The 57671-nt window shown below is 53.9% G+C and carries 42 protein-coding genes and 3 pseudogenes (1 of these 45 running past the window's edge); 10 read left to right on the top strand and 35 right to left on the bottom strand.

The features are described 5' to 3' along the window. Window positions 1-677: the beginning of an SIR2 family protein gene (locus AC0LWT_RS34700; protein WP_474686237.1), read on the bottom strand. Its footprint begins 1825 nt before the window's first position; 677 of the gene's 2502 nt are visible here — the first part of the coding sequence; the start codon lies at window positions 675-677; the stop codon falls past the left edge of the window. Window positions 678-1277: 600 nt separating this feature from the next. Here AC0LWT_RS34700 and AC0LWT_RS34695 point away from each other — a divergent pair. Together AC0LWT_RS34695 and AC0LWT_RS34690 are read left to right on the top strand one after the other, a co-directional pair. Further along, window positions 1278-3851, top strand: a complete 2574-nt coding sequence (locus AC0LWT_RS34695) for a diadenylate cyclase (protein ID WP_474686217.1) — start codon at window positions 1278-1280, stop codon at window positions 3849-3851. A 14-nt stretch (window positions 3852-3865) separates the two neighbouring features. Beyond that, window positions 3866-5359 (top strand): alpha/beta fold hydrolase, encoded by a 1494-nt coding sequence (locus AC0LWT_RS34690; RefSeq protein WP_474686215.1) that lies wholly within the window; start codon window positions 3866-3868, stop codon window positions 5357-5359. A gap of 425 nt (window positions 5360-5784) precedes the next feature. On the opposite strand, the gene AC0LWT_RS34685 is transcribed toward AC0LWT_RS34690, so the two are convergent. After that, window positions 5785-6204, bottom strand: coding sequence for a transposase (locus tag AC0LWT_RS34685; RefSeq protein ID WP_474686213.1), 420 nt, complete (start codon window positions 6202-6204; stop codon window positions 5785-5787). 245 nt (window positions 6205-6449) lie between these two features. Further along, window positions 6450-7096, bottom strand: a pseudogene (locus AC0LWT_RS34680) (transposase). Window positions 7097-7501: 405 nt separating this feature from the next. Between AC0LWT_RS34680 and AC0LWT_RS34675 the strand changes: the two are divergent. After that, window positions 7502-8308 carry a hypothetical protein gene (locus AC0LWT_RS34675; protein WP_474686211.1) on the top strand — a complete coding sequence of 269 codons (807 nt, stop codon included), beginning with the start codon at window positions 7502-7504 and terminating at the stop codon, window positions 8306-8308. An 80-nt stretch (window positions 8309-8388) separates the two neighbouring features. Continuing rightward, window positions 8389-8973, top strand: a complete 585-nt coding sequence (locus AC0LWT_RS34670; protein ID WP_474686209.1) for a hypothetical protein — start codon at window positions 8389-8391, stop codon at window positions 8971-8973. 139 nt (window positions 8974-9112) lie between these two features. On the opposite strand, the pseudogene AC0LWT_RS34665 reads toward AC0LWT_RS34670, so the two are convergent. The 12 genes and pseudogenes from AC0LWT_RS34665 to AC0LWT_RS34610 all read right to left on the bottom strand — a co-directional run bounded on the left by AC0LWT_RS34665 (window position 9113) and on the right by AC0LWT_RS34610 (window position 23850). Beyond that, a pseudogene (locus AC0LWT_RS34665) lies at window positions 9113-10254 on the bottom strand (IS630 family transposase). 413 nt (window positions 10255-10667) lie between these two features. Then, a pseudogene (gene tnpA / locus AC0LWT_RS34660) lies at window positions 10668-11138 on the bottom strand (IS200/IS605 family transposase). Window positions 11139-11373: 235 nt separating this feature from the next. Beyond that, window positions 11374-11892, bottom strand: coding sequence for a YbjN domain-containing protein (locus AC0LWT_RS34655; protein WP_474686207.1), 519 nt, complete (start codon window positions 11890-11892; stop codon window positions 11374-11376). Window positions 11893-11903: 11 nt separating this feature from the next. Continuing rightward, window positions 11904-13553: a hypothetical protein gene (locus AC0LWT_RS34650; protein ID WP_474686205.1), complete on the bottom strand. Its 1650-nt coding sequence runs from the start codon at window positions 13551-13553 to the stop codon at window positions 11904-11906. Between the two features lie 36 nt (window positions 13554-13589). Then, window positions 13590-14555 (bottom strand): eCIS core domain-containing protein, encoded by a 966-nt coding sequence (locus tag AC0LWT_RS34645; protein ID WP_474686203.1) that lies wholly within the window; start codon window positions 14553-14555, stop codon window positions 13590-13592. Between the two features lie 213 nt (window positions 14556-14768). Continuing rightward, window positions 14769-16196, bottom strand: coding sequence for a PP2C family protein-serine/threonine phosphatase (locus tag AC0LWT_RS34640; protein WP_474686201.1), 1428 nt, complete (start codon window positions 16194-16196; stop codon window positions 14769-14771). A 24-nt stretch (window positions 16197-16220) separates the two neighbouring features. Further along, on the bottom strand, window positions 16221-16556 hold the full coding sequence (locus AC0LWT_RS34635; RefSeq protein ID WP_474686199.1) for an STAS domain-containing protein: 336 nt from the start codon (window positions 16554-16556) through the stop codon (window positions 16221-16223). 13 nt (window positions 16557-16569) lie between these two features. Next, window positions 16570-16998 (bottom strand): ATP-binding protein, encoded by a 429-nt coding sequence (locus AC0LWT_RS34630; RefSeq protein ID WP_474686197.1) that lies wholly within the window; start codon window positions 16996-16998, stop codon window positions 16570-16572. A 72-nt stretch (window positions 16999-17070) separates the two neighbouring features. Beyond that, complete coding sequence (locus AC0LWT_RS34625; protein WP_474686195.1) at window positions 17071-20118, bottom strand: HEAT repeat domain-containing protein; 3048 nt, start codon at window positions 20116-20118, stop codon at window positions 17071-17073. 15 nt (window positions 20119-20133) lie between these two features. Further along, on the bottom strand, window positions 20134-20637 hold the full coding sequence (locus AC0LWT_RS34620; protein WP_474686194.1) for a GNAT family N-acetyltransferase: 504 nt from the start codon (window positions 20635-20637) through the stop codon (window positions 20134-20136). A 21-nt stretch (window positions 20638-20658) separates the two neighbouring features. Beyond that, on the bottom strand, window positions 20659-23418 hold the full coding sequence (locus AC0LWT_RS34615; protein ID WP_474686192.1) for an adenylate/guanylate cyclase domain-containing protein: 2760 nt from the start codon (window positions 23416-23418) through the stop codon (window positions 20659-20661). 6 nt (window positions 23419-23424) lie between these two features. Continuing rightward, complete coding sequence (locus tag AC0LWT_RS34610; RefSeq protein WP_474686190.1) at window positions 23425-23850, bottom strand: copper amine oxidase N-terminal domain-containing protein; 426 nt, start codon at window positions 23848-23850, stop codon at window positions 23425-23427. Between the two features lie 3237 nt (window positions 23851-27087). Here AC0LWT_RS34610 and AC0LWT_RS34605 point away from each other — a divergent pair. The 3 genes from AC0LWT_RS34605 to AC0LWT_RS34595 all read left to right on the top strand — a co-directional run bounded on the left by AC0LWT_RS34605 (window position 27088) and on the right by AC0LWT_RS34595 (window position 29777). Then, a complete protein-coding gene (locus tag AC0LWT_RS34605; RefSeq protein ID WP_474686188.1) occupies window positions 27088-27318 on the top strand; it encodes a hypothetical protein in 231 nt (76 codons plus the stop codon). Window positions 27319-27687: 369 nt separating this feature from the next. Next, window positions 27688-28074, top strand: a complete 387-nt coding sequence (locus AC0LWT_RS34600; RefSeq protein ID WP_474686186.1) for a DUF4280 domain-containing protein — start codon at window positions 27688-27690, stop codon at window positions 28072-28074. A 29-nt stretch (window positions 28075-28103) separates the two neighbouring features. Then, window positions 28104-29777 carry an MORN repeat-containing protein gene (locus AC0LWT_RS34595; protein WP_474686184.1) on the top strand — a complete coding sequence of 558 codons (1674 nt, stop codon included), beginning with the start codon at window positions 28104-28106 and terminating at the stop codon, window positions 29775-29777. A 52-nt stretch (window positions 29778-29829) separates the two neighbouring features. Here the strand turns inward: AC0LWT_RS34595 and AC0LWT_RS34590 are convergent, their stop codons facing one another. From AC0LWT_RS34590 to AC0LWT_RS34575, 4 genes are all read right to left on the bottom strand, one after another. Then, a complete protein-coding gene (locus tag AC0LWT_RS34590) occupies window positions 29830-30954 on the bottom strand; it encodes a nitric oxide synthase oxygenase (RefSeq protein WP_474686182.1) in 1125 nt (374 codons plus the stop codon). An 872-nt stretch (window positions 30955-31826) separates the two neighbouring features. Continuing rightward, complete coding sequence (locus tag AC0LWT_RS34585; RefSeq protein ID WP_474686180.1) at window positions 31827-32159, bottom strand: hypothetical protein; 333 nt, start codon at window positions 32157-32159, stop codon at window positions 31827-31829. A gap of 16 nt (window positions 32160-32175) precedes the next feature. Continuing rightward, window positions 32176-32874 carry a pirin family protein gene (locus tag AC0LWT_RS34580; protein WP_474686178.1) on the bottom strand — a complete coding sequence of 233 codons (699 nt, stop codon included), beginning with the start codon at window positions 32872-32874 and terminating at the stop codon, window positions 32176-32178. Between the two features lie 94 nt (window positions 32875-32968). After that, window positions 32969-33937: a phosphotransferase gene (locus tag AC0LWT_RS34575; RefSeq protein ID WP_474686176.1), complete on the bottom strand. Its 969-nt coding sequence runs from the start codon at window positions 33935-33937 to the stop codon at window positions 32969-32971. A 279-nt stretch (window positions 33938-34216) separates the two neighbouring features. Here AC0LWT_RS34575 and AC0LWT_RS34570 point away from each other — a divergent pair, with 279 nt between their 5' ends. After that, on the top strand, window positions 34217-34471 hold the full coding sequence (locus tag AC0LWT_RS34570) for a hypothetical protein (RefSeq protein ID WP_474686174.1): 255 nt from the start codon (window positions 34217-34219) through the stop codon (window positions 34469-34471). A 204-nt stretch (window positions 34472-34675) separates the two neighbouring features. On the opposite strand, the gene AC0LWT_RS34565 is transcribed toward AC0LWT_RS34570, so the two are convergent. Together AC0LWT_RS34565 and AC0LWT_RS34560 are read right to left on the bottom strand one after the other, a co-directional pair. Next, window positions 34676-35710, bottom strand: coding sequence for a FecCD family ABC transporter permease (locus tag AC0LWT_RS34565; protein ID WP_474686172.1), 1035 nt, complete (start codon window positions 35708-35710; stop codon window positions 34676-34678). Beyond that, on the bottom strand, window positions 35703-36713 hold the full coding sequence (locus tag AC0LWT_RS34560; RefSeq protein WP_474686170.1) for a FecCD family ABC transporter permease: 1011 nt from the start codon (window positions 36711-36713) through the stop codon (window positions 35703-35705). Before AC0LWT_RS34560 ends, AC0LWT_RS34565 begins: the two co-directional genes overlap by 8 nt. Window positions 36714-36979: 266 nt before the next feature. On the opposite strand from AC0LWT_RS34560, the gene AC0LWT_RS34555 reads away from it, so the two are divergent. Further along, window positions 36980-37984 (top strand): ABC transporter substrate-binding protein, encoded by a 1005-nt coding sequence (locus AC0LWT_RS34555; RefSeq protein ID WP_474686168.1) that lies wholly within the window; start codon window positions 36980-36982, stop codon window positions 37982-37984. A 654-nt stretch (window positions 37985-38638) separates the two neighbouring features. Here AC0LWT_RS34555 and abc-f read toward each other — a convergent pair. From abc-f to AC0LWT_RS34535, 4 genes are all read right to left on the bottom strand, one after another. Continuing rightward, window positions 38639-40609 (bottom strand): ribosomal protection-like ABC-F family protein, encoded by a 1971-nt coding sequence (gene abc-f / locus AC0LWT_RS34550; protein ID WP_474686166.1) that lies wholly within the window; start codon window positions 40607-40609, stop codon window positions 38639-38641. 299 nt (window positions 40610-40908) lie between these two features. Then, the gene (locus AC0LWT_RS34545; RefSeq protein ID WP_474686164.1) at window positions 40909-41334 is read right to left on the bottom strand and encodes a Fur family transcriptional regulator; all 426 of its coding nucleotides are present in this window, start codon (window positions 41332-41334) and stop codon (window positions 40909-40911) included. A gap of 94 nt (window positions 41335-41428) precedes the next feature. Next, a complete protein-coding gene (locus AC0LWT_RS34540) occupies window positions 41429-42883 on the bottom strand; it encodes a catalase (RefSeq protein ID WP_474686162.1) in 1455 nt (484 codons plus the stop codon). A gap of 241 nt (window positions 42884-43124) precedes the next feature. Continuing rightward, complete coding sequence (locus AC0LWT_RS34535; protein WP_474686160.1) at window positions 43125-43793, bottom strand: pectate lyase; 669 nt, start codon at window positions 43791-43793, stop codon at window positions 43125-43127. A gap of 530 nt (window positions 43794-44323) precedes the next feature. On the opposite strand from AC0LWT_RS34535, the gene AC0LWT_RS34530 reads away from it, so the two are divergent. Next, entirely contained in the window at window positions 44324-44584 is a 261-nt protein-coding gene (locus tag AC0LWT_RS34530; RefSeq protein WP_474686158.1) for a pentapeptide repeat-containing protein, read from the top strand. On the opposite strand, the gene AC0LWT_RS34525 is transcribed toward AC0LWT_RS34530, so the two are convergent. From AC0LWT_RS34525 to AC0LWT_RS34480, 10 genes are all read right to left on the bottom strand, one after another. Then, window positions 44515-44856 carry a hypothetical protein gene (locus tag AC0LWT_RS34525; protein ID WP_474686241.1) on the bottom strand — a complete coding sequence of 114 codons (342 nt, stop codon included), beginning with the start codon at window positions 44854-44856 and terminating at the stop codon, window positions 44515-44517. The genes AC0LWT_RS34530 and AC0LWT_RS34525 overlap by 70 nt on opposite strands. Before the next feature lie 130 nt (window positions 44857-44986). Continuing rightward, entirely contained in the window at window positions 44987-46714 is a 1728-nt protein-coding gene (locus tag AC0LWT_RS34520; RefSeq protein ID WP_474686156.1) for a hypothetical protein, read from the bottom strand. A 33-nt stretch (window positions 46715-46747) separates the two neighbouring features. Continuing rightward, window positions 46748-48859, bottom strand: coding sequence for a phage tail protein (locus tag AC0LWT_RS34515; protein WP_474686154.1), 2112 nt, complete (start codon window positions 48857-48859; stop codon window positions 46748-46750). A gap of 24 nt (window positions 48860-48883) precedes the next feature. Further along, window positions 48884-51130, bottom strand: a complete 2247-nt coding sequence (locus AC0LWT_RS34510) for a putative baseplate assembly protein (RefSeq protein ID WP_474686153.1) — start codon at window positions 51128-51130, stop codon at window positions 48884-48886. Between the two features lie 41 nt (window positions 51131-51171). Then, complete coding sequence (locus AC0LWT_RS34505; protein WP_474686151.1) at window positions 51172-54246, bottom strand: putative baseplate assembly protein; 3075 nt, start codon at window positions 54244-54246, stop codon at window positions 51172-51174. Between the two features lie 56 nt (window positions 54247-54302). Next, window positions 54303-54704, bottom strand: a complete 402-nt coding sequence (locus AC0LWT_RS34500) for a GPW/gp25 family protein (protein ID WP_474686149.1) — start codon at window positions 54702-54704, stop codon at window positions 54303-54305. Between the two features lie 162 nt (window positions 54705-54866). Continuing rightward, window positions 54867-55592: a phage baseplate assembly protein V gene (locus AC0LWT_RS34495; RefSeq protein WP_474686147.1), complete on the bottom strand. Its 726-nt coding sequence runs from the start codon at window positions 55590-55592 to the stop codon at window positions 54867-54869. Next, a complete protein-coding gene (locus AC0LWT_RS34490) occupies window positions 55592-56683 on the bottom strand; it encodes a phage late control D family protein (RefSeq protein WP_474686145.1) in 1092 nt (363 codons plus the stop codon). The genes AC0LWT_RS34495 and AC0LWT_RS34490 overlap by 1 nt, the downstream gene beginning before the upstream one ends. Before the next feature lie 3 nt (window positions 56684-56686). Continuing rightward, window positions 56687-57316: a CIS tube protein gene (locus AC0LWT_RS34485; RefSeq protein ID WP_474686143.1), complete on the bottom strand. Its 630-nt coding sequence runs from the start codon at window positions 57314-57316 to the stop codon at window positions 56687-56689. Between the two features lie 28 nt (window positions 57317-57344). Beyond that, window positions 57345-57671: hypothetical protein (locus AC0LWT_RS34480; protein ID WP_474686141.1), on the bottom strand; the 327-nt coding region annotated here is incomplete at its 5' end.

The raw sequence follows: 57671 nt of genomic DNA, 5'->3' as shown, positions 1-57671 counted from the left end.
GCATAGCTACTTTCAACAATATTTAATTGGTATAACAAGTCTAACTCATCATCAAGGCTACATCCAAGGAAAAATACACAATTCGACTTGATATCACTTCCTATTCTGCTTAGTAACTCTCTATTTTCTTGAAAGCTTTGCAAATAGGAAGTAGTGGATAAAACACATTTGTGGTTATGTTTAATATATTCTTTAGCATCACCGTGTAATTTAAATAGATGAGTTCTTTCGTCTATGATATTACTATAAAATGTGTTTATGTTTTTAAAAGGGAGTATAACTTCAATTTCCGAAAGATTATTTTCAATAGCATCATCTATATTTAAGGTGTATATATGAGGCCAGTGTAGACTTAGAAATTTCTTTTGTGAATCAGCGAGCTGTACTTCAGTAAAACAAGATCTAAGGTAACTGTATATTTTGCTTGGTTCGATATTTTCAAAGTATGCCTCGGACAAGCTGCTGAAATTATATGAACTTACTATTTTGAAATCTTCTGGGTCTAAAACCGCATTTAGTTCCTGCCTCATATAATTAATCATTTCTGTTCCGTTGGGAACAATTCCATTTTTTGATTTGGCACCTCTAGAGAACCCGGAACCAAGGATTGGGATGAGTGATTTTTTTTTGAAGTAAATGAGTAGTTCGCTTTGCAAATTGGAGTCGTTAATGTCCACTATTCTCAAAGGTATCTCTCCTCTTATATTGTTAGATAAAGCATACACCTACATATATTGGTTTACAAGAGGAACCTATTTATGAATTCAATTCCTGCTCTAGTCAAAACAAGTACGTTCAAAATGTCAACTATGTTTCCTTTCGATCGAGTTACTTGGCTGGTTTCCATAATCAAAATAAGTCATCACTCATTTAACCGATCATCACGCGTGCGATGAAATGTTTTGTAATATTATCGCTGTAGGTAACGTACCTATAGATGTCAAGCTCCCTTACCAAATATCCTAAGCATCACCCGCCGTAGAATTGTGGATTTAATCCACGGTTCGCCTCTATATGGTAAATCCACAATAAGAAGAGCTTTGCTACTGTAAATAGTAGTGAAGCTCTTCTTGTTTGAAATTCTACCTCATATTATTCATCTCACTAACCGACAGTACAAGATTAGAATGGTTTTTACCGTTTTTCATATAAAAAAACAGGAATAAAGCGGCATATTATGGTATTATTGTTTGGTAAATATTACAACCCAATTTGAATAAAAGAGATGGTTCTTTCAGGATTTGATATGATGCTCTTAGAAAGGGGCCTTGTTTTCCTTGGAGGTATTTGAATACATAAATAAGAAAGTATACGAAAATTTGGAACGGATCTTGCAGAAACTTGATGATAGGCTAGATTTAAAGCTCTATGCTATCGTTTTAGACGAGAATCAGGATTGTAATAAAACAGTTCGAGTTAAAAGTGTTTTAAGTGATGGTCAAGAAATCGAAATCATTCAAGAAGAACTAAACGGCCCAGCGGAGGTTTTAAAAAAACTGGGTTTAGTCCATGAGGATCCAGATACAGATTTAAAGCAATTCCTTATTCATCTTGACACGGCTAGTTTTAAATCCAGTTTGCGTCCAATAGGTCATTTATCTGAGTCCAATGTCAGTGAGGGGCGAGCCGCAATTGAAATGAATGAGGAGTACCCGCCTAGACAAGAATCAAATGAATGGAACATTTACTACTCCAACAGTTTTGAGCTTGAAATAGATGATAAACATTCTACTATTAAATACATCCTGTCAATCGAGTATACAGATTCGGTAACACGATATATTTATCTTGAAAGACCACAGTTATCTTTCCTTAGAATGATCCTGGATTATTATTTCAAGGACTATTATAAAGTTTCGAGCGATCAGGAATTGTTATTTATTAATAAGGATAACGAGGATATTGAAATTGAAATCAAGTACAAAGAGGACAGTAGTCAGTTCCTCCAGCGGATGGCCCGCTTATTTTTCGGAAAAATACAAGACTTTATCATAAATAGAGTTAATCTAGACAATGTTTCCAGTACGGATAGTGAATTAACAAAAACGGAAAGAAATCAGTATTATATTAACAACTTGCTTGAAAAAATTGATGGAATTTCTACAAGGACGTATGAAGGCGAGAATCCGTTTGGATGTATGCTGCTCCTCAATACTAGCATGCTGGAAGATAGCAAGCTTGTTAAATATTCAATCAGGTTTCAAAATCATCAACCTATTTATTTAGAAGATGCCCGGCGAATTAGAAAATTACTTGAGCTTACGAACAACGAGAGAGATTTGTACTTGATTGCCGATGATACAGCCATCTATGGTGTGGGTGAAATAGATTGGGGCCAGCTTGGGAATAATCTGTTGTTCAAAGTGGAGTTTAAGGGAATATCCAGATATGATCTTCTTCTTGTCACAACGGAGAAGAAGGAAGATACGGACGCTCGTGTTGTGGCAGAAGAAGAAGCAAAAATATTCAAAATGACCATGAACTTAGAAATTGTATCTCGCAAATTAACCAGTATTTCTTTTAAACATCCGGGAATTGGTTCCGGGGGCTTTACGCCTGAGCTTTTTGAACGCACTATGAAAGCTCAATTTAAGGGAGCTATTCGCCCTATCACTGAAAAGGAGATTGAAAAGCTCCGGCTTATCATTCAGAAGGCAACTGAGCAACAAAGCGGAACTATGGTTGTAATTACGGATGACATAACCGCGGAAAGTGAATTGCAAAAGCTGCGAAAACAGTCTACCCCGATCCTTCCTACTGAAATTAGCCCGGCATTCATTAAACATCTCACCTCCATTGACGGTGCGATTTATTTTGACACAACGGGCGCTTGTCACGCTATTGGTGTGATTTTGGATGGACTGGCGCAAGCGCATCTGGGAGACGCAAGTCGAGGAGCTAGGTTTCATTCGGCACACCGTTATCTTGAAAAGTTGAAATCAGATAAAAAAGGGTGCGTCATCGCCATCATTTCGGAGGACGGCATGGTCAATCTGATCCCAGAGCAGGTAAACGAAGCTGTTGTACGTCAGTTGGTGAGGGCAATGATAAGCGATATTAAAGGTAATGATGAACTTAGTGAAGAAACCCTTCAAGACTACGATAGCCGTCTACAAAAAGTTGAAAGCGAAACCACTATAGACCATCACCATTATTTTAAAATAGCAGAAACATTTTTCAAGAAAAATCATTTTCTCAAAGCAGCATATTATTATGACAAAGGTTTGAAGGTGTGTGGTCGTTTTATTTTGGATTATAATCGCGCTCTTGCAACTTCTTTTCTTAGACACGGCCTGAGTGATGGAATTGCTGCAGACAGTAAACTGCAAGCTTTCAGAGATGTAGTGAAACAAATTGAGATAATTTTAGAAGCGACAGTCGATTCTGAGATTTATTTTAACGATTATAATCAACGTGCCATTGCCTTAACTGGAATTGGGAGACTATCTGACAAAAAGATGAAGACAGTTAATTTCAACAACGCTTTACTTGACTATACAAAAGCAATAGAAATGAGTAGGGGCAATAAGTATATACTCTATCGAAATCGTGGGTATCTACACGAAGATATGGGGAATTTACACGAAGCTCTTAATGACTATATAAGTTCCGAAATTGAATATTCAGAAGAACCCACTCTCAAGTTGATAGAAAGACTTATCAAAAAGGACGTCTCATTATTTTTACATGCCCTCGCCAGGTATTCGGAAAAGAAGAATGATAAGCATGATAGCGAAGGTCTCAAAAAGTTGTTAGAGGAATACGGGATTAAACTGTCCGAGGAAAACCCTGAAGTAGCTACTGCTTTAGAGCAGTATGGTATTAATCAACAGCAGCCAGAAGATGAATAATTTGAGGAGAAACAATGGGTATAGAGAAAGCACAACTCATAAAAGTAGGAACCGGACGTACAGACAGCCGATTCGCGGTTATCTTTGTACATGGCATAGGGGGCAGCCCTTACGATACTTGGCGAAAAGATTCCCAATCTCAAACACTAATTGAATTACTGGAACAAGATCCTGTATTAAGAGAAGCGGAATTTTACAGTTATGGCTATCGTACTGGCTTGAAGCCTCAGCAATATGATTTCAAGACAGTGGCAGAACTATTGTACTCGGATATTCAGGTCGATTTGCCTGGGAAGGATATTGTATTTGTAGCACACAGTATGGGCGGGTTAGTGGTACAGCAGTATATTGTGAACCGCTACGAGACATTTGATGATATCAATCTGAAAACTGTAAAAGGCGCTGTTTACTTATCGGTTCCTTTTCATGGATCTGGATTGGCTGAGTTATTTCCAAAATGGTTGGCCAATAGGCAAATAAAATCATTGCGTCGGAAAAATCCACAACTTGCCCTGCTTGAAGGGAACTGGAACAAGTATGCTTATAGAGGCGGGATGGAGGCCCTCCCAGAAAATTTAAGACACAAAATCTCACAGATTGCGTTGCGCGGGGAGCGTGATCAGGTAGTAGCGAACGCATCCTCCACTCCGTTATATTTAGGCGCAGAAGTAGTTGCTGTCGATGAGGGACATTCGAGCATATGCAAGGTTGATAGCAGCAGCACAGTTTATAAGACAATCCGTGATTTCTTGCAGAAGCATCTAGAATCTCGAACTACAAGTTCTAAAGCAATGATTTTTCATATACATGGATATGACAAACAACAATATGAAGTCCAGCCACAGATTGAGTTGAATTGGACTGAATATTTCGATGTATATGCATCTCCAAGGAAACTGCCTTCAACATCCGAATGGAGTATTATGGGAAAGGCGTTAGGAGAAGCCGCTGATTATTGGTCTCAGAATCGAGCTGCTACGAAAGGATGCGTACGGGTGTATGCTAGTCTTTGCTTGCCTGGAGGAATTCTCATCGGCAGTAGATTTTCTCAGGCAAGAGGTGCGGTGATCGAAGTAGCGCAAGGGGGGCAAATATGGTCCTCATTGAGACGTGATCCTTCGTATGAAGTGAATACAAAACGAAAGATGGGAAACAATTCCAGCGGCAAACGTGCTATTGTGGTACTCAGTGTCAGTAACGATATTGAAAAGACAGTTATTGCTCATTTGATACAAACGGATGTTCAATATGAGCTTCTAATCAATTTGACTCCTCTATCTGGGGTGGGTCAGCGGAGTATAAGCGGTGCGGAGCAGGCAGTCTCATATGCAGTTGAAGTTAAAGCCGCTGTGGATGGATTAAAACAACAGGGTATTGAAAAAATTGATTTATACCTAAACTGTCCATTTGGTGTAGCTGTTTTTGTTGGACATTATTTGACGGTTGTTGGCCCCATACAAGTATATGATTTTATGAATCCTGGATACGCTCCTGCTTGTGTGATATAGGCAAAGGAAGCACCCCGTTTTTCGAAAAAGCCTGCGATTGTGCAGGCTTTTTACGCGAAAGTGGCTCATTTTGGCGAAAAGCCTGCGATTGTCAGGCTGTTGAGAAAGTCTAACGGGTTTCCTCTCAGATCAATTTTTATATGGGAGGGCACTCATCTCGAAGAGAAAAAATTGATTTAAAACGATCTGAGAGGGGTATTTAGCTCATACTTCTGGTGCTTTTTATGAGCATCCAGGAAAAAAGGGGGGTTCTCAACAGCCTGGATTGTGCAGGAATATCTCGCCGCAAGCATTTCATGCGGCAAAAAACTGCACTTTTGCTGGTTTTCTTCACGCTCCCAAGCAGCTGCGCCCTGGGCTCCAGCGTGCGAGCTGCTCTACAAAACTACGCTTTTGCTGGTTTTCTTCGCGTTACTAGTACCCTATCAATTCTTAAATTGTGGATAAAGTCGTTTTAGCTTAATCCTTGCTTCGTCGGTAGTGAACTGCCAGTCCACGCCCTTTTGGTTTTGGTTTCGGGCATGTCCCCATGCCGATAGTTCGTGAGCCAATTCGGAGATCGAAGGGATGCGTCGTCCCAAACATTGGCTGGTCATCCCGCTAAGTTCAATCTCCGCGATATTCAACCAACTGCCATGTTTCGGTGTGTAATGGATCTCTAACCGCTTGGCCAAGCGACGGGCGATTTCAGGCTCGAATGCCTGGTAAAGCGAAGCGATGGAGTGGGTGTTCAAATTGTCCATCACCAGTTTAATTGTCGGCGCCTGCGGATAATGAATCTCAAGCAATTCCCGCACTTGCTCCGCCCAGTCGATTCGAGTTCGCTGTTCACGTAGCCGCGACATGACGCCAGCCCGCTAACGGTTCCGTGAAGATAAAAATGCTGCACGTCCCGTTGCGGACGTACTCGCTGTCTTCCCGTAAGGGCTTGGTCGGTTTCATCAGAATCGGTTCTCTAGCTTCATTCAGTAATTGATAAGGTTTTTTGTCCATACAAATGACTGGACAGTCAGCATTGTAAGGCAACTGATAGGCATCAAGTACGTCCTCCACTGCCGCGACAAACGCCGCACGGTTTTCAAATGTTTGCTCAAGAGCAAAACCATAGCGGACAAGGGAATCGAGTCGGCGAGATGAGCGGGTTGTGTCTCCACGCTGAAGCGATTCTTTTTACTTTAATGTGGTTGTACTGCAATCTTGATTTTATTACTGTTACATAGGCCATGGCGATGAAATTCTCAACCGTACGAAACCCTCTGGCTTTACATTTTGTGGCCTGAATGAGGCTATTGAGCCCTTCTAACAGACATTGGTCATCTTGGTTTGAAACCATCGCAAAATACCTTCTTCGTGTCGTTTTAGCGATTTTGCTACCTGGGCCATGGGTTCGATCTGGGAGCGAACTACCCAACTGTACCAGCTACCAAAATACAGGTCAGCTAATATGGCAGGGTAAGTCCATAGTTCTTGCAATGCCAGTCTAATCCGATATGCCCTTCCTGTCAGGAGGTTCATATCCTTTAGCTTCACCAGCTTTTCCTTCTGTTCAGGCGTTAAACGATCTTCATTTTTTAACCAGACATAGCGACTCTTTTTGAGTTCATCGACTTCCTTTTGTTCTTCGCGGCGAACTTGATCAGCAGCATCACCTACCATTTTCATCACATGGAATTTATCGAACGTGATTTGCGCTTTCGGAAAATGTTGCTCTATTCCCGATATGAAGGCAGCGGACATATCGCAGCAAAACTCTTCAATCAGCCCTATAGTGCAATTCCACGTTTATATCGAGCTCTCGATAGCTTACATACCATGGCTCCTCAATCTAACGCCAATTGAAACATATCCAGATCTTCTTGCATCTTTTCCATTCAACAGACCTCCGCACAGGAATTTTCATAGATTATTCCTAGCATCGGCGGTATTCTGTATTTTCAAACCAACATCATTTAGCGAAGAGGCATAAAAACTTTCACGTTGTCCCTTTAAATCCAATTTATTCTAAATTATAATTATTTTATTATATTGAAATAATAATTGACTTCTAATTCAGTATAGTATATAGTTTTAAAAGATTCCTATAATCCAATATTTGGGAATCCGATTTAATGCCTCATAATTATATTTAAGGAGAGGATTAATTTGAGAAAAGGAAGTTCTATGTTCAAGAAAGCGTGTTCACTTCTCGCCATTTCGGTACTATCATGTAGTTTAAGTGTGCCGACCTTTGCAGCAAAAGATAAGACACCAGAATTAAAAGGAACTTGGTCGAGAGGGGAAGTAACCCAAGATCCTATCGCACCGTTCAAAGGCTATAAAACTGATGCATCTGGAAATAAAACTGTGTTGGATGTTTCTCCATTTACCGGGACTAATATTATTTCTACCGGGACTAATATTTTTTCTTCAGCGAATAGTGAAGTCAGTGCGAATAACTATTGGAATGGCAGTTATTATTATGAATATATCCCTAACAGTTACGTAATGGATTACGGTTTTCAAGATGCTTATCACTATAATGTTGGTCATACGCAAGCTTACAACGGTACCGGAGGTGTTGCAAAACTAAGTTACTCACAAGCAACCGCCGTTACTTCACAGTGGGCAGTTACCGCTCAAGTTAGTGCCACCGCAGAACTCAAACAAAATTATTTTGAAAAGCTAGGTGTTACTTTTGGAGGTTCGTATACCTCAACTAATACTACCAGTTCCACTTCTACAATACTTTACCAAATTGACGTGTCTCCTGGAAAAACAGGTTATATTGACGCTGCTTTGCCAGGTGCCTATTCAAATGGGACTGCGAAGTATAAAGAATATTTGTATTTTTCGACCCCAGGAACGTTTTATGCTACAGGAAATACAATTTCAAATTCGAATGAAGGCGGATGGTCTCCTTTATCCAATACCAGCACATCCGTTTTGAATTTCACCTCAGGCCAGTATTGATGTTATAATAAGTAAACACTAATGGAATGATTTGATGAATTCATTTCATTAGTGTTACTTCATTAAACTGGAGGCTTGTAATGAGAATAATCCGGTATCCCATTATCGTTTTAGCAATAGTCCTTACGTTAACTGCCTGCAATAGCAAAAGCACTGATAAGAAGAACACACAAGATGTGCTTTCCTATGATCAATACGTAAAAGTAGTGAATTCTATAAAAGACCAATTACAATTTTCAAGTGCTCCAATGAAGCTAACCGATTCGACACTGAAAAATCCAACCATTATTATAACTAATGATGAGATGTCTTTTGGTAAGAAGAAAAATTTAACTTTACGTAATGATTTCAAGGATTCAACACAGTATTTTCTAACTTACGAAGATGTTAAAAATGGGTATAAGATGATTACAGGATGGATTTATACCGATGTTAATCAGGGAAATAACCTGCTTTATTACAAGCCAGATGTTCAAGGGAATACAGGAGACTTTAATTCGATCCTCTCATATAAAAACATACTCATTCATGTACAGCTTACACATTTAGCATCCTCAAGCCTTTCTTCCGAGGATTTTGTGAAAGAAAATGAAGCTGTGCTCAAAGACATTGTACACTTTCTTGAAACGACAGATTCTACTCTTTTTGACAATCCCCGCGGATGAATCCGGGGGATTCTTGCTACCCAAAGGCGAAGTCCGTTTCCGGTATCGCTGACGTGCAGGTTTAGGCCGTGTAAATTAGTAGAATTCTTTCGTCTTATGTCACATCTCTTTGCATCCGAACTGCTGCACTAGTACCCTTTCAACTCTTAAATTGTGGATAAAGGCGTTTTAGCTTAATCCTTGCTTCGTCGGTAGTAAACTGCCAGTCCACGCCCTTTTGGTTTTGGTTTCGGGCATGTTCCCATGCCGACAGTTTGTGAGCCAATTCGGTGATCGAAGGGATGCGTCGTCCCAAACATTGGCTGGACATCGCGCTAAGTTCAATTTCCGCGATATTCAACCAACTGCCATGTTTCGGTGTGTAATGGATCTCTAACCGCTTGGCCAAGCGACGGACGATTTCAGGCTCGAATGCCTGGTAAAGCGAAGCGATGGAGTGAGTGTTCAAATTGTCCATCACCAGTTTAATTGTCGGCGCCTGCGGATAATGAATCTCAAGCAATTCCCGCACTTGCTCCGCTCAGTCGATTCGAGTTCACTGTTCACGTACCGCGACATGACGCCAGCCCGCTAACGGTTCCGTGAAGATAAAAATGCTGCACGTCCCGTTGCGGACGTACTCGCTGTCTTCCCGTAAGAGCTTGGTCGGTTTCATCGGAATCGGTTCTCTAGCTTCATTCAGTAATTGATAAGGTTTTTCGTCCATACAAATGACTGGACAGTCAGCATTGTAAGGCAACTGATAGACATCAAGTACGTCCTCCATTGCCGCGACAAACGCCGCATTTTGTTCAGGAGGGATGCACCAACATTTACGAAGGTGAGGTTTGAGTTCGTTTTTTTTAAATCCTGCCTGACGGTCTCGTGAGAAATGCTGTCGATAACATTCAGTTCCACCGCTCGGTCGGCTAGAAGCGTAAGCGTCCATCGGCTTCTGCCACTCGGAGGTTCGCTACAACTAAGGGCGATGATTTTCGCCTCAACTTCGCCGGTAACCTTCGTAGGGATCGGCGATGTCGCTCGTTTTTTCCTTCCGATAGCGCCTTCCCAGCCATGTTTGGCATACGCTTTTCGAACGTTATACACGGTATTGACGTGCACTTGCATGCGCTCGGCTATCTCCAATTCTTTTAAGGAACCGCCTGGCCTATTTTCATCGGCTGCCAACAGGATCTGAGCTCGTCTGATGGATCGAGCGGATGCTTTGCCCTTGGAGATGAAAGTACGTAAGCTCGCTTGTTCTTCCACAGTTAAACGGACGGGATTTTTGATCGGATGCATATTGGGATTCCTCTTTTTGGCATAACTATACCCTATTCATCCAACTTATACTATTTGATTTGAAAGACTACTAGTCAAATGTGCTTTGGGCCCTTGCGTGCGAACTGTTCGGCAAACCTGCTGCTTTTGCTGGCTTTCTTCACGCTCCCAGGCAGCAGCGCCTTGGGCTCTTGCATGCGAGCCACTCAACTAGCCTGCTCTTTTACAAGTTTGCCACGGCCTCTCCCGCGACCGGACTCTCACTCGCAAGAAGATGCGCACTTCTGAACACGCCAAAAACAAGTCATAACCACCGGCTTAGCCGGTGGCTTCCATTAGCCCTATAAGGGCATGTTACAAGCACGCGCCTCAAAGGCGCACTGAAAGTCTGCCAACCGCGAGACTTTCACGGGCTGGCCCCTAAAGGGGCTACGTTACCTGCCCTTTTTCGCCGACTCCCCCGTAAACGGGTCGATCAGTTCTTTCATCGTGAGTTGCTCGTAGTTCTTATCTTCACTGAGTTGATTGCGAATGTACTCCTCAATCAATTTTTTTTTCGTCCTACCGTATCCACGTAATACCCACGGCACCAAATTTGGCGACTACCGTATCGGTATTTCATATTCGCAAATTGGTCGAAGATCATCAGCGAGCTTTTTCCTTTCAGGTAGCCCATAAATTCTGAAACACTAAACTTCGGGGGGGATGCTCACCAGCATATGAATGTGGTCCAGACATGCTTCCGCTTCCAGAATTTCTACCCCTTTTCTCTCACACAGCTGACGAATGATCCTTCCTATTTCCCGTTTCAACTTTCCGTAAATCACTTGTCTGCGATACTTCGGTGCAAACACAATATGGTATTTGCAGTTCCATTTCGTATGTGCTAGACTGCTGTCGTCCATCCTTTGCTCTCCTTTAATTTTTTTTGTGCGGTTGGCAGACCGGCACTCATCTTATCATGGAGGTCAAAGGATTGACTACTCATAGCTATAAGCTTTCCTGAACCCCCAGTCGAACTGGGGGTTTTCGTATACAAAAAGAGGCAGCCTTCCGGCTACCCCCAAAAACTTGCAAATTCTGTTAAACGCACATAACTTCCGGATAACCTCTTCGATGCTGGTTTGATGCTTACAGCAGCTAGCGCAGCGCTTGCGCCGCTTGTTCCGCGTCCGCTTCGCCGCTCGCCACCTGTTCTATACTGTCGGCAAACATGTCGCACATATAGATGAACAAGCTGACAATCTCCAAAATTTCGTCGGCCTCGAACGTTTTGGAAGCGGAGAAACTGTACACATAGCGATAATGAAGCTCGTCCTGTTCGTTGATGCCGAAATGGCCGATTGGCAGCCGCGTGTTCACCTCAAGGAGAAGCGCCGCAACCGCATCGCGCCGGCCTTCTTTCAGGCGAAAAGGCAATGTACTGTAAATTTGCAGCAGTTGAATCGCCTGAATGTCTTCTTCGTTCAGCGGCAAAAAGCTGAAATGCAGAAAACGGTCCCTGCCCTTCTTGTCCTGCTGAAAGCCGACCATCAGGACGTGGATCGGAATCGCCTCCGACTTTTCCAGCAAATTCACCGCCAAGCCCGCTTCCTCCAAAATATCTTTCAAAAACCCAAGCTGCGCCAAATGTCGCGCATGTACGATGTCCGGCAGCATGTGCCCGCCTCCTATTCCCTTGCAGCCATTGCCGTGACAAGGCTCTCTCTCAGTTTGTCAGGGTCGTTCTTAACCTTCTCCAGCACGAACAAATTTACTCCCGCTGCTTCGACAAAGCTGTGTACCTGTTTATACCGCGCAACGATATCAGCGTCATCTTCATCCAGCGCAGGCAAGTTGTGGATCATGTCGATCAGCAAATCCGCATCTTTGGTGCGTTTTTCGAGCTTCTTCTCAGTCGATTTCTCAGCGTTGAAGACCGCTTTGGTAATCCCCCAGGCGCCCGCCTGCGCTGCGCGGTCCCTGCCCATTTGCTTGAGCGAGCGGACAGCGGGCATCGCTGCGGAAACGCCGGCGGCGACGATTTTCAGCGGCGTCCCCACCTGAGCGCCGACTCCTGTCAGCGTGGCGACATCGCCCGCTATTTTGGTCAGTTCAAGGCCGATTTGCAGGCCGGCGCGGTTGGAGCGCTTCACGTTGATCTGCTTCATTTCCTTGGCCATCTCGTACTGGGCAATTTCGTCAAGCTGCTGCTGCGCATCCGGATCGCCCTGGCTCTTTTTCAATTCAAGCTGACGCTTATGTTCGGCGAGCTTCTTTTTATCGACGCCGGCGTTCCCGCCGAACCATCTTTTCGCTGTGATAAAAGCAGCCCCGGCATGCTTGTCTTTGAAGCTGCGCTTCAGCGTCGTCATCGCGGAACGGTTCAAGCCGGCCTTGATGACGTCGACGGTTTTCAGCGCAATTTTCACGCCGCTCACCGCAATGCTGACGCCCGGTATAGCGGTTGACAAAGCAGCGCCCGAACCGGTCTCCATAATCTCCATGATGCCTTTGGCCACTTTAAGCCCCGATTGGGCGGATTGAATCGCGTTGCTAATAATTTCGATCACGCCTTTGGCCTTATCACCCTTGGTCAGTCCGCCCTCTTCCGAGTACTTGCTGTACATGTCATAGATGCCTTTCACCGCCAGCACCGCGCTCTTGACCGCGGAAATCGCATCTCCAACCGTTCCCGCATAGTCGCTGACGATGGATGAGCTGCCGGTGCCTTCCAGGCTGCCGCTCGATTTGGCGGCTTTATCGACGAGACCTGTCGAACCGCTGACCGTTTTGCCGGCCCCTTCAACGATATTGACGCCCTGGGCGGCGTAATTCCATCTTTTATTATGCGCAGTGCGGTCCTGATCGCCGGAAATGGAAAGCGTTTCCTTGATCGAGCTCATAATTTGCAGGATGCCCCCGGCCATATCGGCGGTGTTTCCGACGGCTCCGATGGAACCTGCTTTATGTCCTACGCTCTCATCGCCGTTCTTATCGTAGGCATCCTTCAGATCGTCGGCCGGCTTCCCGAAGCTCTCGCTCACGGTATCCGTCGCCAAAGTCAGCGCCTCCACACGGCCGCTGAACTTGTCCTCTTCCGGGGCCGACGGATTGCGCTGCAGTGCCGATAAGCCGACCGACCGATTCATAATCCGGTTGGCGTAAGCCTGTGTCGCGCGATTTCCCAAAGTACGCTGCATTTGGAGAAAAAACTGCGGCGCCAGAAGCTGCGTTTCGGATGAAACGCCGCTCCTTCCATGCGGCGCCGTACTATGCCGCTCCGCCTGCCGGGCTCCGGCAGCCAGGCCGGCTTGCCGTGAATGACTGAACTGTGCCATCTGCTATGACTCCGTTCTATGATGTGATGGTATCGATCAGGCTCTGCCGCCCCGCTGCTGAATCACATGCGTCAATTCATGACCCAGCAGTTCCTGGCCTTGACGGCTGTCCGGGTTGTATTGCCCAGCCCGGAAAAAAATATCGTTGCCCGTAGCAAAAGCTTCCGCCCCGAGTGATTCATTCAATTGGTTCGCTTTGGCATCCGTATGAATGTTCACACCGCTGAAGTCGGCCCCCATCGCCGACTCCATCTTCGCTTGAACGTTGTCGCCCATCTTGCTGCCGCCGCCCTGCTTTGCCTTAATCTCCGACTCTATGGCAGGCGCCGCCTCAAAACCGTCCGCAGACGGTTTCATCTGCAGCTCATCGCCTTCCAGCTCGTCACCCTCAAGCTCGTCGCGCTGGATCGACTCTGCCGACGGTTTCATCTGCAGTTCGTCGCCTTCCAGCTCGTCACCCTCAAGCTCGTTGCGCTGGATTGACTCCGCAGACGGTTTCATCTGCAGCTCATCGCCTTCCAGCTCATCGCCCTCAAGCTCGTTGCGCTGGATCGACTCCGCAGACGGTTTCATCTGCAATTCGTCGCCTTCCAGCTCATCGCCCTCAAGCTCGTCGCGCTGGATCGACTCTGCAGACGGTTTCATCTGCAATTCGTCGCCTTCCAGCTCATCGCCCTCAAGCTCGTCGCGCTGAATCGAAGCGGAGGCACCGCCGCCGCCCGTTTCCGCGGTCGAAATCCGGTCGGCGACCTCTTTGCCTATCCGGTCGGCCTCCTGCTCGTATGCATCACCGGCAGGGCCTACGGTCAGCTTCGTCTGCACGGCCATCTGCGAGCTGAGCAGACTGCCTACCGCCCGATTGCCCAGCGTCCGCTGCATATTGATAATACCTGCGCCGGGCTGCCCGTCCATCCCGCTTTTGCCCGGGGCGTGCGCCGCTCCCGCTTTTGCTTGCGGGGCCGCCTCCGGCCGCTTGTTCATTTTTGCGTAGTGCGATGGCATATAAATCCCTCCCAAAAGCTTTCCGCCGGAAAGCCGTCATTTTGAGCCGGGGCTGAATCGCCCCTGCCGCAACTGCATGTTTGCGCTCCCCCGGAAGTCTGGCGGGCGGAGTTGCTTTTGTGTCCACCGAGTTCATCGAACAGCCCCCCCGATCCGTCTCTGAGCGCAGCGTCCGTCTTTCTTTCACTATAGCATACTTGCCGGCTTTTGAGGTTACAAATCGGATTGCTGCCGATTCCTGGATACGACGAGCACGGCGATATCGTCAGACTGCACCGCGCCGTCGGCGAAACGGTCCACATCGTCCACGACGCCCCCCAGCAAATCCGGCCCGGCGGCAGCCAGACGCTCCTGCAGGCGCGCCGCCCCATACTGGCGCTGCTCCGCATCCTCGGCCTCGGTAATGCCGTCCGTATACAAAAACAGCCGGTCGCCGGGCGCAAGCACGGCTTCGTTATCCGCGTACGCCATGCCGTCCATCACAGCCAGCGGCAGCCCTTTCCTGCCCTTCAGCGGCTCCACCTCGCCCGTCCGCCTCACGATATACGGCGTGCAGTGCCCGCCGTCGCTGTACAGCAGCTGCCCGGTGCCGGTATGCAGCACCCCGCAGCATATCGTCGCGAACATCGTGGAGTCATCCTTGTACAGCTCCCGGTTGACCTCGGTCAGCAGCTGCCCCGGCGTCATCTCCGCCGTCATTTTCCCTTTGAGCAGCGTCATCGTCACGGCCATGAACAAAGCGGCCGGTATACCTTTGTCCGAAACGTCGCCAAGCGCAAAAAACAAACGGTTATCCCCGATCGCAAAATAATCGTAAAAATCGCCCCCGACCTCGCGAGCAGGCCGAATGACAGCCCTGACCTCCGCCCCGGCAGAGCCGGCAACGCTGCCAGAGCCGCCAGGACCGCCGCCGGAGTCGCCGCCTACGGACAAACTCAGTCTCGGCAAAAAGCTCATCTGTATGTCGCTGGCGATGCGCAGCTCGCTTTCCATCCGCTCCTTGGCGGCCATAGTCGTCTTCAGCGCCACCATCGACTTTTCAAGCGCGTCGTAGAGCATCGCGTTTTCCAAAGAAATCGCAATCGGAGCAGCGATCGATTCCAGCAAATGCAAGTCCCGCTCCGTAAAAGGGCCCCGGCTGCGCTTGTTGAGCACCTGCAGGACGCCGACGATTTCGCCCTTGCTGATCAAAGGCACGCAAAGCATATTGCGCGTCGGATATTCGACCTGCCTGGCCACCTTCGAAGACCAGCGCTCGTCCGAAGCGGCATCGTCGATTTTGACCGATTGGCCGGTTTGCGCGACCCAGCCTGCGATGCCTTCGCCCATTTTCAGGCGAATTTCGCGGACTTCCTCGCCCTTTTCGCCGAGCGCCAGATCGAAGAACAGATCGCCGCTAGCCGGGTCCACCAAAATGACGGACGAAGCTTCCGCATGCAGCAGGCGCGAGGTCGTCTCCATAATTTTTGCAAGCAAATCCTGCTTGCGGATCGTCGCATTCACTTCCAGGCTCACTTCAAAAAGCTGCAGCGTCCGGCCAAGCTCCTTCTCCGCGCTGCGGCGCTTCCGCTCGCTCACCGCCCATGCGCCGACCGCCAAAATCAATAGCAGCAGCATCGCTCCCGGGATTGCGTCCGTCATGCGCGACACCTCCCGCCGCCGCACCTATTCGACAGCATGCAGCGCTTCCGCTTCCGTCGCGTAAATCTGAAAAATCGAGCTGAACCCCGACATATCGAACACTTCTTTGACGTTATCCGACATGCGTGCCAAAGCGAGCCGGCCCTGGATCACCTTGATCATCTTGGCGGCGACGAGCAAGCTTCTCAGACCCGCGCTGCTTACGTATTCCAGTTCATGCAGGTCGAAGACGAACCGGGTTCGCCCTTTTTCGACCAGCTGCATAAAACAGGACTCCAGACTCGCCGACCGGTTCGCGTCCAATCTGCCGGCGATGCCCAGCAGCACGACCTCGCCCCGGATTTGTTCCGTGATATTCATAACAATTCCCACCTTAATCCGGCGTCCGCCGTAGTTTCTTCATCACCAGCACATTGCACTCGTCCGTCCGCTCGTAGCGGATATCGTCCATAACCTGCCGTACAAAATGGATGCCCAGGCCGCCGATGCCGCGCTCATCGATACCGAGGCCGATATCGGGGCCGGGCTTGAGCAAAGGATTAAAAGGCCGCCCGTCGTCGGCGATCCGCAACTCCCAGCCATCGGCAGCGAGCGCAACGTCGATATGAATCGAACGTTTACCCGCCTCCTCCTCCGCATAACCGTACAAAATCGTATTCGTCACAAGCTCGTCGCACGCCAAATTAACTTGATACAAAGTCCGCCGATCCATCCCGAAAGCTTCCGGCAAGCCGCCGATAAAAGCGCCGAGCCGCTGTAGCTCCTGCAAATCGTTGCACAGCACAATCGATGCGCGCGCCATGGATTCGCCCCTTTCGAACGCCGTCCGCAAAGCGGATATCCCGGAGTTTCCAGGTCCCCGCTTCCGGCCGTCCTATGCCATTTTCAAAAGCATGTTTTCCAAAAGCCTCACCCGCGCGCTGGACGCGTGCAGCAAGCCGATGCCGATCTCCGGGTACAATCTGACGAGCCGGGACAAGCTTTCCCCCTGCAGCGACAGCACCCTGACCTCGTCAAAAATCGCCTGCGCCGTAATCGAGGACGGCGAACCGTCCAACGCCGTCGTCTCGCCGAACGCCTGCTTAGGGCCAAGAACGCCGATCGTGCCGGCCTCTCCTTCGCCTGTCTCGCTGCTCAGTTCGACATGACCGTCGATGATCAAATACATCGCCGCATTCCTTTCGCCCCGCCGCAGCAAATACGTCAAGTCGGGATGCACCTCTTCGCCTGCGATACCGGCGATAATGCCCAATTCGTCGACCGACAAATCGGCAAACAGCGATACCTGCTTCAAAAAGATCACTTTGTCGAGCATCGATAAAAATTTGCGCTCCTCTTTCATCCCGTCACGCTCCAATCGGCTGAGCGCATGCTCAGCTATTTGTTTCAGCCAGTCGTCGGACCACAGCAGCGCTTCCCGGACAACGGCCCGCGGGTCCGCCGTCCTCCGGTCGTTTCCGCCCGAGTCGCGCTTCAGCAGCTCCAGCAGCGCTGTCGCAAGCCGCCGGTCCCCGAGCCCTTCGGCCAGCACCTCCAGGCCGTTGTCGCGCACTTCCTCGCTCTCGTCCCGGGCCGCTTCGCGCAGTGCTCCGGCGACGCGTTCGTCCGCCAGCCGGGCCATCACGGCCCAGGCCCCGTCGCAGAGCGCGTCGTGCAGCTCGCCGCAGCGCTGGGAGGCGAGCTCCGCCAGCCCATTCAGGCCCAGCTCCCGCAAGGCGGAAGGCAGCGCCTTCTCCTGGCTGGACGCAAGCATGCGGTCCACGCAGCGCTGAACCAGCTCCGCGCGCAGCCTGCTTTCGTCAAGCATGGCGGCGAGCGCCGTCACCGCCGCATTCCATATGAACGGGTTCGTGTGGCCGGCGTTGTCCAGCAGCAAAGGCAGACCGCGCTCCTCCATGGCGATCAGCGCTTCCTGAATCGCTCTGCGCAGCTCCTGATCGGCCAGCGGATACATCGCCAGCAGCTGCGGGATCGCTTCCGCATGCTGCAGCTTGCCCAGGCAGTGCGCAGCGGCGACTTTCACCGCAGGACGGCGGTCCTCCAGCAAGGACATCACCCAGGCCGCATAGCCGTCCAGCTTCAAAGCGGCAACCGCGCGGCAGCCGTACACGGCCCATTCGCCGCCGTTGTCCAGCATTTTGATAATCGCCTCGTCGCACGCCTGATAGCTCTCTTCGCTTTTCAGCGCATAGAGCGCCTTCACGCCCTCGTACACCACCCTCGGGTCGCTATCCAGCAGCTTGACGCGGATGAAAAAGTAAGATTGGCTTTTCAAATGCGTCGCTTTGGAAATCAGCTTCACGCACTCCGCCCGCACTTCCGGGTCTTCATCCTCCAAAAAGGAGGCCACCTGCACCAAATCCTGCACCGTGGCGCCCTGCAAATTCATCGCCCGCAGCACCGCGATGCGGATGCGCGAGCTTTCCTCGCCGATCATGCCGATCAAATGCGGCAAAAAGGCGGAGTCTTTGGCCTTGCCCATCACTTCCAAAGCGAGCTCCCTCACGTAATCGTTCGGGTGCTTTAAATAGCCGAGCATGGCGAACAGCGCCCGGGAGCTGCGAATTCCTCCGAGAAAGGATGCCGCAATATCCGAGAGATCGGTATGCAGCGCCTGCACGCTTTTGACCAGCTCGCGGATGTACAGGTTTCTGCCGAACCAGGCCGTCACCAGCAGCGCAGCCGCCAGGGCGACGCCGATCCAGGCAAGCGGCGCCATGCCGAGCAGTCCGAAAGAATGCAGCAGCGACAGCAGCGAACCGATCAGAATGCCCCCCGAAGCAGCGACGCCCTGGGCAAAATAGCGGTATCCGTCCCTTTGGGAAATCGGCATCATTTTGAAGAATAACTGGTAACAAGGCTCGGCAATGTAGTAGAGCATGATGTAAAATACCGCATAAGACCCTGACACAACAGCAAGCGCCGAAGCGCTGCCGGCCAGCGCCGCCGTCAAGACGAAGCCGCCGAGAAAGATGCCCGTAATCGCAAGCAGCATATTGCTCGCCCCGAGCCAGTTCATCAGCCGTGTCGACACGGTCTGCAGCAGCAGGCAAAACGTAAACTGAATCGCCGTAATCATCCCGTAAAAGGACGTCAAATCCCGTTCCGCCGGAAAGCGGGCTTCCGCCGCCGTAAAATATTGGTACTCGATCATGAAATAGACCGCAGGCATCAGCGTCATCAGCAGAACCGCGCAGAGCAGAAACGGGCTGCGGACAATCTGCTTCCAATAATAGCCCGAGGAATGAACCTCCTCATCGGGAACTGCAGCGGTCTGCGCCCGCATGTCTTCCTTGATCGTCAAGGGCACCAAATACCGGGCCAGCGCTCTCCGAAAAAAAACGAAGCCCAGCCCCATCAAAACCGGCGCCAGCGCATACACCGCCTCCGTGCCGAACAGTTTGCCGACCTCGTGGGCGATCAGGCCCGCCGTAATTCCGCCGGTAGTCGTCGAAGCGACGAAGACCGGCATCAGCCGCTTGGCCTGCTGGGTCGGGCACAGGTCGAAGGCCGTGCTCCACAGCAGCAAAGTAAGCTGCCTCACGACAAAATTCGAGGACAGAAACAGGAACGGATAATAATAGCGAAAATCGATCCCGCCGAGCTTGAAGCCGAGCAGCACGACGCCGTTCAGCAGCAGCAGTGCGATCATGATCAAGTAAAGGGTGCGCATCATTTTCGCTTTGGGCAGCCTGTTCGTCAGCCGAGCCAGCAGCCAGCCTTCCAGCGGCATAACGGCGGCCTCCGCAATGTATACGTAAGGCAGGTACTGAACGCCGAAACGCTGGTTGAACAGCGCCATGAACCCGGTGTAGTTGAGCGATTCGGCGATGCCGCTGAAATAAAAGATAGGCAGCATGACCCATAGCTTACGCATGTCCTCGCCGCGCAGACTGAGCCACCCTCTCAAGCTTGCTTGCATGTTATCAAGTCCAATCTATGTATCGGCCTGTACGCCGGACAGCTTTTTATAAAAAGCGAGCCGCGCTTCACCGTCATAATAATAATTCGGATACGTGCCGATCAATTCAAAGCCGTTTGCCCGGAACATGCGCTGAATCGGCTCATATTCGGGCAAATCGCACGTATACGTGAGCAAATAGCGCCCCTGCACCGACCTGACGAAATCTTCCAGTGACCGGAACAAAATTTTCGCCAGTCCGTGCCTGCGATATTCCCTGTGCACCGCCAGGTAATCCCATAAAAAGCCGCCGGATTGATGCTCGTTCTCCTTGCAGCTCGTTACGGCGATGAGCTCGCCCGCTTCATTTTCCACGAACCAGTGCCGGTGATTCCGCTGCCGCAAGCTTTCCAGCGGCGCTTTGCGAAAATGCTCCATCTCGCCGGGGGTATGCCGTTGATCGTCAAACGACATCGCCGACAAATAAAATTCGGTAATCCGCTGCGCATCTTGTTCTGTCGATAACTCGATCACCTTCATCGAAGTGCTCCCTCTCTTTTTTTAAGAAACGGATAACGTTCCGTTCCAATCCTCGGTCGTCCCATCCCGGAAATACTCGTCGCACACGTAAAAATACAGCTGGGCCGCTTTATCGTGGCGGTTTTGCTTGATGACCATCAAAAAGGCTTCCCTTGCGTCGTAAAAGCGCCCGACCTGGTAATACGTGACGGCTTGCTCGAACAAAGCTTTCGTTTTGTCTTTCAAAGCTCTTGACGTGTCAGGATCGCCATGGTACACGTCATACAGACGGAGCGGCTCCTTCATGCCCCCGACCTGAATCATTCCCAAGCTGCGGTACTTGAAGGCGGAAGGCTCGTCGAGCGCCTGCACGACATGGTCGGTAATCAAAATCGAGGCGCCCAGCGGCTCGGTCAGCTTTTCCAGCACTGCCGCCAGATTGACGCCGTCGGAAATGACGTTGCCCTCCAGCCGCTGCTCCTCGCCGATAATGCCGAGCCGAAGCGGACCTTTGTGCAGGCCGATGCCCAGCTCCACCGGCTTGTAGCCGACTTTGGCGCGATGCGAGTTGTAAATATCGAGCTCCTTGCGCATTTCGATCGAAGCGCGCAGCGCCTCGTCGGCCCGGTTCGGGAACAGCGCCATGAAACCGGCGCCCAAGTATTTGTTCACCAGTCCCTGATTCTTGCGGACGTAAGGGCCGAACCTTTTCAGAAACGAATTGACGAAGTTGAAATTTTCCTCAGGCGACAGCCGCTTGGACAGAAAGTAAAAATTGCGGATATTAAAAATCATGATGGACATGTTCTGCTCCACCTGATCGCCGAGCTCGACGTCGAGAATGCTCTCCTTGTTCAAAAACCGCAAAAATTGCTGCGGCACGAACCGGTAGTAGGACTGGCTGAAATTTTCCACCTTCGTAATATAGTCGCGGATGTGCGCCGCCATCGTATTGACGCTGTCGCCCAAATCCGATACTTCGTCCCGGGTATTGATCTTCACGACCGTGTCCCAGTTCCCCTTCGCAATCTCGCCGACGCTGTTGCGCAGCTTGCGGATCGAGGACAGCAGCACAAACGTCATGAACATGAGCACGAGCAGGAGCCCGATCGAAATAAAGACGATGTTGCGGATAATCGACTGCAGGACAGCTTGACGGTGCTTCACGAAGCCGTCCATATTTTTGTCCGTTTCGAACACGCCGACAATCTGGCCCGATGAATTGTAAATCGGTGCGATCGCGTACATCCAGTAGCCCGAGAAATCCTCCCACTGGCCCGTGGCGATCTTGCCTTCCCGCACCACCTGCTGGTTTTGCGGAGTCGGCGGGAACGGGTTGAACATATGCATGCCGTCGTCATCTTCCAAAATCCGGTATATTTGCCCGTTTTCGTACTTATATACCCCGATGTAAAAGCTCTGATTGTTTTCCTGTCCGCTGTTGTCGAAGACGGTTTTTATTTTTTGCCGGAACGACCGGTACGCAGGTCCTTGGTAATCCAGCGGGGAATCGATGCTTTCCAACTGGTCGCCGTCGATCAGATTCGGCCCGTTTTTGGCCAGCAGCGCAAGCTCGTTGAACGTTTCGTCTTCCATCTTTTTGGAAAAATTCGTGTAAATCACCATCGAAAGCAAAATCATCGAGGCCGCAATGACAGGGATCACGATTAATATTTGTTTGAACATCAGCGGCAGTCTGCGCTGCAAAATGTTGTAGTACAACAGCTTGACGGCATACAGCAAAAGCAGCGCCCCGGCTGCGGCGACGGACCATACGGCGATTCTGTGCGTCATGAGGGACTTGCCGAGCGCCGCTTCCGTCAATGCGGGAGTGAGCGTGCCGTCAGGCAGCAGCCGGTTGATCTGCGACGCCTCCACAATGACCATGCTCCCGTCGGGGGAAACGCTATTCATCGTGGCCGTGAAGACGATGCCCGAGCCGCTGTCCGCCGCTTTTTTCTCCGTAAGCAAAGCCTCGAGAACGTAAGGATGGTTCGGGTCGAGCCTGCTGATCATTTTGCCCGTAAAATCGATAAAAACGAGCCTTCCCTGCTGATCGATGTGAAAGCTCTCGGGGAAGTTCCGGCGCGTCCGGTCGACGCCCGGCACAGGATACACCAGCTCGGAGCGCCCGTCTTCGAACGCCCGGTAAATCTCTCCGCTGCGCGTTGTGTAATAAATCTGTCCGGGCTGCCAGCCGTCCGCTTCGGACACGTATTTATGCTCCGGCAGCTTGACCGTGTAGACCCGCTTCGGCTCATCGCTTCCGACGGGAACCTGATACAGCGCCAAGCTGCTCTCTTCATCGTTAAAAAAGTACAGCGTCTCGTCCTTGATCTGCACATTTCGCAAACTGCCGATCCGGTACCGTTTGTTGTCAGAGTCGTTGTATTCCTCCGTGAACAGGCTGCGGTCAAACTGCCCGTCGGGCATATACCTGACGATTTGCTCGGATTTGACCGTGAGTCCGTAAGGATCGAGCAGCGTACGGATCGCGTACAGATAGCCCCGGTCATCGGCAGCCATATCGTTGAACCTGTAAACTTCCCCGTTTTTCCCGACGTCGCTGGAAATGGAATACTGCAGCACTCCCGCGCTGTCCAGCTTGTGGATCATTTTTTTCGCATTGTCGATGACATACAGATTGTTATGTACATCCGCAACGGCTTTGGATAAGCCGTCGAACGGCTTGCTTTTCTGAAAAGGGCTTTCCTCCAGCATCGCCCGCTGATCGTACAAGTAGACTCCCGCCGCCGCCAGGAGCAGCAGGACGAGCAGCAAGGCCGCGATAGACTTCTTCATCGTTCGTTATCCCCTCGTTATCCGGATGATTTGTGCAGACGCATTCCAATCCACGTCAAGTCCCAGCGATTCTGAAATAAAACGCAGCGGAACGTAAGTTCGTCCTGCCAAAAGTACGGGCGGGGCATCGATCTCCACCGGTTTGCCGTCCATATAAGCCGCTGCGCTGTCTATCGTGCAAGTTACCGTCGTGTACTCCGTGCTTACGGTCACGGTATTGCTGTCCGCATCCCAGTCCACAGCCGCTCCGAACGATTCGGACACGGCCCTGACGGGCAAAAAGGCTTTCCCGCTTATTATAACAGGAGGAACCACGAATTGGATGGATAAATCTGGAGAAATCACGTTTTGCGCGGAAAAAATCTGCGCGTCCATGCCCGCAGCGGAGGCATCCGCCGCGATGACCGCGGAAGCGTCCGAGAGCGCCTGCATTTGCTCAGGCGTGTACTTGTCCGCTTCCTTCTGCTTGATCTGCGCCAGCAGCTGCTCCTCCTGCTGGCGAACCGCAAGCTCCGCTTGCTGCTGCGCCCCGCCCGGCGGCGGCTCCGGCTGGGCGCCCTGAAGCGCAGCCAGCAGTTCCTCCGCTGCGCCGAGCCGGGCGAACAGCGCCTCCTTCTCCGTCGACGCGATCGCCTCGTCGACGGCCTTGCCCGAGCGGGTCAGCGTCGCGACCCGCTCCGCGTCCTGCTGCGGCTGCGCTTCGCCCAGCGCAGCCGCAAGCTTGTGCTTCGCTTCTTCGAGCGAAGCCAGCCCTTCGGATGTGCCGTGCTGCACATCCGTCAGCCGCGCCTGCNGGCTGCGCTTCGCCCAGCGCAGCCCCAAGCTTGTGCTTCGCTTCTTCGAGCGAAGCCAGCCCTTCGGATGTGCCGTGCTGCACATCCGTCAGCCGCGCCTGCGCCGCCAGAAGCTGCTGCAGCTGCGCTGCCGCCGCCTTGGCGTCGCCCGCGGCGATCGCCTGCTCCAGCTTCTTCTGCTGGAGCACAGCTTCTTCGGCCAGCCGATCCTCGCTGGCCTTATCGGCGCCACTGCCCGCCCCGCCGCCACTGCCCGCCCCGCCGCCTCCGGGCGGGGTCTCGCCCTCCGCGGCCAGCGCCTGAATGAGCGCGTCCGGATTGTTCACCAGCTCCATCTGCCGCAGAGCTGCCCCGCTGTCTCCCTTGCGCAGCGCCTCCAGCATGGCGATCTGCGCCTCCGCGTCCTTGAGCTGCACCGCAATGTCGGCGATTTCCGCCAGCTTTTGGCTTGCTACTGCCGTGTTTTTTGCCGTCTCCAGCTTGGCCTTGTCCGCCTGCAGCGTATCAATCTCCTTCTGCAGCTGCTCAGGCGTTTCTTTAGAAGCGACGGCTCCCGGCTGTACAATTTCCACGGTCACCTTCAAAGCGGCCGCCTGCTCCTTCGACAGCGCGGCGCTGCCTGCCGGACCGGCTATCGCCCTCGGGTCTACGGCATTGTCCATGCCGAACCAGACCGCCCCGGGCTCATCCGTTTTAAAAAACATCCCCTGCCCCGACTTCGCCATCGTCGCCGCAGCGGCGTTATAGGCCGCGGGCGTCAGCGCGTCCAGCCGGATTTGATAGGAACCGATGATGACGGTTCCGGGGCCGCCGCCGTCGTCCGCTTGCGCCGGGGGTGCGCCGCTGTCCGCCGGCGGAACGACCGCCAGCGTGCCCGAGCTGCCGTCGCCCGCAAGCGGCGATTCGCCGACGGCCTGCCCTTTTTTGTACAGAACGACTTTCAGATCGTCCGGTTTGCTGAACATAAGCGTCAAATATCGGACCGGTTTGCCGATCTTCGCCCGCTTGCCGACCGCCTTGCCTTCCTTCGTAAACACCGCGTATTCGTCAGCGCCCAGCTTTTTATTGACGGTGAGGCTCAAGTCGCTAAGCAGCGGCCCTACGGCAGGCTTGATCCGCCAAGTCCCGGAAGGCGCTTGCGGCTTCTCCGGCTTGACTGCGGCCAGACCGTCGTCGATTTCTTTATAGGGAAGAATTCCCGGTTTGACTGTCCTTTCGACGGCCCCTCCCGTACCTGCGTTCAGCTTGTCCAGCGCCAGCCTGTAGCCGATTTGCGCCGACAGCACCTGGCCGTCAGCCTTGACGGCGGCGTCCTTGTAAGCCTGCAGCTCGCTTTCGGCCATCAGCCCCAGCTTGCGCTTTTGGCCGGCTTTGTCGAGATCGCTTGCGGCTTTGTCTTTGTCCCGCAGCGCCTGCGCGTAGCTTTCCTCGACGCCCTTGGCCTCCAAATACGATTGCCGGACCGCCGCAATAACGCTGTTGCGGCTTTCTTTTTCCTTCAGTACCGCCTTATTCTGCTCCATCGTAGCGATCGGAAGCGCATCCCGCAGGTCGTCCAGGTAGCGCAGACCGTCATACTCGCCCTGCAGCAGCGATTTCGGAATCGGAATAAAGCCCAGCAGCATGAAATACCCTTCCCAATCCTGCTTCACCCGCTCCAGTGTCGTCTCATAACCCGCCAAAAAAAGCTCCATATCGATGTCCTGCGCCTTGTACATGCCGTCCATCACTTTCATTCGCGCCGCGCCGAACTTGGAGCTGTACAGATCGCGGGCCGCATCCAGCTTCTGATCCGCCAGACGCCGGTCGGCGGCGTCCTGGAGCAGGCTGAGCGACGTTTTTTGCGCGGCGCCGATATAGACGGGAAGCTGCTTCTCGCTCAGATCGCCGTAATCCGGTTGAAAAGAGAGCTGCACCTTGTTTTCCATGTCCAGGCCGAGCTTCCCGCCGAGCGCCAGACGGCTCGCTTTGGCGGTCAGCTGCGCCTGCTTGTAGTCTGAGGCCGACTGCTCAAGCGCTTTATCCGCCGCTTCCTGTTCCTCCGGCTTCGCCAGGCCGTACTTCCGCTTCGTCTTGACCGCATCGGCGGCGCTTTTGGCGCCTTCCGCTTTTTGCCGGCTTGCCTCCTCGCCCGCCGCGTCCTGATAGGCCTGCAAATATGCCTTTTCGACATCAAATGTGACCTCGATCCCAGCCTGCCTCAACGTCTCCTGGGCCACGTACAGCTGCTTCTTCGCCTCCGGCACTTTCATCCGCGTGTTCAAATCCTGGCTCAAGTTGCGCGGCTTGGCAAAAAGTCCCGAAGCCTTCGCCTCCTCCGCCTTGACCGCATGCTGCGCCTGCTCCAGCTCGATCCGCTTCTTTTGTACATCCGTCTTCGCATCGCGTATCTGCGGGCTGATCTTCAGCCCCTGATCGATGGCTTCCTGCATCGTCAATGCCTTGACGGACGCGGCTAATGCCCGCGGAGCCAGGCTAACCGCCGGCGAACCGGCGACCAGCAGCAGAACAAGCCCCGCCCTGACAACTTTGGCAAGTAACAAACTGAATCCCTCCGCTCAAAAACTCTATTTCCATAGTACAATATATCTACCTTTTGCGGCACTCCTCTTTTAGCTAAAAATGATAAAAAAACTCGAATCCGGCGGGAGGGTTCGAGCTTTATTCGGGATGATGGAATATCACCGGGATAAAATTTAAATCTGAAATCACGGATTGTTGAAAAAGTGAGGACACTTTGGTCGACCGACCGCCGTCATGCAGCACAACACCGCGCGCTGGGATCTAGGGTTCGGGAACCAGAGGGGACTGTTACAACCCTCCTCTCCCGGTGCAGGTTGCGGTGTTGCACAACCAGGGGGAGGCATTCGGTCGATTGGAAGGGGGAAAACCTGCGAAAGTGCAGGAATTATCTGTGAAAAAGGCCCGAAATGGCGAAAAGCCTGCGATTGTGCAGGAATTTTCGATGAAAATGAATCTGAGCCCATGTTTGCGGCGAAAAGCCTGCACATTTGCAGGAATATTTCCCGGGCAACGTGTCATCGATCAAAAAGCTGCACTTTTGCAGGCTTTCTTCGCGCTGCCAGTTCGGAGCAATAGTCTTTGAATTTGACCGTTTTCGCCTCGACCCTTTGCCGTATTTGATCCATAACGCCTCCGGTCTCGCTCGCCCGCTTTGGCGGCCGTTAACGTTTCATCAACCCCGCCGCGACCGGAACATCCGGTCAAGATCCCGATCAAGATAGCAAGCGCAAGCACCACGATCCCTCGTTGTTTCATTGCATTCACTCCGTTAAGTTCAGAATGGACGGGTCTTCGAAGAATGGGATACGCGAATGGCTATTCGCAATAACTTGTCATACGATGACGAAAATATAGAAACAGGTCGCTTTCCGCCAACTCGAATCCGGTAATCCGTTGCTGACGGCATTTTTTTCTAGTACTATGAAACTATATGTCAAGAGGAGAGATCGACATGGGAAATCTCGTATGCGGAGGAGCGATGCTCCAATGTTCGTTCGGCGCCAGCCCAAGTTTGCTGATGGTGCTTCCGGTCAATAGCGTCATGACCTCGATGCCCATTGCGAACATTATGGACAACAAGCCTATGGTGAACATTTTGCCCTTCGGCATGTGCAACTCCTTGGCCAATCCGACCGTAGCGGCCGCTACTGCCGCCAGTTTCGGCGTGATGACGCCGATGCCCTGCGTGCCCGTCACTGCTGCGCCCTGGGCTCCCGGATCGCCGACGGTGCTTGTGGCGAATATGCCCGCACTGGGCAATAGTTCCAAATGCATGTGCAACTGGGGCGGCGTCATTCAAATCCAGCAGCCGGGACAAATGACCATACAAGTCCCTTGATTTTACCTAATTCGGAGGAGTGAACAAGCTTGGAGATCCAGCCGGTCAAAACTGTGGAAAAAGTGCTGAAACCTGTCGTAGCCCCCTTCCTGGGACACGTGCTCAAATGGCTGGCGGTCGTCGGCAAGCTGCCTGCCATGGCGATCGCCAAATCGCAGCAGTTTTTGCGGCAAATGCTGCAAACCCGCGAAACCTCACTGAAAAACTATGTATTGATAGGTTCCTACTACGTTTCCAAAAGGCTGCTCCTCTTCATCGTTTTGTTTGTTCTAGTCCTTATATACTTCATCTTCATCCAGCCGCCGGCGATCGTGAACAAATGGCTGAACCGCCTGCCGGTTCTCCAGGAAAATACCCCGAAGCTGTCCGCCTACACCGGCCCGGCCAAAGTGGTCAGCGACGATGCGAACCGGCAGTCCCGGTATGTCGGCGAGCTGGTGGACGGGCTTTATGCCGGCAAAGGCAAGCTCTACAGCCCCGGCGGCACGCTGATCTATGAAGGGGATTTTGATAAAGGCCAAAAATCGGGCAGCGGCACACTGTACGACGAGCAGGGCGGCATGATGTATAAGGGGGCTTTTACCGGAGACGCTTTTAACGGCGCGGGAACGCTTTACTACGGGGAGCAAAAAGTGCGCTACATCGGCGAGTTTCAGAACGGCAAGTTCGGCGGAGCCGGGAAACTGTTCTCGCCGGCCGGCGACATTCAGTATGACGGCGCTTTTAACGCCGGACTGTACAACGGAGCGGGCAAGCTGTTCTCGCCATCGGGCACCGCCCTGTACGAAGGCGAGTTTGCCGCCGGCGAATACAATGGGGCCGGCAAGCTGTTCGACGGCAAAGGGCTGCTCATCTACGAGGGCGGTTTCAAAAACGGCCGCTATTCCGGCGAGGGCACCGAGTATTACCCTAGCGGCCTAATGAAATACAAAGGCCAGTTTCTCGTGGGCCAGTATGGCGGAGAAGGCGCCGCTTTCGACGAGCAGGGCGTGCAGCGTTTCAAAGGCACGTTCCAGAGCGGCGCGCTGAACGGCGCCGGCGAAGCCTATGACGAAGCCGGCAAGCTCGTCTATCAGGGCCAGTTCAAAGCCGGCGTCTATGACGGCATCGGCACTTTGTTCGACGCGGACGGCGCGCCGCTGGTCAAAAGCTTTTTTGCAGGCGGCCGCATCAGCCTGCAAAGCTTTATCGGCTTGCCCAGCAAGAAGGTCGAAGACCTGCTGGGCAAGCCGGCCGAGGTGACGCTGCAGGATATCAGCGTCACCCTCGCGGGCCAGGAGGCGGCCGCAAGCGCCTCCGCGGATTCCGGCGGCGCTGCCGGCGAAGCCGCCGCCATGCCGGCCGCGTCAGCCGCGCCGGCGGCCGGCCCGGATGCATCAGCACCCGTGAAGCTGCTGATGAGCTATCCCGGCTACCAGATGTCGCTGCTGGTAGAGCCTTCCAAGGACAACCCGAAGGAGGCCGTCGTCACCTCCCTCGCGATCTGGGGCAGCAAACCGCTTGCGGTGCTGCAGCCTGCGATCGAGACGATCAAGAAGCGCACCGAGCCGAACGACGAAGGCTACCGGGTGATGGAACTGCAAGCTCCCGCCGATGGCGGCGCGTACACGAACAGCTATTACAAAGACGATTTCCTGTTCACGTTCACCTATTTCCAGAAAGCAAAAACAGCCCACCTGCTGCAGGTGAGCTCGTTGAAATAATTCGCATCCCCCTGCCGGCTTTCCGGCTTTCCCCGGCGGGGTTTTTCTTTGTTCATCCATACGGGCAGTGCGGCTCCGCCGGATCATTTTGATAAAAAAAGTTCGGTTTCTTCTCCACATTGTCGTAGCCCCGGTGGAAAATATGCGTCGCCGCCGGAGACATCGGCGGAATCAGCCAAGTCCAATCCCCCGTAACGTCGCGCCCCGCCTGCCGCTCCTTGTCCTCGAACCGCATAAACTGCTGGGCGGCCGTATGGTGGTCCACGATCGTGACCCCGATCTGCTGGTACGAATGCAGCACAGCCGCGTTCAGCTCGACGAGCGCCCGGTCCTTCCAGAGCGAAGCTTCTTTGCGCGTGCTGAGCCCCATCACTTCAGCCACCTTTGGCAGCATGTTGTAGCGCTGCGTGTCGGCCAAATTTCTCGCGCCGATCTCCGTGCCCATGTACCATCCGTTGAAAGGCGCCGCCGTATAGTGCAAACCGCCGATTTCCAGCCGCATATTGGACACGAACGGCACGGCATACCACTTCAGCCGCAAATCGGCGAAGCCGGGAATATCCGGATGAACAAGCGGCACCTCCAGCACCAGGTCGCGCGGAATTTCAAACAAACGCGGCTCGCGCTCCCCGATTTGCACGACAAGCGGCAGCACGTCGAAGTGCGTGCCCGGCCCTTTCCAGCCCAGCGCTTGGCACAGGGCCGTGATGCGCAGGGAGATCGGATCCCCGACGATGCCGGATTCCGTTTCGTAGCCCGCATAACGGATCAACTGGTCGTTGCGGATGCGAATCGGCCCCCCAGGGTCTGCCGACGGCCTGAAAACGGTGATCATAGGCCGGATTTTGCCGCCGTTCGTCGCCGTTTCAATATGGCGAAGCAGCGCATCCGCAACCGCTTCCTCCGTGTCGGCCTCGCGGGCGTCAATCACCTGCAGCGTATCCACGAACAGCCGGCCAATGCAGCGGTTGCTGTTGCGCCAGGCCATTTTCGCCCCGTGCTTCAGCTCCTCCTCCGTATGCGTGTAGCAGCCAGTTTCGGACACGTCCCGGCTGATTTCCCGAATGCGCCGCTCGACGTCTTGCGCCGATTTTCCCAGCTCTCCGTAACATTCCTGTATGAACTGTGAAGCTTCTTCGATGAGTTGACTCTGATCGTGCATGAAGCAAGCTTTCATAAATATTTACACCTCGTTGCTTACAATCATATCAAATTCGCGAGCTCATGAAAAACTCGACTGGATTGCCCGTGCCCTGCGGGTGCTTTTTTTCACCGTCGAAGGCTGGAGAAATGCTGTTTTCGGTTGCAGCCGGCTCCCCGGCATAATGGCCGCACCTCATCCTTGGGCAGGACGGTCTATTTACGTTTCCGGAACACGACCGGAAGTTGGCTCGATAAACCCATGGCTAAAGCTGGCACCATCAACAACAATGCGCAGAAAACTTGCAAAAGTCTGGCCGCTGAGAAAACCGTACATTGGAGAGGTGCATCCCTATTAACGTGTAGTAAACCATGCAAAAATCAGCTTGGTGATAAAACGACGGGGCAGAGGAAACCGGAGAGGGCGCCGCCGTTCTTCCCCAACCCACGCCTCTCCTGCACGAGTTGCAGCGCAACACACCAGGCGCAGCTCCTAGCGCGCGGTGTTGCGCTGCATGACGGGTGGACAAGGCGGCTTGGCAGTGGAAAAACCTGCGAAAGTGCAGGTTTTTTCCATAAAAATGCCCTATTTTGACGAAAAGCCTGCGATTGTGCAGGAATTTTCGGCGAAAATGAATCTGAGCCCATATTCGCTGCCATAAGCCTGCACATTTGCAGGAATATTTCGTTGCCGGCGTATCCATCGAGCAAAAACTGTACTTTTGCAGGTTTTCTTCGTGCAAGCAGGCAGATTGTGCAACCGGCTCCGGCTCGGGGGTACCCAACAGCCTGAAATCTGCAGTTTTTTCAGTATACACCTTCGGCTGGTCAAACGGCTTAACGAACGGTTGCGGCGCCGGCGTGAAACCCGCTCCCACCCCGAACATGGCAGTTCTCATTGCCCCATGTCTAAAAATTACCGCTAAACCGATCCGGCACGTATTCAATTCTGGAGTCCGCTGCGAAAATCAGCTGTCCCGACTCTTCAGCATAATGGACGGACCCTTCTTTGACGTAATACCATATTTTGCGGGTAGGCTGGTCGTCGAACTCTTGAAACACGAATACGTTCAATTCGTCCTTCCACTTCAAAAGCTCTTCCATGGCCGAATCCTCCGGCGCCGTCACGGCAAATGTCCAGCCTTCCCCTTCCTTTTGGATGTCATAGTGGACGGGCTGCTTTCCCGAATCGATAAAAGTCCTGCCTCCGACCGCATGTTTGATCAAAAAAGTTTCCTTCATAGATGTTCCCTCCTCATTACGGAAGATCGATCAGCATAAAAAAGCTGTCTTCGCTCGCTTTAATTGTCAACGAGGACTCTGATTCAATGCGCGCCGTGTCCCTTTTGTCCAACAGGTTCCCATTCACGCTCACGCTGCCTTCAATCGTAAAGAAAAATACCCTGCGGCCTTCTTCCTGCCGGAACGCAAGCTCTTTCTCCCGATCCAATCTGCTCAAATAAATCGTCATGTCCTGATGAATGCGGGAGGCATGCTCCGCCCCTTCGGGCGACACAACTGCCAGCAAAGCGTTTTGCAATCGCTCCGGATCGTACGCGCTCGTTTCAAAAGATGGCGTCAGCCCGCGCTCTGAAGGCATGAACCATAATTGCAAAAGACTCAACGGCTCCGTATCGGAAGCGTTGTATTCCGCATGAATGACGCCTGTGCCTGCGGTCATCCTTTGCACGCCGTTCGCGCCGGTCACGGCCACATTGCCGAGACTGTCCTCATGCTTGATTTGTCCGTCGAGCACGATGGTGACGATTTCCATATCGCTGTGCGGATGCGGCCCAAAGCCTCGGCCGGCGGCAATATCGTCATCATTGCATACCCGCATGACGCCGAAGCCCGTATTGTCCGAATCAAAATAATCGCCGAACGAAAAATTGCGGTGGCTGGTCAGCCATCCGAGATCGATGCCGCTGCGCGACGCTGCCGGGTAAATTCGAATCAAAGTAAAATGCCTCCTTCAAGCGGAAGAATGTTGGTGTTGCAGCTTACGGCTTAATTGTAACCTTTTTGGCTACAAATACAAAGCTGAAATACGGTTACCTGCCCGGCCGGCCCGTTTGAAACTTTTGCAGGCCCGCCTCCAAATTTTCATAAGCCCATTTCCGGTGGTTGTCGTCTTCATACTGCCGATAGGCACATTCGATCCACAGCACAAGATCCAGATAAAGATCGTACAATGCTCTGCGTTCCCGCTGGGACGGTGTTTGGACGGACATCCCGCAGCCTTTTTCAAACGCCGCCGATTGTTCAAAATGGCTGAAATAATGCTCCATCAGCGGGTCGGCCCATAACGCTCTTTCGAAATCGATGATGCCCGAGATGCGGCCGTCTTGAACGAACACGTTTCCGTTCCACAAATCCCAATGAATCAGACTCGGCGTTTGCACTTCCTGCAGGACGTCAAGACCGCTTTTGGCGATTTGCTCGATTTCGCCGTAAGGTCTGGGAAGCTCCACCCCCGCATCCCGCCCGTCGGCAAGCACATCGCTGAACATCCGGTAAAAAGCGTCGGCCCAAGAAGCGCTCAGCCGCTTTTCCTGAGCATAATAGCCGAACCCGGGACCGCGGCATTCATTTATGATCCGGTTGCAGACGCCGATTTCATGCTCGACAGCCTCTTGTTCCTGCTGCGTCAAATCCGCTTTGATTTTGCTGTAGGGCTCTCCCTGAATGCGCTGCATAATAAAATATTCAGAGGCGATCAGGCTGCATGAATCGTCATGCCCGTACACCGCGGGAATTGGCAGCGCATTCAATTTAGCCAGCAGTTTCAGGACCGATACTTCGGTCTTCATCATATTTTGCTCACATCGCATAACCCGCATCGACTGCGCCGGAGCCACTTTCAAAATAACCGTCTCCCCGTCGTCCCGAGTAACCGCATATGCCGTGTTGGCCCATCCGTCCGACAGTTCCCTGGCCTCGATAACCGCGCACCCGAAGCAATTGTGGATAATTTTTTGAATATCCTCTTGCGTTAATTGGCTTTTGAAAGAACTTCTCACCCTTCGACACTCCTTCACTATCAAAAAAACGGGCATAAAAATAAAACTGCCCCATCGATTCTACTATATTATGAAATCGCCGCAATAACGCCACCTGCCTAAAAGAACGCGAAAGTTCGTTTGGCTTTCTCCTCCTTCTCCTCCTCCTCGGCGGCGGGTGGCCCGCAAAACGCGCAAAAACTCCCATGACGTCATGAACGTCACCACATAGAATGAAAATCAGGCCCGCTGCGATCTATTCGTACAAAAGTGCAGGCTTTTTCGAGGAAACCGGGCCGTTTGGCGAAAAAACGTGCGATTACGCAGGAATTCCCACTTCCGATGGGACTGAGACCCAAATTTGCCAAAAAAACTGCAGAGTTCATCGCAACCATTCCTAGAGTGGCTAAGCAGACCGAAAAACCTGCGAAAGTGCAGGCTTTTTCTATGAAATCGGCTTGTTTTGGCGAAAAGCCTGCAAAAACCCCAATTCTGTGGGGCGACATCCGCGGCGTCATGAGAGTTTTCGCAATTTTTCTGCGCAGTGGCCGATGATGACTTAACGGGCCAGTGTTTTCGCTTCGCACCGCGCGCAGCCCCAGCCTGCGGTGCTGCGGCCGTACGACGGCGGTCGACGGCCCCTTTGGCCTTGCTCCGACGCCGGAACGCGGAATTTCCGGGCCCGTTCCACAAAAAAGGGGCCGTCCCTTCGGCGGCTTATGCCGCTTGTTGGACAGCCCTGACTTGCAGCGCGCGCTTTTAGCGGCGTCGGTACAAAAGATACAAGAAGAACGGCGCGCCGATGCCTGCCGTAAATACGCCCGCCGGAATATCCAGCGGCTGGAAAAGCATTCTCCCGGCCAAATCCGCCAGGAGCAGGATCAGCCCGCCGACGAAGCCGGATACCGGCAGCAGCAGCCGGTAGTCGCTTCCTACAAGCCTGCGGGCCATGTGCGGGGCAAGCAGGCCGACGAACGAAACCGTTCCGGCGATGCCGACCGCAACGCCGGCCAGGGAGACGCTGAACAGCAGCAGCAGAAAACGGTCCATCTGCATGCGGCTGCCCAGGCCAAGCGCGATTCCGTCACCCAGCGCCTGCACGTTCAGCTTGTGGGCGTACGCACAGGATAGCGGTATGAATACGGCCAGCCAAGGGGCGAGCGCAGCAACATGCTTCCAGTTCGTCCCGTAGACGCTTCCCGTCATCCAGCTCAATACCTGGGCGGCCAAAAACGATGGACCGCTAATGAGCAAAAACGTCGTCAGCGCCCCCATCGCCGTTGAAATTCCCAGGCCGATCAGGACAAGCCTGAATGTGGACAGCCCTTTTTTCCAGGCCAGCACGTAGTTTAATGCCGCGGAAGCGAATGCTCCCGCAATAGCAATGACAGGCACCCAATGAATGCTGTATTTGCTTGCCGTCAAAGTCATAAAAGCGACAACGGCTACAGACGCTCCTCCCGTTACGCCTATCAAATCCGGCGAAGCGAGGGAATTGCGGATGACGCCCTGCATGATGGCCCCGGCCATCGCCAGTGCCGCGCCGATCAGGATAGCCGCCGTGAGCCGGGGCAGCCGAAACTGCAAAATAATAAGCGCATTGCCGTCGCTGGTATCGCCCAACAAAACTTTAATAATTTGGCCCATCGGTATACGCACGCTGCCCAGGGACAAGCTGACGACCGACAGCATGACGGTGACGGCGAGAAGCACGCCGATCATGAGCAGACCTTTTCTGCGCTTGCGGTCTATTATATTCGATATGCCGTTTGAATTCGCTGCCTGTCTAAGCATAGTTCCTCCTTCTTGCTACGTAGATGAGGAAAGGTACGCCCAAAAGCGCTGTAGCTACGCCGACGGGAACTTCCTTGGGCATTAGGATGAACCTGGAAGCCAGATCGGCAACGACAAGCAGCAATGCCCCGGCGATCCCGCAGTAAGGCAGCAGCCAGCGATGGTCATTTCCAACGAGATAGCGGCATAGATGCGGCACGATCACGCCGACGAACGCGATGGGACCCGCCACAGCCACCGAACCGCCTGCGAGCAAAACGATTGCGAGAGCCGATATAACTTTGACCAGAACCGCGCGTTGACCAAGCCCTTTGGACACATCATCGCTCAGCGCCATTACATTTAAAGATTTGGATAAAGCCATGGCCAGTACCCACCCGACCGCCAAATAAGGAATAACCATGGATAAATGGCGAAGCTCCCTGTTCGCGACGGAACCGATCAGCCAGAACAAGGCCTGGTCAAGCGACTGCTGATTGACCAGCATGACGCCCGATGTTACCGAAGTGGCAAACGCCGCCACAGCCGCACCCGCCAACGTTAATTTGATCGGCGTAAACCCGTCCCGTCCCTGCGAGCCGAGAAAAAAAACAAGCACTGCCGTCGCACCCGCTCCGGCGAAAGCAATCCAGACCATGCTGCCGAGCGTAAGATTCGAGCCGAACGCGGCGATGCCGAGCACGATAAAAAGAACCGCACCGGCGTTCACGCCAAAAATCGATGGCGATGCCAGAGGATTCCTCGTCAACACCTGCATCATGGCGCCCGCAATCGCCAGGCTGGCGCCGACTGCCGCCCCGATCAACGCACGCGGCACTCTCGTATTTATCAAAATAATATGCTCGTTCGAGCCGTTGAAGTGAGCGTAAGCTTCCCAAAGAGTTTTTATATCAAACTGCTTAAGGCCAAATAATACGCTTGCCAGCATACATCCAAGCAGCAGTACTGCGCCGACGGCCAAACCTGCGATTTTTGCCGTGCTGGCGTTCAGCAAGTTAACCAAAGAAGTCCACCCCCGAATTGAATCTCTCCGTCTATTACAAACATATTTATTGTAGAGTCGCATGCCGGTCATGTCAATGATTGTGATAATCATTTTCACTTCACCTTGACAAGATGTGGAAAGCTATTTATATTAAAAATGATAATGAGAATCGTTATCAAATAATTCTTGAGCCATACATGAAACGCGGATACACACAGAGAAATGCTTATCTTCTGAGCACAATGCCTATCTTTTAAGCACATATTTTTAAGGGGGAACTCATTTTGTACCGGATTCAACGTTTGAAGCTTCATCTTCTGTTTGCTGCGGCAGTGATCCTGATCGTAATCGCAGGCTGTGGAACCGCTGCCGAAACGAAAGCTCCAGCGGCTTCGCCAAGCCCGTCCGCCGCCTCAACGGCCGCAGCCGCGCCCAAATCCGACGAGGTCCGAACCATTAAGCACGCGATGGGCGAGACGCAGGTCAAAGGAATTCCGCAGCGCGTCGTCATTTTGACGAACGAGGGCACGGAAGCTTTGCTGACTGTAGGCATCAAACCTGTCGGCGCGGTGAAATCGTGGGTAGGCGACCCTTGGTACGACCACATTAAAGCGGATATGCAAGGCGTTCAGGCGGTTGGCGAGGAAACGCAGCCGAATATCGAGCTGATTGCCGGGCTGAAGCCCGATCTTATTATCGGCAACAAAGTGCGCCAAGAGAAAATTTATGACCAATTGAGCAAAATTGCTCCGACCGTCTTTGCCGCCGATCTGTCCGGCGATTGGAAGAAAAATTTTGCCCTATATGCCGATGCGGTAGGCAAAAAAGCCGAAGGCGATAAAGTGATGGCGGATTTCGACAAGCGCGTGGCGGATTTAAAAACCAAGCTCGGCGACAAAACGGCAGCGAAAATATCGATCGTTCGTTTCGGCGCAGCCGAAGTGCGCATCTACCAAAAGCAAACATTCAGCGGCGTTTTGCTGAGCCAGCTTGGCTTTGCGCGTCCCGCTTCCCAGGATAAAGACCAATTTGTTGAAAAGCTGACCAAAGAACGTATTCCCGACATGGACGGCGACGTCATGTTCTACTTCCTGACGGAAAGCGGCGGTTCTTCGGACGTAAGCAAGGTAGCCAAAGAGTGGCTCGACGATCCGCTCTTCAAAAACCTGCAAGTGGCGAAAAACAATAAAGTGGTTCGCGTGAACGAAGTCGTCTGGAACTTGGCCGGCGGTTACAAAGCCGCCAACATGCTGCTCGACGAAATCGCCAAATATTTCGAAGTGAAATAAGAACTCGACTCGAACATGCAAAAGAGTCGGCGCCAAGCGATACGCTTAGGCGCCGGCTTAGTTTGCCTTGGAAAGTCCGGTAGTCAACCGACCGCCGTCATGCAGCGCAACACCGCTCGCTGGGAGCTGCGCGCGGCACGCGGTTCTCGGCCAAAGCTTGCCGAAAGAGGCTACCCAGGCGTGCCGAGGGCTGGCCCATCCGCCGCAAGGCGTCGCTGCGCGAGCCAGGCTCTACCGCTCGCCCTTCCCCTAGCGCGGGTTACGTCACGCCGCTTGGCGGGCGTCCGTGAAACGGCTTAGGCTGGCAAGGCTCTCACGCTCAACCCTCCCTGGCGCGGGTTACGCCGCTGCTTGGCGGGCGCTGGCCCGGCCGATGGAAAAACCTGCATAAGTGCAGGAATTTCCCGCGAAAATGGATCATTTTGGCGAAAAGCCTGCAATCATGCAGGAATTTTTAACAAAAATGATTGTTGAGCCCGTATGCCGGTGAAAAGCCTGCACAATTGCAGGAATTTTTGGCGGCTGCCGTATCATGGGCGCAAATTCATGTATTTTTGCAGGTTTTCTTCGTACCGCCAGGTAGATTGTGGCCATCGGCTCTGGCGTGGGGGTTTTTGGGCCGGTGCCGAGCGATACGCTTAGGCGCCGGTCCTTTTACGGTTGCTCCTCCGACTGCATCCACTGCTCGTAGAGGCGGTCGAGTCTCTCCTGCGCAGCCTCCCGCTCCGCCCACAGCGCGGCGAGCTCCTCGGCATCCGCATCGCCGGAGCGCGCCTGCAAGCGGGCGTCCATGCCTGCGAGCCGCTCCTCTTCCCGCGCAATGGCCTGTTCCAGCCGCTCCCGGCTTGGCTCCGGCGCGACGGCGGAGGACGCGCGCTCACGCCTCGCGCCCCCAGCGGCCCGCACGACAGGGGCGGAAACCGCCGGGCGGCTCAATTTTTCATGCTGCACGGTGGTTTCACTTCCGCTTCCGCTCCCGCTTTCGCCTTCGCCGAGCTGCTTTATTTTGTCCTTGTACTCGTCAAAATTTCCCGGAAATACGGCGATTCGGCCCTTGTCGAGCTGCCATATTTTTTGCGACAGCCGGTTGATGAAGTAACGGTCGTGCGTGACGGCGAGCACTGTGCCGGGGAACTCCTCCAGCGCTTCCTCCAGCGCCTCTCTCGACGCGATGTCCATATGATTCGTCGGCTCATCGAGAATGAGCAGGTTCGGCTTCCGCTGCACGAGCAGCGCCAGCCTGAGCCGCGTCCATTCGCCGCCGGAAAGCGTGCTGACGGACTTGAACACGTCCGCTCCGTAAAATAAATACGAAGCGAGCTTGCCGCGTGCTTCTCCTTCCTCCAGCCCCGCCGCCTCGCGGAAATAGTCGAGCACCGTCCGGCGGTGGTCTCCCGGATATTCCTGCTGCGCCAAATAACCGATGTCGACCCGGGAGCCGAGGGCAAACGTGCCGCCGTCGGGCGGCTCCAGGCCGAGAATAAGCTTCAGCAGCGTGCTTTTGCCCGATCCGTTGCGCCCGACAACCATCACCTTCTCGCCATACTCCAGCATTCCCGACGCGCAATCGAGCACTGGAGCGGCTCCGTAACGTTTGCTGACGGATTCAAAAACGAGCACTTTCCGGCCGGATCTGTCCTCCGGTCTGAGATCGAACTCAGCCCCCTTCGGGTCCAGCACGGGACGCTTGATTCTTTCCATGCGATCCAGCGCCTTTTGCATCGAAGCGGCCCTCCGAAAAAACTTCTCGTTACCGCCAATGCGCCCCCACTCGATCAACTGCCTGATCGTTTCCTTCATCTTCCTGATTTTCTTCTGCTGCTCCTGATAATCGGCGAACTGCCGCAGCAGCTTTTCTTCCTTCTCTCGGACAAAACCCGAGTAATTCGTATGGTAAACGTGCGCTTCGCCATCCTCCAGCTCCACGATTTTCGTGACCGTGCGATCGAGAAAATAGCGGTCGTGCGAGACGATCAGGCAAGTCCCGTCATATTTGCTCAAATAATCTTCGAGCCATTCCGTTCCGGACAGATCGAGATGGTTCGTCGGCTCATCAAGCAGCAGCAGCTCCGGCCGGCCGATCAACTGCGACGCCAGTGCGACCCTCGTCTTCTCGCCGCCGGATAAGGAAGCGAAGCTTCTGCCGTAAAAATCCCGCGCGATGCCCATGCCCGCCGCAACCTGGTCGATTCGCGCGTCCAGTTCATACCCGCCCTCGCGCTCAAAACGCTCCTGCAGCTCCGCGTACTGTTTCAGAAGGAGCTCCATCCGCTGCGGCTGATCGGCGGCCTCCGGCTGCGACATCTGCTCTTCCAGCACGGTCATCCGGGCGCGGCACGCCAGCACTTCGCGGCAGCCTGCCGCCAGCGCGTCATAGACCGTGCTCTCTTCCCATTCGGCGGGAATTTGCGCCAGATACCCGATCTGCATCTCTTTGCGGACCGTAAGCTGCCCCTCGTCGGGCTTGGATAGTTTGGCGATCAAGCGAAGCAGCGTCGATTTGCCGCTTCCGTTGCGGCCGACAAGGCCAATCCGCTCGCCGCGCTGGATTTCGAACGTTACATTTTCAAGCACAAGCTGTGCACCGTGGTATTTTTTTACATTTTGACAATGAGCAAGCAGCATAAAAAGGATCCTCCTTATATTTGAAAGACCCTATCCCCGGCACTCCATGACAACAACAAAAAAGGCCGCAGGAAAATTCCCTACGACCTTCGGATGCATCCGTCTGAGGTTAAGGTAGGCGTCTTTTCGCGAGTTGTGAAACCGTATGGGCATTTGTGGACAGACTTCTCCCGTCGTTGACAAATGCATGAACGATGCCAGCCATCGCAACGGGCAACTGGCAAATACAGTTATTCACAGACTCTCGATTCATCCTACCTTCACCTCCTTCCTTTACATATTTTCCAATATACCACAGATCAAGCTTCTCCGCAATCGGGACAAACACCGTAGACTTCCAAGCGTTGGCCCTGCACTTTGAAGCCTGTTGGATCGGTCGCCGCATGCACCGCTTCTTCAAAGTCCGGAAATTCGAGATCGGTAATTTTGCCGCACACACTGCACAAGGCATGGTAGTGAACGGTCATGTCGGCATCGAATCGGCTTGCACCGTCGCCATAAGTCATCTCTCTCGCCAAACCGGTTTCAATAAAGACTTTCAGGTTATTATACACGGTCGTCACACTCATGTTCGGGAAGCGAGGTTCCAGTTCCCGATAAATTTCATCCGCAGTCGGATGCGTCATTGTCTCCAGCAAATAAGCTAATATGGCTTGCCGTTGCGGAGTGATGCGGACGCCGGTACTCTTCAATTTTGCGAGCGCCTTCTCCAAATACGATGCCACATGTCTCACCACCTAAAAAACACCGCATGTTCAAATGTTCCTGTGCAAACCGGAGGGAGCCGATATCCCGCGAACCGGCAGCCACTTTCCAAAATTAATTGCCGTGTGCCACATAGCGGGAGATGTCTACGTCCATGCTGTCCGCTAGCCGCTGGCCAAGCTCTGCGTCCGCCCTGTAGAAGTTGCAGATCGCCAGAAGCACCGTTTTTTCCGTTACCTGCTTCAAGTCTGCGGTCAGATTGCGGATGACGGCTTCCTGTTCCTCCTTGGAGTAACGGCGCCACACTTGCCCCGCTTGGCCGAAATCGTTCGCCTTTCCGATTTTTTCCCGCCCGGCTGTTCCCGTCAAGGAATAAGGAACATCCTTGTAAGCAGGGTCTTCTTTGGGCGTATCTTGATACCGGTTCGGCTCATAGTTGACGGCATGATGCTGCTGCTTGAACGGCATTGCGCCATCGCGCTGGTTATTGTTTACTTGAGCAAACGGGCAGTTGATCGGAAGCTGCAAGTAGTTGGTTCCGATGCGGTAGCGCTGCGTGTCGGAGTAAGAGAACAACCGGCCCTGCAGCAATTTATCTTCGGAAGGCTCAATACCCGGAACGAGCACGCCCGGATTAAAGCCTGCGGACTCCGTTTCGGCAAATACGTTGTCAGGATTGCGATTCAAAGTCATGGTGCCTACAAGCTGATACGGAATGTCTTCCTCAAACCAATCTTTCGTCGGGTCGAGCGGATGGAAATCGAACTTATCGAAATCTGCGGGATCGAGTAATTGCACGTACAAATCCCATTCCGGAAAATCGCCGCGCTCAATGGACTCGTACAGATCCCGGCTTGCGTGGTTGAAGTCTTTGGCCTGAATGGCCGACGCTTCCTCCATGGACAAGTTTTTAATCCCCTGTTTCGGAACCCAGCGCAGCTTCACGTAAACCGTATTCCCGTACGCATTAACCCATTTGAAAGCATGCACGCCGGATCCCCTCATTTGACGGTAACTCGCCGGAATCCCTTCGTCGGAAAAAACGTGGAGGAGCATATTCGTCGATTCCGGAGTCAAAGACATAAAATCCCAATACCGGTCCGGATGCTGGATATTCGTTCGCGGGTCCGGTTTTAAGGAATGCACCATATCCGGGAACTTCATCGCGTCGCGGATAAAAAAGACCGGCAGATTGTTGCCAACGAAATCGTAGTTGCCCTCCTCGGTATAAAACTTCACGGCAAAACCGCGAGGATCGCGCAATGTTTCAGGCGAATGCATACCGTGAACGACAGTTGAGAAGCGGACGAATACCGGCGTCTCCTGCCCTTCATTTTGCAGAAAGGCCGCTTTCGTGTAGCGCTTCATGCTGTTCGTCACTTTAAAAACGCCATGAGCGCCGGCGCCGCGAGCATGCACGACGCGCTCAGGAACCCGCTCCCGGTCAAAATGAGCCAGCTTTTCAAGAAGCTGATAGTCCTCCAGTAAAGTGGGCCCGTGCTGTCCGGCTGTCCGGGAATTTTGATTGTCGCCGATCGGCACTCCTTGATTCGTTGTCAGTTTTGTCATCCGAATACTCCTCCCCAGCAAACAAGAATGATATTTAAGATACTGATTCTATTTTAAAATTAGACTTACAATAAAGTCAATATTATTTTATAATAATTATAATTAATGAATCAGGTAGACTCGTTTACAAAATCAAAAACCCCCGTTGGCCATTTGTGGTTGGCGGGGGTTTTACGTATGTGGCACCAGTAAACATACAATATTTACGTTCTAATGGCCATTCCGGATTCGCAGCACTTGATTAATACTTGACATTTCCGGATTGGGACGTTTTTCCCGCAGCAAAACCTTTGAACAAGGTCGGTACATTTGAATATCTTGTATTCGTAATTTTGGCCTGACTAACGGAGCTGTCGGTCCGCAAAATAGAATCCTTCACATTGGAAATGTCGGAGCTGTCCAGTGTCATATTAACTTTGAACGAAGTGCCGCCATTCTGACGAACCAGCTTGCCGATATCGTTGGCCTTAAAGTTTTTAATATTGATTGTGCCCGCTGCGTTAATCTGGAACACTTTATCGTAAGCTTTGTAAGCTCCACCGCCTGTAATGTTAACAGTTCCCGAAGATTTCAGCGTCAAGGCGTCCTCCCCCACATCCTGCCAAACCACATTATTAATGTTGCAATCGCCATAACAATGCACCCCGTCGGCGGCGGGAGCCCCGAGCACAACGTTTTTGAGCGTTGCTCCGGCTTCCAGTTTAAATACCGGCTTCTGATTCTCGCCTTGACCGCCGTCACCCAATTTATCAGGATCCGCTACAAAGGTTTGACCTTTGCCATCGTATGTCGTGCCTGCCTTAACTAAAATTGTGGTACTCACAGGGACTGGCGCAGCTTGTACGGGAATCGCCGCGAATACGGAAACAACCAAGCCCAGGGACAAAACGGCGCTGAAACTTTTTTTCATTAATAATCATCCTCTCAATAACAATTTTAATTGAATGACAGATTGGACTCTCCACTCTCCCTTTGCTTTTTTACCACATAAGAATGTTTAAGTTCTTCACAGCGCTAAAGCGTGAAGAACAGCATTCTTATTGGCGAATAAACCTACCTCTAAACGCGGTCGCTCATCTTCGAAAGACCTCGATAGAGGTTTATCTCATCATGTTCATCGTATCCGATATCGATGTGCACCTCGAAAATGGATACGCTTTCAAAATAACAAGAATACATGGGTGCAGCAATAATCATTTTGTTATATTTGGATAAAATGTGAGAAAATGATTACTTGATTATTTCGCATCGCCACTCGCTATTTGATCGACAAAAGCGAAGTCTACCCCTGCTGGAAACGTATCGGGGATAGCTAAAGCAAGTCCGCGGGATGCTGAGGCGCTTGAGCCATTTATACCCTGGTCAGTTTCACTTCCTTCTACTTGCCGAATAAAGAAGACGTAACAACGGCATAGCCAAAGTCTGCTCCCGGCGCAGATCGTGGAACTGCGCAACTGCAACTGGGCGGGAAGCAGCTTGGTAGGGAGTAGCTTGGCAGGGAGTAGCTTGGCAGGGAGTAGCTTGGCGGGGAGTAGCTTGGCAGGGAGTAGCTTGGCGGGGAGTAGCTTGGCAGGGAGTAGCTTGGCGGGGAGTAGCTTGGCAGGGAAAACCTGCAAAAGTGCAGGTTTTTTCTATAAAAATGGCTCATTTTGGCGAAAAGCCTGCGATTGTGCAGGAATTTTCGTTGAAAATGAACCATAGCCCATGTTCGCGGCGAAAAGCCTGCACATTTGCAAGAATATTTCGCAGCCAGCGTATTCATCGAGCAAAAACTGTACTTTTGCAGGTTTTTTCGCGCAACGAGGCGGATTGTGCAACCAGCTCTGGCGAATGGATTTCCGGGCAGCCTGTGAATCTGCAGGTTTTCCCGCCTGCGCAGGGTTCGGACACCGTTTGGCCAAGAATTCCTGCACAATCGCAGGCTTTTCCACCAAACGAGCCGTTTCCGGTGCGAAAGCCTGCACTTTATACAATTAGACCTGAATTATTTCCATTCTGTGGGGTGACGTCCATGGCGACATGGGGTTTTCGCAGGCTTTGCCCAGGCGAGATGAAAAAAGAGCATCCCGCAGCCCCAAGCTGCACGAATGCTCTATCTACGATCTACTGCCCCTCACGCTCGATGCCCGCCGGGGCGGCTTCCCTCATCGCGTTGAGCGCAGCGTCGATGGCATCTTCGCCGTCGGCGCTGCTGCCCGCACGGCTGCCGGCACCGGCGCTACCGCCGCCCGCGCCGCTGGCAGCCGCATCGGCTTGCGTGTACGCCCACCAGCGGACGCGCACGTTCGACGCCTCCATGCCCTGCTGCACCTTGACGCCGATGCGGAAGGTGCCCTTCTGCGGGTAGGCGATCGTGCCGATCTGCACGTCGGGCGCATCCGGCTCGAACTCGCTGCCCTTGAACACGTCGGCGGCGCCGTAGTACACGCGCTCGCCGCTGGACAGCATGTCGGAGAACGCGTCGCTGCTGCTCTCCTCCAGGCTCGTCACGATCAGCACGTTGCCCTCTCCGAGGCCGTGCGCGATCTCGCCGGAGAAAAAGCTTTTGGCCGCTTTCCCGAACGGGGAAACCGACATTTTCGTGAACGGAGCGATCGGAATATCCACCGCTCCGGTCCGAATACCCGCGATTCCGCCTCCACCCGCAGGAATCGCCAGATCAATAGAAAGCTCGCTGCCGGCTTTATCGTAAAGGACCTTCAGCTCCGGCGGCTGGCCCGGGGCCACGGTTCTCACCCTGGACCGCGTGACCAGTTGGGCCGCGTCTTCCCGCTCCCCGGCCGATTGGCTCAGGCGGTACATCACGGAAGAATTGTACACATACTCGCCGAAAGGAACCTGCTCGACGCGCTCGATCACATAAGTCGGCCCCATTTGCAGCAGACCGATTTTGGCCAAATAAATGCACGGCTCCGACGGCGCTTCCAGCGAATCTTCCAGGGAACGCTTCACAAAATCGTCCATCAACCGCTGGCCCACCGGCTCCTGGATCACCTGAATCTCTCCCGCATCCTGCGAATGGAGATCAAGCTGCTTGTCGCCCAGCCTGAGCACAGCGCTCCCCGGCTTGATGCCGACGGTGCCTTTGACGGCCGCCGTGCCGCCGGCGCGCAGCAGCACTTTGATTTCGTATTCCGTCTCCTGCTGTTCCTGCGGCTCTTCGAACTGAACCGTGCCGCCATGAACCGCCTCCAGGCGCTCGGCAGCCACGTCGTATTGGAAAAAGATTTTGCCGGCCTGGAGCGTTTTTTCGAGGCGCAGCGTCATTTCGAACAGCTGCCCCGGGTTCACGTAACGCGGGGTCGTCTGAAGCACGCGAACCTGGCTGTCCTGATACAGCACGATTGTCTGGTCCGTCAAGTCGGCCAGCGGCAGCGCCGCCACGTCGGGAGCATCCTCGCGGATAAACAGCCGGTAGCTTTCGAGCACGCGGTTGTATTCGCTGATTTCGTCCGAACGGACCGAGGAATTGGCGACGGAATGGACCGGTTCTTTGCCTTTTTCGTCATAGGCGATGCAGAGGTACACGTTTTTGGCGTATTCGTTGTTGGTAAATCCGTCCATCATCGACAGTTTCAGCGTGACCGGAGAAGGGACGACAATCTCCCGGCCCAGGGCATCGATTGCCGCGCCCATTTCGACGGACACCGATTTGTCGTCCACGGCGATGACCTGCAGGCCGGTGATGACGCCGGAGCCGTGCAGCAGGCGGTTCATCATGCGCCGTTTGTCGTTGAAATACTTTTGCTCCGATTCAAAATCCCGCACCGTCAACAGCTTGCCATAGAAATAGCGATTTCGTTCAAACGGGTAATAGCGCGTCTTTTTCATAGAAATCCACTCACCTTTCAAGGCATGTTTCGTTTATTCCAACTCGGAATCCAGTTCCAATCGTGTATGCAGATCCATCCGTTTATCCCGCTCGACGTCGATCAGCACCGTGTTGTACGGCATCGAGGAACGCTCGTCGAGAGTCAGCAGCGTAGGCTCCGATAAATAAGTGTTGATTCCCAAATATGTATGCATATCCGCGTACATCCACGGCTGCAGCACAATCAGCTTCCCCTCGGCATAGGCGGGCGTGCAGTCTTCGATAATGCGCTCAATGATCATCCGCTGTTTGTCGGTGCGTACGCATTCCGGCGGAAGCATCACGCAGAAACAATAGGGATTGTCGCCGTACAGCCGGACGAACAGCCGGCGAAGCTCGGACGTTTCCTGCATCTGCCTGAACTGAAAATATTCCAAAAGGAACGGTTCCCTCTCCGTATAGATACGCATCATCCGTATGAGCCCCTCGCGCGTACCTCGCAGCTTATACAGCTCCGGCGCCTGCTTGATCAACTGCCTGAGCTTCGTTTCGCCCCACGCATCGTGATCCGATACGGCCAGCCAGCGGCCCAGCCATTCCAGATAAGCGCCGGACACGGCATCCGGGTCAAAATGAGCGCTGATCCGATCGATCTGATCCTCCATATCGTCAAAAAAAGTGCCGAACAGCGCCAGAAACCGCTCCAAAAAAGGGCTGTGCTCCTGATCCTGCTGATAAATCGGCGGCAAATAATCGATCAGCGACGTTCTCGGAAAATAGACCCGCAGCTTGCGGATGAAAGGCGACCTGTGCTCGCTGCCGAACAGTTCGATTTTGAGCCAAATGTAGCGGCCCTTCGCCTTCATGAGCAGCGCGTCACGGGGATTCACAATCGGCTCCGACCATAAAGGCCGAGTCCCGCGAAGCTTGTCGCGAATCGGGATGTCCGGGTTCGTCAAGTAGTCCGTATACTCGACGTACTCTCCGTCCACGAAGCCGTCTTGCTCATCGGATGCAAAATACGATATCCGTATTTGCGTTTCCTCGGGGATGTCGGCGTCCAGGCGGATTTTGTGCCACTGTGTCTCGGTTTCCGTCGTGTCCAGCTCGGCCGAGAAGTACACCGCTTCGGGCAGCCCGGTCGCATCCAGCGGCATCGTGCGCGCCTGAAGTTCGAGCAGCGTAATCTGCCCGCAATCCCGGTCAAACACATACATCCGGTTGCGCCGGTCATGCAGCAGCTTCCTGGCGCAGCCGCGAAAGCCGGAAACTTTTTCCTGGAATTCCCCGTTGCCCCGGTACTTGAGTATGAACCTTTCGCTGTCGCCCTCATGCCGGGCTGCTCCGCTGTTCCCTATAAAGAGATTATGATTCGTATCAATGGAAATGCCGGCAAAGCTTCCTTCATGCTCAATCGTAAAATGCGCGGTTGCCCTGCCTGCTCCGTGGAACACCGTGACCGTTTTGTGCAGGGCGTCCAGCACAGCCAGCGTTCCGTCCGAGGCAGCGGCATGGAAGCGCCCGCGCAGCTCATGGACCGGAGCGGCTTCTTCGAGCCTGAGCGACTCATGCTCATACGCCTCGACGACTTCACCCGCGGCGCTCCACAGCAAAATGCCGATCCTTCCGCCCGCAGGGACTTGTGGATTTCCATTCATACCAACCTCAATATCCAAAGGCACAACCGTGAGCAAGCTGCGCGCCGCACCTACGGCCGCAGACACGCAAAGCGGAAAAAGCTCCAAACCGTTCCATTCGCTCGCAGCCCACAGCGTCTGTCCGTTCGAGATCGAATACACGCCGAGCCTGCGCTCGCTGCCGGCATCCGCCACGGCGAGCGAATCCGCCATGGACGCCAGCATGGCCTGTCCGCCGAACAGCAGGTGCCCGTGCCGGAACAGCGCCTCGCGGTGGCGGTTCTCGTAATCGTAAACCCAGACGCCGGCCGCCTCATCCAAAAGGAACAGCTTTCCGCTCGGGCTCGCGGCCATGTCGCCGATCGCCCCGATACCGTCCAGCTCCCCGGTGCGAACGAGGCGGTAGACGCTGTATTTTTCCGTCTGCCGGATTGCGAAGCCGTGTTCCTGCATATCGATGTTGGCCGCATGCCCCCGCTCCCAATCCAGCGGCTTGTTCAGCGAAAAAAACTGCTGCGAATTGTGCATCGTTCGTCACCCCTTTCATTAAAATTACAAGTCGGTCCGGCTGATCAGCTCCACCTCGTGATCGCCTGAATAAACTAACGCATACGGCGGGATATGGATATCGCCGCCCGCATCCTTATCGAAGCCCGAGCCTTCCGCATCGAGCCAAATATCCTGCACGTACACGACGCCTTTCATGCGGCTGATCACTCCGTATATATCGCCCTTGTACACCGTGCGGCCGAACCGCCAGCCTTCCGAGCCGTCCCCGCGATTCATCGGCTGGAGCAGCTGCCTCAGCTCCTGCAAGATGCGGCGGGGATCGTCTTTGTACGGCGGCTCCACGACGACGACGGCATGGACCGTCACTTTGATATACTCCGCCGGAATGACATGCAGCTCCGTCGTCAGCAACCGGTGCACGTCCAGATGCCGCCGCACCGTCTCCAGAAAGCCGCTGCCCGCCACCGGCTTGTCGCTTTCGCCGTAAGGCACGACGGCGACGGTCATCTGCGCGGGCGACTTGACCTTCGGGTAGTCCCGCAGGCCCGGCTCATACAGCGGAATCGCCTTCACGCGGGCCACGCGCAGCCCGGGCGTCGCCTTCGCGATCCGCTCGTAGTCCTCGCCGGTCACGGCGCGGGTCGGCCTGCCGAGCTCCTGCTGGACGCGCAGCTTCGCCTGCTCCAGCGTCTCGGCCTCGGCGCCGCCCCGCGCCGGGAACGGATTGGTCACGGTCACGCCCGGCCAATCCGCACTTGCTTCCGTGAAGCCGGCCACCATGCCGTCCTTCACGTTGCCTCTCACGCCCCCGCCCGCTTGCAGCGCCAGGAACCGAATGTTCGGTTCCGCCGACACCGGCGGGATCCAGCCCGCTTCGTTGTTGCCGAAGCGGATCGTGCCTGCGGCAGCGTCGTAGACGTAATGCCTGTCCGTGGATTTCGAATTGTCGAAATCGTCCACGGACTGCCAGTCGTCCCAGACGACGCTGTCTGTTCCCCGGGGCCGGTGGCCGACCTGCAGCAGCATGCTGCAGGTCTTGTACGTCCGGCCCCTGGCCACTTCAAACGTCTGGCCGGGCAGACCGTTGCTGCTCCCCACCCAGCGGCCGTAGTCGAACCCGGCCGTGTAAGAAATAAGCCGCACCCGCTGCGCCCCTTGCGGCGGGATGCTGCCGTGCTCCCCGTCTCCGAAGCGGAGGCGGGTCGTGCCGCGGACCGAGTCCTGCTGCATCTCGCAGCAAAGATCCTGTGGCCCGCACGCGGCCAAATCGCTGACGGTGCGCCAGTCGCGCCAGCGGCCTTCCTCGTCCTGCACCTGTACGGTGTGCAGGCCGGTGGAAGACAGGAACGAGCTTACCGTGAAGCTCTGTCGGGGCTCTCCGCTGCTGTCGAAGGCGGCGGCTTCGCTGAAAGTTTCCTGCTCCGCCGCCCGGACCGAGTTGAGGCTGATCTTCTCGATCTTCGGCGGAAGCTCGTAGCCTTCCGCCTCCAGCGTGCAGCAAATCCAATAGCGGCGCTTGTCGTCCGCCGGATAGAGCGCAATCGGCTGCATCGCGGAAGGGAGCGTGAACACGAGCTCTCCGCTTTGCGACAGGTGTACGGACGTGTCGCGCACCGGCTCGACAGGCAGCCAGCTCTCGCTCTGCCCCTGCTGTCCGGCTCCAGCGAACGTCCAGGATACCTGCGCGGACGAAATCGGCGCAGCGGTGCCGTCCTCCCCGCGGGAAACAGGCACAGGGTAATCCTCGAACAGCTTGAGCGCGAGGGCGATCTCCGTCCGCTCCGGCAAAGCGCAGTCAAAGCCGATATACAAATGCGCGCCTTTGCGCGCGCCCGGTCCAAAAGCGTAGTAAGCAATCCCCGCATGATTGTTCGACGTGTAGTCTCCCGCCGCCGTTTCGGTGCGGACGATCACTTTTTCCAGCTTTGCGGGAATGAGCCGCAGCGTCTCCAGCGTTTCAAACCGCTGGTCCATCGCGGCAAGCGGCGTCCCCTTCGGGAGCACAAGCTGCCGCTCCATGCCGGAGAAGGTCACATCGCATTCCGCCGACACGGCTTCGCGGGGACGCACGCCCAGCAGCTTCAAAAACTTCCGCTCGCTACGCTCGGTAACGCGGTTCAAATAATACTGCTGCATTTCGGTCATCCACGACATCAATTCCAGCAGCGTAATGCCGGGATCGTGCGCGTTCTCGTCGGTCCACTGCGGGAACAGCTTCGGTATCGCTTTCCGCGCCTCCTGCACCATCTGATCGAACATGCGGTCATCCAAATTGGGCAATGGGAGCACTTGTGCTCACCTCCTTCTATGAAAAGCTCAAGATTGTCGGATCAAAGCACCCGAACGGTTACTTTATGCTTGCCGCTGACGACGATGCCGTGCGGCATAGCCGGCAGCCGGTTCACGTCCAGCTCCTGGCGTTCGCCGTCTTCCAGCTTGAAAACGGTCATGTACAGCTTCTCCACATGGTTGACCGCCCGGATCGACTTGAGCAGCGCGTAGAACACCGAAGGATGGATCTGCTGCCCGATCTTCCAGCCCTTTCCGTCAAAATTGCCTGTCAGCGGGTCCAGGAAACGGTTCAGCTTGTCCAGCGCCTGCAGCTCTGTCGAGACGACGGCGTCCATCCCCTCTACGGCAACGGCGGCCGAGACGGAAATTTCCATGTAAACCGGCTCGATCACCTGAATGTTGCCGGGGAAAGCGACGAGACCGGATGCGCGCTGCATCATGTACTTCTCGACCTGCTTCTTCAGCTCGGGAAAAGCGGCGCTTCCCTGACGCCCTTCCTTCGGCAAAATGACCAGCGTCATCGCTCCGGGTTCTGTTTGCATATATGCGTTATGATTCGGCACGCATTTCACTTTGGCTATGTTCGGGTACGCCTCTCTGGCCAGCCATTCGTAGTCCTTGGCCGTCACCGCCCGGCCTCTGTGCCTGATCATCTCCGGACCGCGCCGCAAAGCCGAATCGAGCTGTTCCGCCTCGCAGCCGCCGGCCGCAGGCTCAGGGTTGTACACTTCGCCGACAAAGGCGATGGAGTCCTGCAGCCGGTTGATTTGACGGGCGTCCACGTTGCCCGCTTGACCCGAGGTCACCTGATATGTGACCTTGATTTGATCCAGCCCGCCTTTCGGGGGCTTCTTGCCGTGAATGCCGTCCCCGAAGCGCAGACGGCCGAAAGTCCGGTCCAGCGTATAGTGCCTGTCACGGCCTCCCGAATCGGCCAACCGGCTGACGGATGCCCATTTGATCCAGAGCCGCTGGACGTGGCCTTCACTGTCCCTTTTGACATCCAGGACAGGCTCGCCCTGACGCTCGTATTCGGCAATTTCCTCTTCCGTCACATAATCCGTCTCATCCACCCAAACGTCCTCGGATACGATTCCGCTGCGGTTCAGTTGGTATTCGGTTTCGTCTATGCCACGCGCGTCGGGAACCTCGCCGGTGATCGTCTCCTGCTGAAGCGCCTGCACGGTGTTCAGGTAGATGCCGTGCACGACGGGAACCGGCGTCCGTTCATCCGGATCGTCGTACTTGCCGTCGCGGTTGACGACGCGAATCCAGTACCCCTGCGAACCGAACTGCACGGCTTCGGCAAAATCGGACGGCCCGGCAAACTGCAGCGCCCCGCTTTGCGTGAGCCCGTTCGTGCCGTCGATCACCTTGAGCGGCGCCCATTCCGCCGGACTTCCGGGAAGCAGGGCCCCCCGCAAGTACTCCCACTCCAGCATAGGAATATCCTGCCCGGTCAGACGCTGCCGCTTCACGGAAACATAGAGCGAAATCGGCCCCTTCACAGGCGGCGCGTCAAACCCCAAATATAAGGACGGATACTCGCCCTCAAGCGGTTGAAACGGTTCGAACCCGCCCTCCTGACAGCGGCTGTGCCTCGTTCGGTCCGCATAAACCGTATTGTTCAACGTCAGGCAGCAATGGGGCGGATAAACGCGGTCCTCGTAACCGTAAGTCAGCCCTACATGTTCAACCCACGGCGAAAGATAAACCGCCTGCGGGGCATAAGCATTTTCCATTTGCAAAATACGGGCGCGAATCCACCAACTCTCATTGCCGTTCACATAAGTCGGCTCCAAATCCTGCGGACAGCGAAACCGAACCTGCTTGCGCACGGGCTGCTCCTGCGGGTAATAGAAAAACTTTTCCGCTTCTTTGCCGACTTCAAGGCGCACCCAAGTCGCCCCGTTCCAGTACTCCCAGACGACCTGCATCACGGTCGCATGAACGACGGCGGGCTTGTCGAACTTGGACTTTTTCATAACCAGTTTCCAGTCCACCTGCTCGGCGGCCTCCGGCTGAAACCGGTTCTGAACCGCCTGCAAATCGAAGCTCAGCGTGATATCGCTGTCCTTCTTCGTAAATACTTCCCGGCTCGCTATGTAAAAAGATCCATACAGCGCAAATTGATCGCCGAACGGATAAAAACCGCTCTCATCCGCCTGGATGTCATTATAAAACATCTGCTCCGGCTTAATGCCGCCCATCTGCAATACGTCCGCATAATCCGTCTTGGCGGATATTTGGTCCATGGACAGCCTGCGGTCCGCAAGGGTCGCGCCGTCCTGCCGTATAGGCTTCAAGCGGCATTGAATCCAGTGCCCGGCGATACCGTCCACTTCCCGCTCCGCAAGCTCACCGAGCTGGGCTTTGGTCAAAATAATCCGCGTTCCCTTCGCCTCCACCCGGTCAAAGGCGCGCCAGCCGTCTTCGGCGGCATAGAGCCACTCCGTCAGCTCGGGATCGGCCAATTGGCTGCAAACGTTAGCTTCATCGTAGCGCTGCTTCGAGTTGCGAATTTCCAGTTCGATGCGAGCCGTGCTCGGCACGGTAAAAAGGGAGCTGTGCTCCAGAAACAAGGCGTGCGCCTGCAAATTATCGCCGTCCTTGATGCGAAAAAGCGCCGTCGGCGCAGCTTGCCCCTGCCTGGACGCCGTGATGAACGCATCCGCAATGCGGATGATCGCATCCCGGCTGCGGCTCGATGCGTACGCCGCATGCAGCGCCGCCGGCGTCAACAGCGCGCTGCGGGCGGTTTCGTAAAACAAAGGGCCCGCTTCCCCTGCGGCGGCGATCTGCGTCCCGGCGGGAATCAGCACCGGCTCCTTCGTGCCCTCGTTCAGCGCAAACGTGACATAGGCGCTGGCCGGGCGCGCCGGCAGCAAGGATACGTCGAACATGTTCAGGAACGAAACCAGATTTTTGGTCGGCACCCGGTTCAACCGTTTGATGTTCTCGTGAAACATGTCCGCAAACATGAGAAACAGCGCTGAACCCGGGTCCGGATCGTCCGGCGTAAACCGCCACTCCGGCGAGTAGTAAGGCGCCATTTCCTTCATTTGGGCAATTAGACCGGGAATATCCCGGGGATCAATTTGGGGAGGCTGCACAGCTCCACCTCCTCTCTGCACATCTTGTCATCATTCAGCCGCCTCGTCGTCATCGCCTATTTGGAACCTTCGTGCAAATAAAACGGATATACCTGATTGAACAAATTGTTCGTCGTCCGCACCAAATACGTAATGCGAATCATCACCTTGCCGGGATCTTCACGATCGGGCACCGCCTCCGCATCGACTTCATCAACCCTCGGCTCCCAATTGCGGATCGCTTCCTTGATATTGCTCTCCAGCAGACGCAGCGTCGTGTCGTCTGTCAGACCGAACACAAAATCCTGCACGCCGCAGCCAAAATCCGGGCGCATCACCCGCTCCCCCTGTGTCGTTCCGAGGATGATGCGGATCGCCTCGGCGATGTCCTCTTCATATTCGGACGTTTGAATGCGCCCCGTCGCCTGGTCTACCTGAATCGGGAACTTCCAGCCCCGCCCCAAAAATGCCTCCGACACCAATCCACGCTCCTTCCCGGCTTTTTGCGCCTACTTCCGGCGCTTGGCTTAAGCCCGCTTGTTTCTGCCGCTTGCTTATGACCGCTATCCCTTTAGCTCAGCCGCCTTCCTGCCTGTCGTTCACTGAGCCAACGGAAGAGTGGTCATAAGACCTTCCCGGCGTCAATTGATTTTGACCATGCTGCCCTTGATGTTGATCATGCCGTCCGACTTGATGTCCAGCGTTGCGGCCGCTTTCAGCGCCATCGTTGCCGACGCTTCGATATTGATCTGCGTGGACTTGATTTTGATCTCTTTGGCGCTTTCGATGGAGACATCGCCTTTGGCGTTCAGCGTAATTTTTGTCGCACTGCTTTTGACGGTGATCTCATTTGCCGATCCGCCCTTGATCAATATCTCGTTATTGCCGCTTTGATCGGCGATTTTGATGCTGTCGTCCTTGTCCGTCAATGCGATGGTCTGGCCTTTTTTCGTCTTGATCGTAATGTTTTCTTCGCCGCTTTTATCGTCGAAAATGAGCTCGTGGCCCGACCGCGACTTGATTTTGCGCACATCGTTTTTTTCCGCCGGAGCCGGCGGCTTGTTTTTGGGATTCCAAAGCATGCCGATTACAAAAGGCTGGCGCATCTCGCCCAGATGGAAAGCTACCAGCACCTCGTCGCCGACCTCCGGCAAAAACAGGCTGCCCATATCCTTGCCACTCATAAGCGTCGCAATGCGAACCCAATCCGTCTCCGTTTCGGTCTCCTGCAGCGGAAGCTTCAGCTTCACGCGGCCCAGGTTGTCGGGATCGGCATTGTCCGTCACTACGGCGACCATAACGCCGCCTACCTTTTGACCGGAAAAATCGACTGACCCTCCGACAGCAAATTCGGGAAGCTCGAACATCAGACCGCGTTCCCTCCTATCTGAAACCTCGTTACGTACCCATCGTCGTTAAAAAGGTGCGTGGACCCTGTAATATAATACGGCTGATCGAGCTTCTTGCCCAGTCCGCTGAGCTTGATATAGCGCCCGGACCGAATCTCCGGAATTCCGACGCATTCGCCTGTTCCGGTTATCAGCTTCATCGCTTTGCGGTTCAGCAGGGCGTCCGCATAGCTTTTGGCCTCATCCTGCGAAATCGCATTCGTGTACATATATTCCACGAACTCGCCGCCGGTCGAAAGCAGGTCTTTGCCTGTCTTCGAATTGGAACCGAGCTTCGCAATCGGACCAGCTTTGCTTTCGATCACTTTCAGCTCTTTATTGTCCCAGGCCCGCACCGTCACACCGGTCAACTGCTCGGCCAAATTCATGTCAATCGAGAGGCTGCGCAGCGTTTTGCCCATTTCCAGCGTCAGCACAGGCGTCGTGTCCGTAAGCGGCTTGCGGAAGTACAGGTTTTTGCCGACGACGAAAAAGTCAAAGTTCATCAATCGCGCCAAATGCTCGATAAAATGATAATCGTCCACCTGGCTCTGCGAAATTGTCGGAAATTGCATCGTCGTGGCGTCGATGTTCGCCTTCGCTCCGTATTCCTTGGCGATTTCCGAGACGACATCGCTGTACTTTTTGTTGTTCCACGACCTGGACTTCGTCCCTTTCATCATCAGAAACGAAAAATCCATCCCCCGCACGATCAGGCCGGGGTTCTCCCCTTCCGCGAAATCAGCGACAACCGAAGTAATGTAACCGGAAAAAACGGGGCACATCTTATCTACATAACCGAGGCTGATGTCTATCGCTTTGTTCAACGTGAATACGTCCAGCCATTGCATCTCGCTTTTCGTCACATTATAGGCGTTCGTAATGCGAAAAGAGAAAGAATCCGCCGTTCCTTCGATCGAAGTGTCGACCCGGATCATCGAGACCGCAATATCGTCCGATATTTTACTGCCGTCGACTTTGATTTCGTAAGCCGGAGCAAAAAAGTCGCGGTATTTCTTTTCAAGCTGATCAATCGTATACGCGGTAGTTTCAAGACTCAACTGGGCCATAGTCTAATCCAACCTCGGCACCGAAATGCGGCGTCCCGTCTGAACTCTAAGCGGATTGTCGATATTGTTCGCCTTGGCGATCTCCCGCCACAAGCCGGGGTCCTCGTACTCGTGAGCTGCGATCATCCAGAGCTGTTCGCCCTGCTTGAGCATTTTTTGCTTCGTGCGGTCCGAAGAATGGCGGGGAATCTTCTGAAGCTGCTCCTTCTTGCTGTGCCACGAACGGAAAGTCACTTTGAGCTTGGCCCGAACCGGGATGCCGCTGTCCAGAAACATCGTGAAGCTTTGCGTCACCTTTTCCACGACGCCTTTAAAATCAAGGGAACCCCAGACGAACCGGCAAATCGGCGGTGCATGAAGCTCTTTTTCCACGTCCAGCAGGCCGGAAATTTTTTTCGTATAATTGCGGACATCGGTTCCTTTTTCGTAGGTGTCAAAAAAGAAGTCCATCGTCAGCGAAGTCGTGCCCCCGGTAATAAACTGACCTACCGGCATGGACAAGCCTGGCACCTTATTCCATGAATAGCTGTTGCTCGTATCGAGGGAATACTCGCTGGGGTTGAACAGTACTTGCACGTTCTCTTTTTTGCCGTTTCCCTTGTCCACGATGATCATGGCTTTCTTCAGTGCCACCGGCGTCCATCCCTTTCCGTTTTATCCGTTAAAGTCCGCGGCGCTGCCGCTCGAACTTGATTCTTTTTTCGATTTCGCGGTACACTTTGTCGGCGATTTTTTTGATGTCCAACTGCGGCTGCTGCATGATCCATTGCTGCAGCTGCTCCATGTCGACCTGCGGCGCCGCCTGCTCGGCAGGAGCGGCGGCCGCTGGCGCTTCCTCTGCGCCGCTTGCCGGGCGCAGCCAGTCCATATCCAGCGGCGCTCCTGCGAGCGCGCTGGGTCCCGGCAGTGCTGGAGCCTGCTTGTGCTCCAGCATCGTCCCCGGCAGCGCGAGCTGCGCAGCGCTGCCTATCTGCGGCGCGCCCGATTG

The organism is Paenibacillus sp. sgz302164 (assembly GCF_056120505.1).
Note: the sequence above shows the minus strand (reverse complement) of the source record. Positions and strands in the feature narration are given on the sequence as shown.

Coding starts and splice junctions, on each gene's coding strand:
- AC0LWT_RS34690 (WP_474686215.1), top strand. CDS start 3,866: ATGGGTATAGAGAAAGCACAACTCATAAAAGTAGGAACCGGACGTACA.
- AC0LWT_RS34685 (WP_474686213.1), bottom strand. CDS start 6,204: ATGTCGCGGCTACGTGAACAGCGAACTCGAATCGACTGGGCGGAGCAA.
- AC0LWT_RS34670 (WP_474686209.1), top strand. CDS start 8,389: ATGAGAATAATCCGGTATCCCATTATCGTTTTAGCAATAGTCCTTACG.
- AC0LWT_RS34655 (WP_474686207.1), bottom strand. CDS start 11,892: ATGCTGCCGGACATCGTACATGCGCGACATTTGGCGCAGCTTGGGTTT.
- AC0LWT_RS34650 (WP_474686205.1), bottom strand. CDS start 13,553: ATGGCACAGTTCAGTCATTCACGGCAAGCCGGCCTGGCTGCCGGAGCC.
- AC0LWT_RS34645 (WP_474686203.1), bottom strand. CDS start 14,555: ATGCCATCGCACTACGCAAAAATGAACAAGCGGCCGGAGGCGGCCCCG.
- AC0LWT_RS34640 (WP_474686201.1), bottom strand. CDS start 16,196: ATGACGGACGCAATCCCGGGAGCGATGCTGCTGCTATTGATTTTGGCG.
- AC0LWT_RS34635 (WP_474686199.1), bottom strand. CDS start 16,556: ATGAATATCACGGAACAAATCCGGGGCGAGGTCGTGCTGCTGGGCATC.
- AC0LWT_RS34630 (WP_474686197.1), bottom strand. CDS start 16,998: ATGGCGCGCGCATCGATTGTGCTGTGCAACGATTTGCAGGAGCTACAG.
- AC0LWT_RS34625 (WP_474686195.1), bottom strand. CDS start 20,118: ATGCAAGCAAGCTTGAGAGGGTGGCTCAGTCTGCGCGGCGAGGACATG.
- AC0LWT_RS34620 (WP_474686194.1), bottom strand. CDS start 20,637: ATGAAGGTGATCGAGTTATCGACAGAACAAGATGCGCAGCGGATTACC.
- AC0LWT_RS34615 (WP_474686192.1), bottom strand. CDS start 23,418: ATGAAGAAGTCTATCGCGGCCTTGCTGCTCGTCCTGCTGCTCCTGGCG.
- AC0LWT_RS34610 (WP_474686190.1), bottom strand. CDS start 23,850: ATGCAGGCGCTCTCGGACGCTTCCGCGGTCATCGCGGCGGATGCCTCC.
- AC0LWT_RS34600 (WP_474686186.1), top strand. CDS start 27,688: ATGGGAAATCTCGTATGCGGAGGAGCGATGCTCCAATGTTCGTTCGGC.
- AC0LWT_RS34590 (WP_474686182.1), bottom strand. CDS start 30,954: ATGAAAGCTTGCTTCATGCACGATCAGAGTCAACTCATCGAAGAAGCT.
- AC0LWT_RS34585 (WP_474686180.1), bottom strand. CDS start 32,159: ATGAAGGAAACTTTTTTGATCAAACATGCGGTCGGAGGCAGGACTTTT.
- AC0LWT_RS34565 (WP_474686172.1), bottom strand. CDS start 35,710: ATGCTTAGACAGGCAGCGAATTCAAACGGCATATCGAATATAATAGAC.
- abc-f (WP_474686166.1), bottom strand. CDS start 40,609: ATGCTGCTTGCTCATTGTCAAAATGTAAAAAAATACCACGGTGCACAG.
- AC0LWT_RS34540 (WP_474686162.1), bottom strand. CDS start 42,883: ATGACAAAACTGACAACGAATCAAGGAGTGCCGATCGGCGACAATCAA.
- AC0LWT_RS34535 (WP_474686160.1), bottom strand. CDS start 43,793: ATGAAAAAAAGTTTCAGCGCCGTTTTGTCCCTGGGCTTGGTTGTTTCC.
- AC0LWT_RS34520 (WP_474686156.1), bottom strand. CDS start 46,714: ATGAAAAAGACGCGCTATTACCCGTTTGAACGAAATCGCTATTTCTAT.
- AC0LWT_RS34515 (WP_474686154.1), bottom strand. CDS start 48,859: ATGCACAATTCGCAGCAGTTTTTTTCGCTGAACAAGCCGCTGGATTGG.
- AC0LWT_RS34495 (WP_474686147.1), bottom strand. CDS start 55,592: ATGTTCGAGCTTCCCGAATTTGCTGTCGGAGGGTCAGTCGATTTTTCC.
- AC0LWT_RS34490 (WP_474686145.1), bottom strand. CDS start 56,683: ATGGCCCAGTTGAGTCTTGAAACTACCGCGTATACGATTGATCAGCTT.